Origin of the sequence: Kitasatospora sp. NPDC057223 (genome assembly GCF_042669755.1) — a bacterium.
Classification (GTDB): domain Bacteria; phylum Actinomycetota; class Actinomycetes; order Streptomycetales; family Streptomycetaceae; genus Kitasatospora.
In genome coordinates this window covers 1-57,671 of sequence record NZ_JBHUWW010000005.1, presented here as the reverse complement: position 1 = coordinate 57,671, position 57,671 = coordinate 1, and the positions used below count along the sequence as shown (strand labels likewise).

At 72.2% G+C, this 57,671-nt stretch carries 38 protein-coding genes and 1 pseudogene (1 of these 39 running past the window's edge); 16 read left to right on the top strand and 23 right to left on the bottom strand.

Annotation, left to right across the window (positions count from 1 at the left end):
• Positions 1 to 4,353, bottom strand: the 5' portion of a protein-coding gene (locus ACFUK0_RS03535; protein ID WP_380246355.1) for a CHAT domain-containing protein. 27 nt of this gene lie to the left of the window's left edge; the window shows 4,353 of its 4,380 coding nt (coding positions 1-4,353); it begins with the start codon at positions 4,351 to 4,353; the stop codon falls past the left edge of the window.
• 803 nt (positions 4,354 to 5,156) lie between these two features.
• On the opposite strand from ACFUK0_RS03535, the gene ACFUK0_RS03530 reads away from it, so the two are divergent.
• From ACFUK0_RS03530 to ACFUK0_RS03520, 3 genes are all read left to right on the top strand, one after another.
• Entirely contained in the window at positions 5,157 to 6,212 is a 1,056-nt protein-coding gene (locus tag ACFUK0_RS03530) for a sodium:calcium antiporter (protein ID WP_380246354.1), read from the top strand.
• A 347-nt stretch (positions 6,213 to 6,559) separates the two neighbouring features.
• Complete coding sequence (locus ACFUK0_RS03525; RefSeq protein ID WP_380246353.1) at positions 6,560 to 6,859, top strand: hypothetical protein; 300 nt, start codon at positions 6,560 to 6,562, stop codon at positions 6,857 to 6,859.
• A gap of 224 nt (positions 6,860 to 7,083) precedes the next feature.
• Positions 7,084 to 8,814: a hypothetical protein gene (locus ACFUK0_RS03520; RefSeq protein WP_380246352.1), complete on the top strand. Its 1,731-nt coding sequence runs from the start codon at positions 7,084 to 7,086 to the stop codon at positions 8,812 to 8,814.
• 419 nt (positions 8,815 to 9,233) lie between these two features.
• Here ACFUK0_RS03520 and ACFUK0_RS03515 read toward each other — a convergent pair whose 3' ends face one another.
• On the bottom strand, positions 9,234 to 9,773 hold the full coding sequence (locus ACFUK0_RS03515; RefSeq protein ID WP_380246351.1) for a hypothetical protein: 540 nt from the start codon (positions 9,771 to 9,773) through the stop codon (positions 9,234 to 9,236).
• Entirely contained in the window at positions 9,770 to 10,984 is a 1,215-nt protein-coding gene (mycP, locus tag ACFUK0_RS03510) for a type VII secretion-associated serine protease mycosin (RefSeq protein ID WP_380246350.1), read from the bottom strand. Before mycP ends, ACFUK0_RS03515 begins: the two co-directional genes overlap by 4 nt.
• A gap of 362 nt (positions 10,985 to 11,346) precedes the next feature.
• Here mycP and ACFUK0_RS03505 point away from each other — a divergent pair, with 362 nt between their 5' ends.
• Both ACFUK0_RS03505 and ACFUK0_RS03500 read left to right on the top strand, forming a co-directional pair.
• A complete protein-coding gene (locus ACFUK0_RS03505) occupies positions 11,347 to 23,553 on the top strand; it encodes a LamG-like jellyroll fold domain-containing protein (RefSeq protein WP_380246349.1) in 12,207 nt (4,068 codons plus the stop codon).
• 9 nt (positions 23,554 to 23,562) lie between these two features.
• Positions 23,563 to 24,123, top strand: a complete 561-nt coding sequence (locus ACFUK0_RS03500; RefSeq protein ID WP_380246348.1) for an SMI1/KNR4 family protein — start codon at positions 23,563 to 23,565, stop codon at positions 24,121 to 24,123.
• Positions 24,124 to 24,538: 415 nt separating this feature from the next.
• Here ACFUK0_RS03500 and ACFUK0_RS03495 read toward each other — a convergent pair whose 3' ends face one another.
• Both ACFUK0_RS03495 and ACFUK0_RS03490 read right to left on the bottom strand, forming a co-directional pair.
• A complete protein-coding gene (locus ACFUK0_RS03495) occupies positions 24,539 to 24,922 on the bottom strand; it encodes a DUF2255 family protein (protein WP_380246347.1) in 384 nt (127 codons plus the stop codon).
• Complete coding sequence (locus ACFUK0_RS03490) at positions 24,919 to 25,803, bottom strand: helix-turn-helix domain-containing protein (protein WP_380246346.1); 885 nt, start codon at positions 25,801 to 25,803, stop codon at positions 24,919 to 24,921. The genes ACFUK0_RS03495 and ACFUK0_RS03490 overlap by 4 nt, the downstream gene beginning before the upstream one ends.
• Positions 25,804 to 26,160: 357 nt before the next feature.
• Here ACFUK0_RS03490 and ACFUK0_RS03485 point away from each other — a divergent pair, with 357 nt between their 5' ends.
• Positions 26,161 to 27,087 carry an alpha/beta hydrolase gene (locus tag ACFUK0_RS03485; protein ID WP_380246345.1) on the top strand — a complete coding sequence of 309 codons (927 nt, stop codon included), beginning with the start codon at positions 26,161 to 26,163 and terminating at the stop codon, positions 27,085 to 27,087.
• 73 nt (positions 27,088 to 27,160) lie between these two features.
• On the opposite strand, the gene ACFUK0_RS03480 is transcribed toward ACFUK0_RS03485, so the two are convergent.
• On the bottom strand, positions 27,161 to 27,994 hold the full coding sequence (locus ACFUK0_RS03480; RefSeq protein WP_380246344.1) for an SDR family oxidoreductase: 834 nt from the start codon (positions 27,992 to 27,994) through the stop codon (positions 27,161 to 27,163).
• 192 nt (positions 27,995 to 28,186) lie between these two features.
• On the opposite strand from ACFUK0_RS03480, the gene ACFUK0_RS03475 reads away from it, so the two are divergent.
• The 3 genes from ACFUK0_RS03475 to ACFUK0_RS03465 are packed head-to-tail and all read left to right on the top strand — an operon-like array spanning position 28,187 to position 30,280.
• Positions 28,187 to 29,170 (top strand): sigma-70 family RNA polymerase sigma factor, encoded by a 984-nt coding sequence (locus ACFUK0_RS03475; RefSeq protein WP_380246343.1) that lies wholly within the window; start codon positions 28,187 to 28,189, stop codon positions 29,168 to 29,170.
• 15 nt (positions 29,171 to 29,185) lie between these two features.
• On the top strand, positions 29,186 to 29,821 hold the full coding sequence (locus ACFUK0_RS03470; protein WP_380246342.1) for a class I SAM-dependent methyltransferase: 636 nt from the start codon (positions 29,186 to 29,188) through the stop codon (positions 29,819 to 29,821).
• Between the two features lie 54 nt (positions 29,822 to 29,875).
• Positions 29,876 to 30,280 carry a hypothetical protein gene (locus tag ACFUK0_RS03465; RefSeq protein WP_380246341.1) on the top strand — a complete coding sequence of 135 codons (405 nt, stop codon included), beginning with the start codon at positions 29,876 to 29,878 and terminating at the stop codon, positions 30,278 to 30,280.
• On the opposite strand, the gene ACFUK0_RS03460 is transcribed toward ACFUK0_RS03465, so the two are convergent.
• The 5 genes from ACFUK0_RS03460 to ACFUK0_RS03440 form a co-directional block, all read right to left on the bottom strand.
• Positions 30,208 to 30,552: a hypothetical protein gene (locus tag ACFUK0_RS03460; RefSeq protein WP_380246340.1), complete on the bottom strand. Its 345-nt coding sequence runs from the start codon at positions 30,550 to 30,552 to the stop codon at positions 30,208 to 30,210. The genes ACFUK0_RS03465 and ACFUK0_RS03460 overlap by 73 nt on opposite strands.
• A gap of 233 nt (positions 30,553 to 30,785) precedes the next feature.
• Positions 30,786 to 31,259: a hypothetical protein gene (locus ACFUK0_RS03455; RefSeq protein ID WP_380246339.1), complete on the bottom strand. Its 474-nt coding sequence runs from the start codon at positions 31,257 to 31,259 to the stop codon at positions 30,786 to 30,788.
• Positions 31,260 to 31,428: 169 nt separating this feature from the next.
• Complete coding sequence (locus ACFUK0_RS03450) at positions 31,429 to 32,001, bottom strand: VOC family protein (protein WP_380246338.1); 573 nt, start codon at positions 31,999 to 32,001, stop codon at positions 31,429 to 31,431.
• An 86-nt stretch (positions 32,002 to 32,087) separates the two neighbouring features.
• Positions 32,088 to 32,936, bottom strand: a complete 849-nt coding sequence (locus ACFUK0_RS03445) for a fumarylacetoacetate hydrolase family protein (protein ID WP_380246337.1) — start codon at positions 32,934 to 32,936, stop codon at positions 32,088 to 32,090.
• 386 nt (positions 32,937 to 33,322) lie between these two features.
• Positions 33,323 to 33,799, bottom strand: a complete 477-nt coding sequence (locus tag ACFUK0_RS03440; protein WP_380246441.1) for an Lrp/AsnC family transcriptional regulator — start codon at positions 33,797 to 33,799, stop codon at positions 33,323 to 33,325.
• Positions 33,800 to 34,113: 314 nt separating this feature from the next.
• Here ACFUK0_RS03440 and ACFUK0_RS03435 point away from each other — a divergent pair, with 314 nt between their 5' ends.
• Positions 34,114 to 36,441, top strand: coding sequence for a pyruvate dehydrogenase (locus ACFUK0_RS03435; protein ID WP_380246336.1), 2,328 nt, complete (start codon positions 34,114 to 34,116; stop codon positions 36,439 to 36,441).
• 49 nt (positions 36,442 to 36,490) lie between these two features.
• On the opposite strand, the gene ACFUK0_RS03430 is transcribed toward ACFUK0_RS03435, so the two are convergent.
• The 7 genes from ACFUK0_RS03430 to ACFUK0_RS03400 form a co-directional block, all read right to left on the bottom strand.
• Positions 36,491 to 37,705, bottom strand: a complete 1,215-nt coding sequence (locus tag ACFUK0_RS03430) for an amidohydrolase family protein (RefSeq protein WP_380246335.1) — start codon at positions 37,703 to 37,705, stop codon at positions 36,491 to 36,493.
• Positions 37,706 to 37,899: 194 nt separating this feature from the next.
• Entirely contained in the window at positions 37,900 to 38,574 is a 675-nt protein-coding gene (locus ACFUK0_RS03425) for a GntR family transcriptional regulator (RefSeq protein ID WP_380246334.1), read from the bottom strand.
• Positions 38,575 to 38,676: 102 nt separating this feature from the next.
• Positions 38,677 to 39,774: an amidohydrolase family protein gene (locus ACFUK0_RS03420; RefSeq protein ID WP_380246333.1), complete on the bottom strand. Its 1,098-nt coding sequence runs from the start codon at positions 39,772 to 39,774 to the stop codon at positions 38,677 to 38,679.
• Positions 39,771 to 41,453 (bottom strand): FAD-dependent monooxygenase, encoded by a 1,683-nt coding sequence (locus ACFUK0_RS03415; protein ID WP_380246332.1) that lies wholly within the window; start codon positions 41,451 to 41,453, stop codon positions 39,771 to 39,773. Before ACFUK0_RS03415 ends, ACFUK0_RS03420 begins: the two co-directional genes overlap by 4 nt.
• Entirely contained in the window at positions 41,453 to 42,361 is a 909-nt protein-coding gene (locus ACFUK0_RS03410; RefSeq protein WP_380246331.1) for an alpha/beta fold hydrolase, read from the bottom strand. The genes ACFUK0_RS03415 and ACFUK0_RS03410 overlap by 1 nt, the downstream gene beginning before the upstream one ends.
• 247 nt (positions 42,362 to 42,608) lie before the next feature.
• Positions 42,609 to 44,069, bottom strand: coding sequence for an aldehyde dehydrogenase family protein (locus tag ACFUK0_RS03405; protein WP_380246330.1), 1,461 nt, complete (start codon positions 44,067 to 44,069; stop codon positions 42,609 to 42,611).
• Positions 44,070 to 44,156: 87 nt separating this feature from the next.
• Entirely contained in the window at positions 44,157 to 45,116 is a 960-nt protein-coding gene (locus ACFUK0_RS03400; protein WP_380246329.1) for an amidohydrolase family protein, read from the bottom strand.
• 105 nt (positions 45,117 to 45,221) lie between these two features.
• On the opposite strand from ACFUK0_RS03400, the gene ACFUK0_RS03395 reads away from it, so the two are divergent.
• The 5 genes and pseudogenes from ACFUK0_RS03395 (at position 45,222) to ACFUK0_RS03375 (ending at position 51,215) form a co-directional block, all read left to right on the top strand.
• Positions 45,222 to 46,859, top strand: a complete 1,638-nt coding sequence (locus ACFUK0_RS03395; protein WP_380246328.1) for a bifunctional 3-(3-hydroxy-phenyl)propionate/3-hydroxycinnamic acid hydroxylase — start codon at positions 45,222 to 45,224, stop codon at positions 46,857 to 46,859.
• A gap of 82 nt (positions 46,860 to 46,941) precedes the next feature.
• Positions 46,942 to 47,763, top strand: coding sequence for an IclR family transcriptional regulator (locus ACFUK0_RS03390; RefSeq protein WP_380246327.1), 822 nt, complete (start codon positions 46,942 to 46,944; stop codon positions 47,761 to 47,763).
• 299 nt (positions 47,764 to 48,062) lie between these two features.
• Positions 48,063 to 48,362, top strand: a pseudogene (locus ACFUK0_RS03385) (IS5/IS1182 family transposase); the annotation flags it as partial.
• An 868-nt stretch (positions 48,363 to 49,230) separates the two neighbouring features.
• Positions 49,231 to 49,728: a hypothetical protein gene (locus ACFUK0_RS03380; RefSeq protein WP_380246326.1), complete on the top strand. Its 498-nt coding sequence runs from the start codon at positions 49,231 to 49,233 to the stop codon at positions 49,726 to 49,728.
• 332 nt (positions 49,729 to 50,060) lie between these two features.
• Positions 50,061 to 51,215 (top strand): hypothetical protein, encoded by a 1,155-nt coding sequence (locus tag ACFUK0_RS03375; protein WP_380246325.1) that lies wholly within the window; start codon positions 50,061 to 50,063, stop codon positions 51,213 to 51,215.
• Between the two features lie 602 nt (positions 51,216 to 51,817).
• On the opposite strand, the gene ACFUK0_RS03370 is transcribed toward ACFUK0_RS03375, so the two are convergent.
• Entirely contained in the window at positions 51,818 to 52,486 is a 669-nt protein-coding gene (locus ACFUK0_RS03370) for a hypothetical protein (RefSeq protein WP_380246324.1), read from the bottom strand.
• 438 nt (positions 52,487 to 52,924) lie between these two features.
• Between ACFUK0_RS03370 and ACFUK0_RS03365 the strand changes: the two genes are divergently transcribed.
• Entirely contained in the window at positions 52,925 to 53,578 is a 654-nt protein-coding gene (locus ACFUK0_RS03365) for a hypothetical protein (protein ID WP_380246323.1), read from the top strand.
• Positions 53,579 to 54,339: 761 nt separating this feature from the next.
• On the opposite strand, the gene ACFUK0_RS03360 is transcribed toward ACFUK0_RS03365, so the two are convergent.
• From ACFUK0_RS03360 to ACFUK0_RS03345, 4 genes are all read right to left on the bottom strand, one after another.
• Entirely contained in the window at positions 54,340 to 55,083 is a 744-nt protein-coding gene (locus ACFUK0_RS03360; RefSeq protein WP_380246322.1) for an MBL fold metallo-hydrolase, read from the bottom strand.
• Between the two features lie 63 nt (positions 55,084 to 55,146).
• Positions 55,147 to 55,620: a Dps family protein gene (locus ACFUK0_RS03355; RefSeq protein WP_380246321.1), complete on the bottom strand. Its 474-nt coding sequence runs from the start codon at positions 55,618 to 55,620 to the stop codon at positions 55,147 to 55,149.
• 78 nt (positions 55,621 to 55,698) lie between these two features.
• Positions 55,699 to 56,532, bottom strand: coding sequence for an alpha/beta fold hydrolase (locus ACFUK0_RS03350; RefSeq protein ID WP_380246320.1), 834 nt, complete (start codon positions 56,530 to 56,532; stop codon positions 55,699 to 55,701).
• A 59-nt stretch (positions 56,533 to 56,591) separates the two neighbouring features.
• A complete protein-coding gene (locus tag ACFUK0_RS03345; RefSeq protein ID WP_380246319.1) occupies positions 56,592 to 57,449 on the bottom strand; it encodes an alpha/beta hydrolase in 858 nt (285 codons plus the stop codon).
• Positions 57,450 to 57,671: the final 222 nt, after the last annotated feature.

The following is a 57,671-nucleotide window of genomic DNA, read 5'->3' as shown; positions in this document are numbered from 1 at the left end:
CCACGCCCAGAGCCTGGCCTGCGGCGCGGAAGTGTGGGAGCGGCGGGCCAGCACGGCGCGGTGCAGCAGCCGGGCAGCCTCCTCGGGGCGGAAGGGTTCGTCGGCGCGCGGCTCATCGGGGTGCGGTTCGTCGGCGCGCGGTTCGCCGGGGTGCCGCTGCCGGTCGCCGGGCCGCCGACCGGTCCGGTAGACCTCCGTGGTGATCGCGGTGGTCTCGTCCGCGTCCACCGGCCACAGGGTGGCGACGGCCTGCCGCCAGCCCGCGAACGCCATGGCCGCGGCGGTGCTGATCACCTCGTCGGCGGTCCGGGGGTCGACGGTGGCCGTCCGGCAGGCGGTCAGTGAGACGAACGCGGCGTCGGTGCGGCCCCTGGCGAGCAGGGGCAGCGGGAGGATTCCGTCCGTGAGGACCAGCCCGCTGAGCTCGGGACGGTCCCGGTCGAAGTGGCCGTGGCACATCACGTGGAGCAGCTGGTGGCCGGGCAGCTCGGACAGCACGCGCGCGGAGTCCGCCGAGCCGTCGTCGAGCACCGTCGCGTCGGGGAAGCAGGCGGCCACCACGGACCGTTGGGCGTCGGCGCCGGGAAGCACCGCGGTGTTCGCCACCCGGTCCGCGAGTACGGCCAGCATCCGTAGCCCCCGTGCGCCGTCGGCCGCCCGTGCGGTCGCCGCCCCGGCCGCGGCGGCCGAGGCGAGGACGGCCACGGTCGGGGTGTAGGACGGGACCACCCGGTCCAGGACGCTCTCGCCGGCGCGCGCGTGCCGCCCGGCGGCGTGCAGCGGGAGGAGGGCGAGGCCACCGGTCGGGCACCACCACAGCCGCGGGAGTTCGGAGCCCTCGGCCGCGGGGCCGATGGCCAGGTGGTCGAGGACCGGGGCGGCGACGGAGTCCCAGAGCCAGGCCGTGAGACCCCCCAACGCCCGGTTGAACGGCCCGGTGACGGCGATGCCGTACGGGCTCGGGCTCGTCGCGCACTGCTCGTCGAACTCCCGCTCGGCCGCCAGGTGCTGCGCGACCCGGCCCTTGACGTCGGTGAGCGTCACGGACAGCTCCAGCCCGTGGACACCCCCGGGGCCGACCAGCAGGGCGTCGCAGCGGTGCCGGCTGATGTTGACGACCACCACGGTGCCCGGCAGACGGGCACACAGCTCGTGCACGTGGACGCGGTCGAGGAACCCCGGGCAGAGGATCCGCGCCTCGGCCACTGCCGTGGCCCAGTCGGTTTCGGCCGCCCTGAGCCGGTCCGCATCTGCGTCGAGCAGCCGCAACCCGGAGGACTGCGCGGCCGACGACGGGACGGGCGGGAGCGCCACGAGCGAACCGGATCGCAGGACGGCGGCGACGGCCCGCAGGCGGAGGGCGAGCTCCGGGTCGGCCTCCGCGACCGGGGCGAGATCGGTGCTCAGGTCCAGCACGCGCTGCCACAGCACCGCCCGGCACTCCTCCAGCAGGGCCAGCGCGTCGACGGGATCACCGGCGGCGATCGCCGCCGCGGCGGCGTCCGGCCCCAGGAACTGCCAGTCCGCGAGCAGCCGGCGGACGTCGCCCGCGTCCAGCCCGACCGCGGTCCACCGGCGCAGCAGGTCGACGGCCAGCCGGTAGTCGCGGTGCGCGCGAGCGGGGTCCCCGAGCTCCATGGCCAGCCGTGCGCCGCGTTCGGCCGCGACCAGCCGGTCGGCCAGCGGGGCGCCGGGGGAGCCGGCGACCTCGGCCAAGTCGCGCAGGGCGACTGCGACGGGCCCGGAGGCAGGGAGACCCGGGAGTTCGCCGGGTTCACCGGGCGCGGAGCTGGAGCTGGAGCTGTTCCGATTGGGGCGGTGCGTCAGGAGGGCCGTCTCGGCGCGCAGCAACTGGAGTTCGTGCCGGCGGAGGGGACCGGCCGGGGACCCCTCGGCCAAGGCGGCGTCGAGCAGTCCGGCCGCCTCGCGGAGGCCGACGTCCGCGAGTCCCTGGTCGCCTGCCGGGGCTGGGGCTGGGGCTGGGGCCGTGGTCTGCGGACGGTGCCGCGCGTGCGCCAGCAGGCACCGGACGAGTTCGGCCCGGGCCCAGGAGGCGGCGGCGCCGTCCGCGCCGAGTTCGGCAAGGGCGAGGGCCGTCCGGGCGGCGTCGGCGGCGTCCCCGAGGCTCGTGAGGGAGAGGACCGTCATGGCCGCGCTCTCCGGCCCCTGGGCGGCGGACCTGTCGGAGGGAGCGGGCGGGGTGTCCTCCTCGGCCGTCAGGGCAAGGGTCGCCTCCGCCCGGCAGCGCAGGGCGTGTGCGTACCCCGTCAGCAGTACGGCGCGGAGCCGGTCGTCCGGGCCAACGAGGGCCAGCGCCCGGCGGGCGATCGGAACGGCCTCGGCCAGCAGGACGGGGTCGTCCAGGAACCCGGCGGCCTGGCAGAGCGCCGTCTGGAGTCCGTGCAGGCGGCCGGGCAGCCACGGCGACCCGTCCGGCGTCGCCGACACCAGCTCGCGGTGCAGCGCGACCAGGTCCAGCAGATCGCTCTCGGAGCGTACGGTCCGACCCCGCAGATCGAGCAGGACGGCCAGGTCGTGCTCGTACAGCGGCCGGTCGGCCGTACCCGCGAGCGCCAGCGCGGTCCGGGCCAGCGCTATCGCCCGGTCGACCTCGGCGTCGGCGTCGGGGGTCAGCCGGAGCCGGCCCTGTGCGTACAGCGCGGCGGCCCAGCGGGAGTGGCACTCCGCCGCTGCCGGGTGGTCGGCGGGGACGTGTTCCGCCGCCGTGGCGGCGGCCAGTACGGCGGCCTGGAGGAACGGGAGGTCCCCGGTGGACCGGTGGACGGCGAGGTAGACCGTGGACAGGACGCACAGGACGCCGAAGTCATTCGGCGAGGACGGCCGGCCGGCGAGCGCGGCCTCGGCACAGGCACGGGCCTCGCCCAGGTCGTCGACCGCTCCCAGCAGCCTGTTCGTGGAGGGCGTACCGGCCGCCGCGCCCGGGGTCGCGCCCGGGGCCGAAGCCGGGGCGGGGGCCGATCGCTCGTGGCGCAGGACGAGGAGGTCGGTGAGGTTCATCAGGTCGTCCGGGTCCAGGTCGTCCGGGTCCAGGTTGTCCAGGCCGGCCGGGCCGTCTGGGGTGTTCAGGCCCTCCGGGTCGCCGGGGTGCTGCCGCCTGCGGTCCGCAGCGCCCGCCGTGCACGCCTCCCGCAGGTGCGCGACGGCGTCGTCCAGGTCCTCCCGTCCGCCACGGCGCTGGAACAGGTTGGACTCGGCCAGCCCCAACGCAGACAGCGCCACCGCCCGCAGACCGGGAAGGCGGTCGTCGGCGAGCTCCACGGCCAGCCGGGCGTGGAACCGCGCCCGGTCCAGGTCCTCCTCCTGACCGGGCAGGTGCGCCCGCAGGGCGAACAGGTGGCTGAGGTCGAGGTGGAGAACCGCGACCCGGACGTCGCCCAGCGCCCCGGCCAGCGTGAGCGCGGCGGTCCTCTGCCCGATGGCCTTCGTGAGGTCTTCCGGACGGCGCCGGGGCGTTCCGTTGAGGTACCGGTGGACCAGCAGGTCCGCGATCAGTACCCGGCCGCGCACCAGGTCCCCGTCGTCGGGCAGATAGACGACCGCCTCCCACAGCACCTGCAGCCCGCGCTCCAACCGTGCGTCGGCGAGGGGGTCCGTCGGCCGGTAGCCCAGGGGGTCGCGCGGATCGAGCCCGACGAGGTGGGCCAGCACGGTCCCCAGGAGGAGGGCCCCTGCCGTCCGTGACCCGGCACCGGCCGGCTGCCGGGCGATGACCGCCTCCAGCAGGCCGGCAGCCTCGGGCCATCCGCTCCCCACCGCGGGGCCGGGCCCGCCGGCGGAGGAGCCGGAGCGGCCCTCGGCCTCCACGAGGCGGTCGATCAGCAGCTCCGCCAGTGCCAGTGCGACCGGCGGGTCACCCGGCCCGTTGCGCCCCGCGAGCCCCTCGCGGAAGCGCCCGCAGGCGGTGACGGCGTCCGTCAGGTCGTCCGGACCGCCGTCCGTCAGCAGGGTTCCACCGATCACGGCCCAGATCCGGTGGTCCGACGGCAGCGGGCCCCGCCCGGCGAGCGCGGCCGACGTCCCGGGCGGAACCAGGCCGGGGCCCGCCGCCCGCAGGTGCTTGAGCACCGGCTCCACGGCGGCGCGCGAACTCTCCCGGAGATCGGCCCCGTTCGCTCCGGCGGGCAGGGCAGGGGCCGTGCAGCGGCACAGGTGCAACCAGAGCGCCAGCCACCGCTCCTCCGGCCCCCCGGTCGCACCCGGCGCGACGGACCTGCTCAGCAGCATCCGGGCAACGTCGCCATCGGCATCGGGCCCCAGGGCGCCGGTGTCGCCCCGGAGCAGGTATCGGACGGTCCGGCGGGCCACAGCCGCCTTCGCACTGCCGGTGTACACCGAACGGCTCCTCCGTCGCTGGAACGGGTAGGCCCGGGCGGGCCACCCCGTCGTGCTCGTCGCAGGGGGTGACGTACGATCCCAAAATACTTTTTCACAGCCGAATATGACGGCCAGTTACGTACTTGATACCTGGAGTTCGAAGGACGAAGGCAGGGGGTGTCCAGCCGCTCGCAGCCGCCGGGGGTCGCCGGCTACGGTTCCCGCCGGGCGAGTGGACGGGCCGCTGCCGTAACCAGAGGACGAGCTCTGGCCGCGGAACGAGCCGGCGTACCCGCCCTACCAGCCGATGACGACGCTTGCGGACGTTCACGCACTGCGGGCCCTGCTCACCCGGGCGTGGTCGCGACCTCGCGGCCCGGGAGAACGTGCTGACCGCGCAGGAGCAGGAGGTGGTGGACCGGATCCATGCCGGGCATGCACCGAAGCTGCTGCCGTCGGGGCCGCTGCCGCGTTTACCGCACTCCCGAGGGCCTCGCCGGGGCTCCGAGCGTCGAACAGCCGGCACGCGCGCTGACCGGCTGGACCCGCCTCTGACCGGTCCGGCCGGATGGTGTTCGGCGGAGGAGCCCGGAGACGGTGAAGGGGGCTACGAGGGTGAGTGCCCCGCGGACCGGTCGCCGACACGCTGGAGCCCGTTGCCGGGTTCCCGGTGGCCGGGCCGGCCGTCGGTGATCGTGTTGGGTGGGCTGGACCTCCGGCCCGTCGTCGACGACTGTGCGCGTCGGCGGGGCCGAAGCCGTGCCGCCCCCGTGCGCCCGCCCTTCCGGTGACCGCCGCCGCGGGAAGGCCTGGCGAGTGCCGTGATTCATTTCGTTCTGCTCATCGTGTGCGCGGTGGCGATCTACCTCTCGTGCGAGTGGTTCGTCAACGCGGTGGAGTGGCTGGGCGAGCGCCTCGACGTCGGCAGGATGGCGGTCGGCACGATCCTGGCCGCGTTCGGGACCGCGCTGCCGGAGTCGGTGGTGACGCTGGTCGCGGTGACCACCGGGGGCACCGAGGAGGCCAAGAGCATCGGCGTCGGCGCCGCGATGGGCGGCCCCCTCGCGCTGGCGACCGTCGCCTACGGCGTCACCGGCGCGGTGCTGCTGGTCAAGCGCCGCCGCGAGCGCGCCTCGACGCTGGACACCGGTATGGCCGTACCGGCCGAAGCGCAGGCACTGGGCACGGAGAAGGACATGCGGCGTCTGGCGAAGGACCAGATGTGGTTCCTGCCGGTCTTCTTCGTGAAGGTCTCGCTCGGTCTGGTCGCCTTCGCCTTCAAGCCGGCCCTGGGCGTGCTGTTCTTCGCCGTCTACGCCGTGTACTTCTGGCGCGAGATCCGTGCCAGCCGCGCCGAGGAGGCCGCCGGCACCGACGAGGACGAGGTGGAACTGGAGGCGCTGAAGTTCCAGCCGGGCAAGGAATCCCCCGACACGTGGGCGGTCGCCGCCCAGACCCTGGCCACCCTCGTGGTGATCTTCTTCGCCGCGCACTACTTCGTCACCCAGCTGGACGTCATCGGCCCGATGCTCGGTCTGTCCGCCACCGTCACCGCGCTGCTGCTCTCCCCGATCGCGACCGAACTGCCCGAGATCATGAACGCGATCATCTGGGTCCGCCAGGGCAAGGTGAAGCTCGCGCTGGCGAACATCTCCGGCGCGATGATGATCCAGGCCACCGTCCCCAGCGGCATCGGCCTGCTGTTCACCATATGGCACTTCGACGGGCCGCTGCTGTGGTCCGGCATCGTCACCATGGCCGCGATCGTCTACCTCCTGCTGACCATGCGCGCCCACAGGCTCACCCCCGCCCGCCTGACCGTCGCGGCCGGCTTCTACGCCGTCTTCGCCATCGGGCTGGTCCCTGTGCTCACCTGACCTGTCGCGGTCCACTGCCCCGATCGCCCGATCCTCGGGGGCCCGCAGGTGCGGCAATGAGGCCGATCTGGGGAGTGGGTGGGCGTGCGGGGGTTGGGGTTGGTCGGTTCCGGGCGGGGCGCAGCGCTGCCTACTCCGCCGGCGTCCGGTTACGGCAGGCAGCGTGGTGGTTCGGGCGGCGCCGTCACTGACTGGGAAGGCCGCCGGCACAGGCGCTGCCTGCGCCTCATGGCCGACATCTGACCGCCGCCTGCGGGGGCAGCTGGCAGTCGGCCACTCGATCGGATGACCGCACATGAGTACCCGTACTCATGTGCGGTTCCCTGATCGGGCGACATCCTGTCCGCATGACTGCCACTGGACCCCGCCGGCCGAGTCGCGCGTCCGACTGCGCGATTGCGTTCCTCCTGGTGTGCACCGAGATCCCCCTCGCCCTGATCGGCTGGTACGCAGCCAGCTTCAACAGCATGGGACAGCAGCAAGGCCACACCCAGAGCGAGGTCGTCATCCTGGTCGCCACCCTTCTGTCCCTGTTCCTGGCAGCAACGGCCGTGACCGCCACCGCGCTCCGCCGACCCGTCACCGCCACGGTCCAAGGACTACTGCTGGCAGCGCTCCTCCTCGGCTGCCTCGCTGCGCTCACCTGACCTGGCCTTGTCCACCATCGGGGACGGCGGCCAGGCGCTTGCTGGGCAGGGCTGGACTGGCCTGCCGGCCCCGTGGCGGGTTGACGGCCTGGCGGTGCCGGAAGTAGCCGACCCACCACTGCCCCGGACGCGAACTTCTGCAGGGCGTACGGCCTGAGCGGACGCGGCCCGTCCCGGTCACCCCGGATTCGTACCCGGCCGGGCCTGCTGACAGCATCAAACGCATGTTCCAGCCTGCACCCCCGCTGCCTGCGCCCCCGCTGCTCACCGCCGAGGGCGCGGACTGCTGGCATGCCGCCCGCACGGCCCATCGGTGGGACAGTCGCTGGCTGGTTCTGCTGCCGCTCGCGCTGTTCGTGCTGGTCGCGGTTCGCGATGACGGCCTCGATGTGGCCGATGCGCCGCGCTGGTACGAGTCGGCGGACGTGCTGCTCGCAGCCCTGGTGGCTCAGGCGTTGGCGCTGCTGGCCCGCCCCAGGGCGTTGCCGCTCGCGGCGCTCGCCCTGCTTCCGCTGGTCTGGTACTTGCCGGGCGTCCCCGACGAGTTGACCCGTTGGACGCTGGTGCTCTCACAGGCGGCCCTGGCGGCCCTGCTGATCTCGGCCGCCCTCGGCCGTCAGCGGGCCCGGCAGCAGCTCACCGATCTGATGGGCCTTGAGGTGCCCTACCCCTGGACTGCCGCGGGCCAGCTCTCCCCGTTCGCCGAGCACCCCGTCCGGCCGGTCGGCCGGCGGGTGGCCGGCCTGCTGCTGCTCGGCCCGGCGGTGGCGGCTCCGCTGTTCGACCCGAGCCTGCTCGTGACGGCCACCGGGGTCGGCGGGGCCGGCGTGATCCTGCTGGCATCCGCCGCCAAGGCGGTCCGGGTCCGGCACTCCCTGGCCGAACGCCCCGGCGCGCCGGCTCTGCGCGTCCTGTTCCAGTGCGAGGGCGGCCCGAAGGCCGGGCCGCTCCTCGGCGGCGCGCAGTGGGAACTGACGGTGCGAGAGCAGCACACCTGGGCGGACGGCGGCTGGGCGGGGGAGGGCGAAGCCGACGACGGCAACGAGACCGCCAACGGGGACGCGCACGGGCCGGGCATCGACACACCTCAGCCCGCGCTGCTCTACCAGGGGCCCGACGGCCCGTACGCCCAGTTGCTGGTCCTGCCCCTGACGGACGGCCCGGGTTCGACCGGTGCGTGGACAGCGGTCGTGTGCGCCCCAGAAGTCCGGCCGGCCAGCTCCGCCGCCCCCAACACCCCCGCCGACCCGGAGCCCGCTCCCGAACTCCCGACCATGCCGACGGCTGCCGGGCAGTGGGAGATGCCGCGTCCGCTGCGCCTGCTGTCCGGACCGGCCGCCGGGGGGCTGCTGGCCGTACTGGAGGTGCTGCGCGCCGAGTCCGGCTGGTGGGGCGGGCTGCTGCAGCCACTGGTCATCGGCGGCATCGCTCTGGTCGCTGCCGCCTCCCGGCTCGGCTGGCAGGCCACCATCGACCGTCACGGCGTGACAGTGAGCGCCGGCCTCACCCGACGCCGGGCGAGCTGGGAGGAGATCACCGACGCCACGGCCAAGGGCCCCTTGCTGTCCGTCATCGTCGGCAACACCGCCACCCTGCAGTTCGGCGGCCGCGTCGCCTCCTGGTGCGGCCTCCAGGGGTTCGACGCCGCCGCCCTCGCCGCCGGTGTCGCCCATGCGGCCCGCCACCCGGAGCTCCGCCCCCGGGAATCGCGCCCCAGCCCGCTCGGACACCCGGACCTGCTCGTCAACCGGATCTCCCTGACGGCCTATCTGGTCTTCACCGTGCTGCACTTCCTGGCCGTCCGGGGCGGAATCCAGCGCCCGCCCGTACTCCCGGTACCAGATCGACGACCCGCTGGACCTCGACGTCGGTCCGCACACCGGACACACCCCCATCCGACCCACTCCGCTGACCGGGACGCTGGTGTCAGAGACGCTGCTGGGCGGGTCGGTTGAGGTCGGATTTGACGTCCCGGGCGAGCAGATGCCGCTTGGGGTGTAGCCGGCAGGGGTACGTGGCAACACGTCTGACGCCGCCACGAACGCAAGGCCGACCGCGTCGTGGCCTTCGCCACCATCGCCGCCACTCTCATCTGCCACCGCGGACTTACCAAGTGAGACGACTTCTCTGCCGGTGAGGGTTCACCGCCCTGGGCGTCATGAACCGGGTCAGCGGTTCCACCGAGGAGGGGGCTCCGGTGGCGAAATCGAGCGCGAGGTCCGCAACCCGGCCGTCCGGGGCGGCAAGGTCCTCCCCGTGCGGGACACCCTGGCCGTGCGCGGGTGCACGAGCTGTGCGAGCCCGTCGTCGGGTGGATTGAGTCCGCCCGAGAGCGCCCGGGCCCGCCACCTGCCGGGGCGGGCCCGGGCCGCGGTCAGCGCGTGGGTGCGCTCGCAGTGATCGCGGTGACCTGGGAGGTCAGCGCCCGCGTCATGTCCTGCTGGTCCACGATGACGACCGTCGGCCCCGGCACGCTCGTCGGCGAGCCGAGGACCGCGAAGCGCAGCGTCGGGTCCGCCGTGCTGAGCGCGGGCACACCGGTGGCCGATGCCGGGCCGACGGTGATGATCAGGTTGCAGCGCTGGGCCGCGAGTCCGGCCAGGTACGAGGCCGCCTCCTCCGGAGCGCCGGCGGGCACCGTCAGCTCCTGCAGGTTCGCGGTCCGGTCGGCCGTCGCGGCACGGACGATGCTCCGGGCCGTCTCCGCCGTGGACCTGCTGCTTGCGTCGTCGTCGAAGGCCAGGCAGAGCCGAGTGCGCCCCGAGTAGTCCAGCGCCGGGACGAGGGGAGACCGGTTCGAGTCGCCGTGGTGCCACCAGAGGGCGGCGACGGCGACCGCACCGCCCGCGGCCACGGCCACGGCCACGGCGAACGTGGTTCGGCGGTGGCCGGTGAGAACTGCGGTGGCTTTCATCGGCGGGATCGTCCCTTCGTCGGCTTCCCGGGGCGTCGTGCGGCGCCCCCGGGGTTCGTCCGGGTCCGTGGCTGCGGTGGCGCTGCGGCGGGTGGGGCCCCGGCCCGGCGCCTCCTCCGCAGCACGAATGCGGCCGCGGACAGGGCGGCCGCCGCGCAGACGGTGATTGTCCACGGGAGGAGCGAGGACCAGCGGGAGGCGGAGCCTCCGGCTGCCGGTACGGCGAGGAGCGGATTGTCGCGGTCGGCGGCGGCCGGGGCCGGATCGGTCAGAGCCCGGAGGGGGTCGACCGTTCCGTAGCCCGAGCGGGCGTCGGGCGTCGCGTGGTGGTGGGCGGCGGTGTCCGTCAGGCGCCGGATCACCTGACCGGCGGTCAGGGCGGGGAAACGGGAACGGACGAGCGCGGCAGCGGCCGACACGTAGGCGGCGGAGTAACTCGTCCCGTCGGCGTTGACGTAGGCATCCTGGTCGTTGGTGGAGTAGACATCCGCTGCGGGTGCGGCCAGGACGATTCCCCGGCCCGACTGGCCCTTGGCCCAGGACGTGCCGTCACGATTCGTACCGGCCACGGAGACGACGCCGGGATAGGCCGCCGGGTACTGCGGGAGGTTGTCGGTGTTCCCGCTGTTCCCGGCGGAGGCGACGACGACCACGTCCTTCCGGATCGCGTACAGGACTGCCTGGTGCAGCAGGGCGTCCGGCTGGGGCGTCCCCATCGACACGTTGATCACCTGGGCGCCGTGGTCGACCGCCCAGGTGATGCCGCGGGCCAGCAGGGACGGCGTCACCGCCTCACCCGTGCTGACCCGGACGGGGAGGATGCGCGCAGCCGGCGCGAGCCCGGTCATGCCTGTGTGGTCCGGGCCGCCGGATGCCGCGATGATGCCGGCGACGGCGGTGCCGTGGGACTCCGGGGAGGTGTCGGCGCGGCCGTCGCCGTCGTCGCCGAGAAGGCTGCTGCCGGGACCGACCTGGCCCGCGAGATCGGGATGGGATGCGGCGACCCCGCTGTCCACCACGGCGACCGTCACGCCCTCGCCCTTGGTGACGACCCAGATCTTCTCCGCGTCGAAGTGATCCGCGTCGAGCGGCCACTCCGCGGATCGCACGGTCTCGGTGGCCTGTGCCGCGGTGGGCGCGAATCCGACGAGGACGGCGGCCAGCGCGACGGCTACGGGCCAGGGCCGGGGGGCCTTCGGTGGAGCACTCATGTCGCCCTGTCCTCCTACGAACTGGATCGGCCGGTCCGGAGCGCACACCGGTGGCCGAATCGGCCCGCCGAGCGTACAGGCCACCGGGCGGTGCTCCTCCTGCGCCCCGGGACCGATCCCTCCAAGGGCCCGGGATGGGAAAGAACGGGCAAAATTTGCGAGCAGCCGTGTCCGGACATCTAGTTTTTGATCACCAGATTTCAGCCGTGGGGGATGCGGGAGGGGGCTGTACACCGGCGTTTCTCAGGAGATATTCATTCGCTGTCGATCGCCGCAGGGGTGGTGCGACTGCTTCGGGTGGGGGACGGCAAGTGCGTCGCGTCTGGTTCCGTGTTTCGTCATGCCTGGTCACGGCTGTTCGAATGTCCCGGTCCCGGCGGTGGCCGTCGCTGCGCAGGCCGTCGGTCGCGGCCGCCGTCCTCGCCGCGCTGATGCTGGTGGTCTCGCTCGGTACGCAGGACGCCATGGCCTTCGCTGTGACCAAGGCACCCCGGCACCTCGCCGATCCCGAGGTACCGCAGCAGCGCGCCGGGTCCCCCGACGGCCGGGGCGGAGCCGTCGGTGCCGACGCGACCCGGGCCAAGGGAGCCGGAAAGCAGGGCGACGCACACCGCCCCGGCTCCGGCGAACTGCCTCTCGCGCAGGAGGTGCGCGGACCGGGCGCCGGAGTGGCCTCGACGGGCGCAACTCCCCGCCAGGGCCAGGCCGCCCAGCCGCCCGCGTCCTCACTGCCGGCACCTCGCGCCGGTGAAGCCGGGGGTGCGCCGGACGCCTCCTCCGCCACCGGCATACCCGGTCCCGTGACCGAGGGGGTCGAGCTGCCCGCCGAGCGCACGGAGGTCAGTTCTGTCTTCGTCAACCCTGACGGGACCAAGACACAGCGCGTCTACTCCCGGCCTGTGCACTTCAAGGAGTCCGACGGCTCCTGGGCCGACATCGACACCGACCTCGCCGTCGGTGCCGACGGGCGGCTGCGCGAGACCGCCAACAGCATCGGCGCGTCGTTCGCGCCCCGCGCGGACGCCGGCGACCTGATCGCCCTGGAGATCGACGCGACCCACCGGGTCGCCTACTCCCTGGCGGGTGCGGCGCCGGCCGTGGCGCAGGCGAAGGGGGACACGGTCACCTACCCGCTTGCCGGACCGGCCACCGATGTCGTCTACAACGCCCTGGCGCAGGGCATCAAGGAGTCGTTGGTCCTGCGCGACGCGTCCGCGCCGACCAGCTGGGTTTTCCCGCTCAGCCTGACCGGCCTCGACGCGTCCCTCGGCACGAGCGGCGAGGTCCGGTTCACCGACAGTGCGGGTGCCATCAGGCTGACGATCCCCCAGGGCTTCATGGAGGACGCCGCCAAGGACCCGGCGTCCGGTGAGGGCGCGAAGTCCGGCGGTGTCCACTACTCCCTCGTCGAGGCCGGCGGCCGCCCCGCGCTGCAGATGGACCTCGATGCCGCCTGGCTGCACGACGCCTCCCGCACCTACCCGGTCCGGGTGGACCCGACGACCTCGACGAACGTGAACGTCGGCCAGTCGACCTACGTGATGACCGGCGTCAACGCGAACTTCTCCAGCGACTCGGTGCTCAAGGTCGGGACCTACAACGGCGGCGGCCAGATCGCCAACAGCTACCTGTACTTCCCAGCGGTGGCGGGCCGGGTCGGCCTCAACTACGTGATCTCCGCGTCCGTGCACATGGCCGTCACGCACTCGTACGAGTGCAAGGGGCACTCGGTCTACATCAAGCAGATCAACAGTGCCTGGAACCCGGGCAGTATCTCGACCTACCCGGGCGTGACCATCGGTCAGCAGCTCGGCGAGGCGTCCTTCTACGGCGGCGACACCTGCTCGAACGGCGTCCAGTGGGAGACGATCCCGATCGGCGGCGACCCGACCTCGCCCGGATCCCAGCTGGTCACCAGCTGGGCCAACGGCGGTGCGAACTACGGCCTCGCCGTCACCGCCTCCACCACCGACTCCAACGCGTGGAAGAAGTTCGACAGCGTCAACACCGGCTACCCGCCCTACCTGGCGGTCACCTACAGCGACTGGGCGGCCGACTACACCACCAACGGCTCCTACACGCCGCCGACCTCCACGGCCTCCGGCTCGCAGCAGGTGACGCTGAAGAACCTGGGCGCCAACTGGTGGAACTCCACCAGCATGCAGGTCAAGGCCCGCATCTACGACGGCAACTGGGTCGAGCAGTCGGTCGGCGCCGCACCGTTGACGGGCGTCTCCGGCCTGGTCAAGACCGGTGAGAGCGTGACCGTCAACGGCGTGATCCCGGCGCTGCCCAACGGCCGCTCCTACATCCTCTGCTGGGACGGCTACGTGAATGGCGCGGCCTCGCTCCACGACTCCTACCAGGTGCCGTACCACAACTGCACCTGGGTCAGCGCACAGAACGTGCCCCCGCAGATCGACACCGTCGAGCCCCTCGGGAACACCGTCGTGGGCACGCTCTCCCCGCAGCTCTACGCCGCCGGGCACGACGGTGACAACTACCCGGGCAGCGGCCTCCAGTACCAGTTCCAGGTCTACGACGGCGCCACCCTGCTCAGCGACTCCGGATGGGTCGCCAACCAGTCCTACGCCGTCCCCGCCGGCCATCTGGCCTGGAACGAGTCCTACACGTGGACGGTGCGGGTCTTCGACGGGCAGGCGTCCAGCGCCTGGTCCAACCCGGTCCCGCTCCAGACGGCCGTCCAACAGCCCCTGATCACCTCCCGCCTGGGCGGCTCCGCCGGCGACGGCGCAAGCCGGTCGTTCGACGCACAGGTCGGCAACTACACGACCGCGGCCACCGACGCGTCGGTGAAGGCGGTCGGCCCCGCGCTCAACGTCACCCGCTCGTACAACTCGCTCGACCCGCGGACCTCGACCCTGTTCGGGTCGGGCTGGTCCTCCCTGTACGACATGGGCATCGTGCCGGACGGCGACTCCAGCGGGTCGGTCGTGGTGACGACGGCCAGCGGCCGCACCGAGCGGTTCGGCCGCAACGACTTCCAGCTCGGCCAGCTCGCCGGGGTGGGCGACCAGACCGGGGACGGCATCGGCGACGCCGTGGCCGTGGACACCAGTACCAGCAAGCTGTGGCTGTTCCCCGGACCGGGCTACTCCCAGGCCGAACGCAGGCTGCTGGGCGAGGGCTGGAACGGTGTCTCGCAGATCACCGGCGCGGACGTCAACGGCGACGGCGTCGGAGACCTCTACGCCGTGGTCAACAGCGACGGCAGCCTGCGCATGTACCCGGGCAAGGCCGGCGGCGGGTTCGGCGAGCCGGTCACGGTCGGCGCGTTCGGCTGGAACGGCATGACCGGACTGGCGGTGACGTCGCCGCTGGCCGCAGACGGGCGCAAGGACCTGCTGGCGGTCGAGAAGTCCAGCGGCTACCTGTACGCCTACCCGATCGCCGCGGACGGCACCACCGGGCCGTCGACGAGTCTCGGCTTCGGCTGGAACGGCGTCACGGAGCTGGTCGGAGGCGACTTCAACCACGACGGCAAGGGTGACGTCGTCGGGATCCAGGCCGGTACCGGCCAACTGCTGGAGTACCCGGGCACCGGGAACGCGACTCTCGGGACGTCGAGCCTGGCGGCGCCGGTGCAGATCGGCACCGGCTGGACCACCATGCGCGACCTCGCCACGGTCAACGGGCTGGCGGGCGACGCCGGCACCGACATCCTCGCCGTCGACAGGGCGACCGGGGTGCCGTACCTCTACCACAGCGGCAGTGCCTGGAGCGGGCCGTCCCGGACGACGACCGGCATGGCGCTCTACACCTCGCCGGCCGGTGAGTACGAGACCCTGGCCACCGACGCGGCCGGGGGCTGGGTCCTGGCCGACAAGACGGGCACGGTGTACCGGTTCAACCAGCAGGCGGGCAGCGGCTACCTGCTGTCCCGGATCACGGACCGTCAGCAGCACAGCCAGGTACTGCACTACACGGGCGCAAAGCTCGACACCGTCACGGACGAGGCCTCGGGCCGGGCACTGCACCTGACCTGGACGGCCGACGGGCGCCACGCCGCGAGCGTGTACACCGACCCCGCCGTCGGCACGGACTGGAACACCGCGCAGACGTGGACGTACACCTACGACACGGCCAACCTCGACCAGCTCGCCTCGGTCTGCACGCCCCCGGCCGGCGGCAACACCGTCCGCCCGTGCACCGCGTACACCTACACGGCCGGTTCGCACCTGCGCTCCACCGTTCTGGACGCCGGCCCCTCCTCGTACTGGCGGCTGGGTGAGGCCTCCGGCACCACGGCCGCGAGCGAGGTGATCGAGAACCAGGCCGTGGACAAGGGCACCTACGTCGGCGTCGGCCTGGGCTCGGCGAACGGGCCGCTCGCGGGCTCGGCCACGAAGGCCGCGTCGTTCGACGGCAGCACGTCCTCGGTGACGCTGCCCAACGGCTCCTTCAAGAACAGCTATGTGGCGGTCGGCCTGTGGTTCAGGACCACCGCGCCCGGCGTCCTGGTGGGCTACCAGAACACCGCGCTCGCGGGAACGCCGTCGCACGCCTCCTCCCCGCTGTACATCGGGACCGACGGCAAGCTGCGCGGCGAGTTCTACGGCCAGTCGATCGGCTTCAACCCGATCACCACGACGGGCACCGTCACCGACGGCGCCTGGCACTTCGCGCTGCTGTCCGGGGCCGGCGACACGCAGACCCTCTACCTGGACAACCAGAAGGTCGGCACGCTCGCCGGGTCGATCGACTACCTCGACACCGACTTCACCTACGTGGGCGCCGGCTACACCCGGGGCATCCCGTGGCCCGTGCCGCCCACCGCGGCGGCGGACGGCAACAACCACTTCTCCGGGCAGATCGCCGAGGTCGCGCTCTACCAGCACCCGCTCGGAGCCCCGGCCGTGGCTGCCCAGTGGACGGCGGCCCGCAACCCCTCGGCGGAGCTGACCAAGCTCGCCCTGCCCTCGGGCAAGACGAAGCTGGCCGTCGTCTACGACACCGTCAACGACCGGGCCTCCCAGGTGACGGACGCCAACGGCGGTGTGTGGACGCTCAACACGCCGTCCGTGTCGGGCTCCGAACAGGCGTACCGCAGTGCCGTGCTCGGTTCCCGGCCCGCCGGCTACTGGCGGCTCGCCGAGGGCGCCGCCAGCCAGGCCACCAACATGATCACGGTGCCGCGAACGCAGCCCAACAACGGCACGTACTCCAACGTCGCCCTGGGCGCGACCGGGCCCATGGCCGGCTCGGCCGGCGCCGCGACGTTCGACGGTGCCACCTCGTGGGCCGAGCTACCCGCCGCCTACGCCCCGACGTCCGGCCCCGGCGCACTCGGCGTGTGGTTCAGGACGACGTCACCCGGCGTGCTGATCAGCTACCAGTCCTTCCCCATCGGCGCCGCCCCGACCTCGGCAGACGACTGGAACCCGGCCCTGTACGTCGGCACCGACAACAAGCTGCACGGCCAGTTCTGGACCGGCTCCGCCGCCGCCACCCTCGCCTCGACGAAGAACGTCACGGACGGCGCCTGGCACCTCGCGATCCTCGCCGCCGACACCCCCACCTCCCAGACCCTCTACCTGGACGGCGCCACCGCCGCCGGTCCGCTCAACGCCGCGATCACACCGAACGGCCAGGCCCACGTGTACGTCGGTGCCGGCACGGTCAGCTCCGGCTGGCCCGCCGCGCCGGCCACCGCGGACGGCCACTTCAAGGGCCAGATCGCCGACGTCATGGCGTTCGACCACGGCTTCGCGTACACCACCACCGTCAGCGACCTCTACACCCAGGCCACCACCGTCGGCGCAGCCGCCCACGACGCGGCCGTCATCGACGCCCACCCCACCGGTTACTGGCCCTTCGGCGACGCCACCGGAAACCAGGCCACCGAGCGGCTCTCCTCAGCGGCCCTCGCCCAGAACCAGGGCACCTACCGCAACGTCACCCTCGGCACCCCCGGCCCCTACGCCACCGGCGGGACCACCGCCGCCACGTTCAACGGCACCACCTCGGCCGTCCAGCTCCCCGACACCGCCGCACCGCGGATCGGCAACACCGCCGCCGTCGAGGTCTGGTTCAAGACCGCCACCGCAGGCGTCCTCTACAGCCACCAGTCCTTCGCGCTCGGCACCACACCCACCGCCGCCGACAAGTCGAACCCCGTCCTGTACGTCGGCACCGACGGCAAACTGCACGGCCAGGTATGGACCGGCACAGCGGCGAACACCGCCGTCTCCGACAGGACCGTCAACGACAACACCTGGCACATGGCCACCCTCGTGGCCGGCTACACCGGCAGCACCATCACCCAGCAGCTCTACGTCGACGGCGCCCCGAGCGGCCAGCCCATCACCGGCACCCCCGGCTACGCCGGCGACACCTACAACTACCTCGGCGCCGGTACGGTCACCGCGGCCTCACCCGCCGCTCCCACCGACACCAGCGGCCACTTCAACGGCTCCATCGCCGACTTCGCGTACTTCCCGACCTCGCTGTCCGCGTCCGTCGTCGCCGCCCACTGGACCGCGGCCACCGGCACGCCCGCCCAGGCCGTCTCGCAGTCCGCGAACCTCCGCGCCCAGATCATCCTGGCCAACCCCTCCGGGTACTGGCGACTCGACGAGCCTGCCGGCGCGACCGTCGCGCAGGACCAGCTCGGCGCCGCCCTGCCCAACCAGGAGCACGGCACCTACACCAACGTCACCCTCAACACCGCCGGGCCGGCCGGCGCCTGGGACGGCACCGCCGCCACCTTCAACGGCACCACCTCCTCGCTCCAGCTCCCCGGTACCGCAGCGCCGGTGAAGGGCCCCAACAGCATCGAGCTGTGGTTCAGGACCACCAAGGCCGGCGTCCTCTACGGCTACCAGACCTTCCCCCTCGGCGCCGCCCACACCGGCGGCAAGGACCGCTGGAACCCGGCCCTGTACGTCGGCAGCGACGGCAGGCTCTACGGCGCCCTGTGGACCGGTGACGCCGCCAACGCCCTCGTCTCGGCCAAGAGCGTCACCGACAACGCCTGGCACCACGCCGTCATCGCGGGCGACGACAACGGACAGGCCCTGTACCTCGACGGCGCGCAGAGTGCCGTCAGCACCACTGCTCGGCAGATCTACTACAACGGCGCCCCCTACGTGTACGTCGGTGCGGGTACGGCCGACGCCGGCTGGCCCAACCCGCCGACCAGCCCCGACGGCCGCTTCACCGGCTCCATCGCCGGCGTCGCCTTCTACCCCGACCGCCTCGACGCCGACACCGTCAACGCCCACTACAAGGCCATGGGCACCAGCGCCACCCCCACCAAGAGCACCTACTCCTCCGCCACCGGCCCCGGCGGCTACGTCATGAACTGGCGCCGCGACACCGTCACCGGCCGCCTCACCAGCACCGCCGACCTGATGGGCGCCACCACCCGCTACAGCTACGACACCCACGGCTACCTGCACAGCGTCACCGACCCCGACGGGCACACCACCACCACCGGCTACGACGAGCGCGGCAACGTCGTCTCCAGCACCACCTGCACCACCGCGGCCGACTGCCACACCGGCTACGCCGAGTACTACTTCGACCCGATCAACCCGTTCAACCCGGCGAACGACCACCGCACCAGCGCCGGCGACGCCCGTTCGGGCGACGCCGGCGACGGCACCTACACCTCCCGGTACACCTACAACGCGGTCGGCGACCCGCTGACCACCACACTGCCCGCGACCGCCGACTTCCCCAACGGGCGCACCGCCACCAGCACCTACACCACCGGCACCGAGGCAGCCGTGGGCTCCACCGGCACCCAGCCCACCGCCCTCACCGCCACCAGCACCGCCTTCGGCGGGCAGACCACCCGGTACGCCTACGACAGGCTCGGGAACCTGGCCAGTGTCACCGGCCCCACCGGTCTCGTCACGACCTACGCGTACGACAACCTTGGACGCGTCACCTCCCAGACCGACACCTGCGCCGACTGTGCCAAGGCGGCCGTCACCACCACCTCCACGTGGGACGGCCAGGGGAACCTCCGGACGCGCACCGACCCGGCCACCACCGACGCCGTGACCGGCACCGTCCACACCCGCCGGACCACCCTCGACTACGACACGGACGGCAACCCGGTCAGCCAAGCCGTCGCCGACACCACTGGCGGCGACGCCACCCGCACCACCACCACCACCTACAACACCACCAACAGCCTGGTCTCCAAGACCGTCGATCCGGCCGGCCGCGCCACCTCCTACACCTACGACAGCTACGGCCGCCTCAGCGTCAGGACCGACCCGGCCGGCACCAGGTGGACCTACACCTGGGACCCGACCGGGCACCTGCTGCGCACCGCGATCGGCAACTACACCGGCAGCCCGACCGGTCCGGTCCCGTCGCGCTCCCAGCTCCTCGAATCCCGGGCCTACGACCCGGCCGGGCGCCTGGCCACCGTCACCGACGCGATGGGCCGGACCACCCACACCTACTACAACGACGACAACACCGTCGCCGAGGTCGACCTCGACGGGTTCCACAACCCCGACGGGACCCAGCGCAACGTCGTCCTGCAGCTCAACACCTACGACGCCGCCGGGAACCTCACCCAGCAGACCACCAACAGCGGCAGGACCACCGCGGTGACCGCCTACGACGCGGCCGGACGCCGGACCAGCACCACGCTCGACCCGGGCGGCCTCAACCGGAAGCGGACCTACAGCTACGACGCATCAGGCAACACCCTCAGCAGCGTCCTGACGGCCGGAGCGGAGAGCCGGGAGACGGACTACACGTACAACTCCGCGGGCCAGGTCCTCACCGAGACCCTCAGGAACCAGCCCGCCGACAGCATCACCAAGAACACCTACGACCAGCGCGGCCTGCCGCTCACCAGCGTGAGCCCGCTCGGCAACGTCGCCGGCGCCGACCCGGCCGCACACACCACGACGTTCACCCACGACGAGCTCGGCCGCCTGACCGTCACGACCGCCCCGCCCGCTGACACCACGGTCTTCAACACCTCGACCGGACAGCCCGTCACGCTCCCGAACGCCCGCGCGATCAGCCGCACCGGCTACAACGTCCACGACGAGCCGACCTCCACCCAGGACCCGACCGGCAACATCACCACCCTCACCCACACCTTCGACGCCGGCGGCGAGCACCACTCCACCGCCCGGAGCGCCTACACCGCACCCGGCCAGAGCACGTCCGTCACCCCGGTCACCCAGGTCGACTACGACGCCCTCGGCCGCGTCAAGACCGTCCACGACGCCAAGAACCAGCTCACCACCAACGTCTACGACCAGCTCGGCAACCTCGTCGAGGTCGACGCACCCGCTGTCGACGGCACCACCCCGAAGTCCTTCTTCGGCTACGACCTCGACCGCGAGCAGTTGACGGCCACCGATCCCACCGGTGCCCAGACCCAACAGACCTACGACGACCTCGGCCGACCCGTCACCAGCACGGAACTGGTACGCACCGCCGGCCAGGCCACCGCGGCGTACACGACGTCCTTCGGCTACGACGACGCCGGGAACCTCACCAGCACCATCGTGCCCGGCGGCGGTGTCTCCACCGCGACGTTCAACGCTGCCGGAGAGACCACGAGCAGCAGCGACCCGCTGCACAACACCACCACGACCACCTACAACCTCGCCGGCCAGCCCAGCCGGGTCACCCGGCCGGGCAGCCAGCAGGGCAGCACCGGCCCCAGCACATCGTTCACCTACGACCGGGCGGGCAGGACCACCGCGTTCACCCAGCTCTCGCCCACGGGCAGCACGCTGGCGACCTCCAGCGTCGCCTACGACCCGGCAGATCACCCGGTGTCCAGCACCGACGCGGACGGCAACACCACGACTGCGGTCTACGACGCCCTCGACCGCCTCGTCCGGCACGTCGAACCGGTGGGCACGGGCAAGACCATCACGACCTCGTACGGCTACGACGCCGCCGGACGCCGGACCGCCCAGACCGACGGCAACGCGAACACCACCTACACCACCTACAACAGCCTCGGCCTGCCCGAGTCGACCGTCGAGCCCGCCACCTCCGCCTACCCCAACCTCGCGGACCGCACCTACACCACCGGGTACGACCAGCTCGCCCGGGCGGTCTCCCTCACCGAGCCGGGCGGCGTGTCCGTCCTCAACGCCTACAACCCTGCCGGCAACCTCGTCACCCAGTCCGGCTCGGGCGGCGAGGCCCCCACACCGACCCGGACGTTCGGCTACGACCTCGACGGCCGTCTCACCTCGCTCTCGGCGCCCGGCGGAACCCAGACGTACGCCTACGACGACCGGGGCCTCACCGCCTCCGCCAACGGCCCCATGGGCAACAGCACCTACGGCTACAACGCCGACGGGCAGCTCACCGCCCGCACCGACTCCTCCGGAACCACCGGCTTCACCTACGACGCCGCAGGGCACCTCAAGACCCTGGCAGACCCCCTGACCGGCCAGACCACCACCTACACCTACACACCCCGCGGACAGGTCGGCACCGCCCAGTACGGCGCCGGCAGCACCCGGACCTACGCCTACGACGACCAGGACAACCTGACCTCAGACGTGATCAAGACGTCGACCGGCACCACCGTCTCCTCCCTCGGCTACACCTACCTCCCGTCCGGCCGGCTCAAGACCAAGACCACCAACGGCACCACCCACACCTACGACTACGACCAGGCCGGCCGCCTCAGCAACTGGAACAACGGAACCGGGGCCACCGCCTACGGCTACGACGGCAACGGCAACCTCACGGCCGACGGCACCGCAACCGCGACGTACAACCAGCGCAACCAGCTCGTCGGCACCACCACCGGCGCCAACTACACCTACACGGCCCGGGGCACCCGCGCCACCTCCACCTCGGGCGGCACCACCACGCAGGCGACCTACGACGCCTTCGACCAACTCGCCGGCCGGTCGGGCCAGTCCTACACGTACGACGCCCTCGGCCGCCTCAGCAGCACGACCGGGCACACCCTCACCTACGACACCACCTCCGCCACCCCGGTCTCCGACGGCACCGAGAAGTACACCCGTACCCCCGGCGGTACCCTGAGCGCCATCGGCACCCAGGCCGGCTCCGCGCTCGCCCTCACGGACCGCCACGGCGACCTCATCGGAACGTTCACCGCGGGCAGCACCACCCTGAGCGGTTCCAGCAGCTACGACCCGTGGGGCAGGCCCACCGCCACCACCGGCGCCGGCCACAACCTCGGCTACCAGGGCGGCTGGACCGACAGCACCAGCGGCCAGGTCAGTACCGCCAGCCGCTGGTACGACCCCGCCACCGCCGGATTCACCAGCCGTGACACTCTCGACACCACCGCCGACAGCGCCGTGTCCGCCAACCGCTACGCCTACGGCAGCGACGACCCACTCGACTACGCCGACCCCAGCGGCCACAGCATCTGCGTGCCCCCGATCGCACCCCTCAAGGGAGGCAAGCCCCCCAAGGGCCCGAGCGGCCCCGGCATCGCGAACCCCGCACCGACGCCGTACTTCGCCCCCTCCAAGCACCGTGCCGATCCCGACGACTACACTCGGGCCGCCTACACCCAGCCGGACTGGCTGTACCAGTACCAGATGTACAACCTCACCCACTACAACTACGGCTACTCAGGCTCGGGTGGCTACGGGGTGGACTACCGGTACTTCGTCGCCGGCGGATTGGGTGGAGCATCCCTCTACGGCCTGGGCAGCTGGGCGAGCACCCTGGGCTGGGGCTTCGCGGCTCTCGCGAACCCCTTCAGCTCCCACAGCTGCGACACCCAGAAGCCGGTCGAGAAGCCCAAGCACGACCCGACGAAGGACAAGCCCGGCACCGGCAACCCGCACAGCGACGGCGGCAGTGCGGCAGCCGGCACGATGAGCGGCCAGCAGAACGGCTCGACCCTCCTGGGGACGGCGGTGAACCTCCTCTCCGGCCTGGCGTTCAACGGTGCGGACACCGGGTACATCCCGGTCGGCGTTCTCTCGCCCGAGCTTGCCCTGGGCAGGGTGCCGGGCCCTCTCAACGCGAACGGAAACCCGGTCAGCTGCCGCGCCGCCAGGCCTCCGGGCTCGGTGACCGACGGGAGTACCGGCTGGATCCTCTACGGTCAGCTCGAAGCGCCCTCACAGCATGCGACCGCGGCTGAGGCCTGCCTCACCGGAGACCCGAGCGGAACGCGTGGGAGCACGGCCGAGGTCGATCCACCGGGCTACAACGACGCCCTGGCATACGCGGGCAAATTCGACTTCCCCCGGAACCCGATCGCCAGGTGCCATCTGATCGCACGGGAGCACGGCGGTGCCGGCGACGGGCCGGACGCCGCCCGCAACCTCGTGCCGTGCTTCCAGCGGACGATGAACGCGGGTCCCACGGACAGCATGCGGGAATTCGAATTCGTGGTGGGTGATGCGATGAAGGCCGGGCAGGCCGTGCACGAGGTGGTCGACCCGGTCTACGCGAAGCAGAGCGACACCATACCCATGGGCGTGTGGATGACGGCCGTCGGAACCTATGACAACGGGGCCTTGGGGATGAACGAGCACACGTTTGTGTGGAACCATGCGCTGGACGAGCAGAAGACGCGTGTGGATCTGTGGGACGGAAACCCGTGAGGAGTGGTCATGAGCGCATCGATGCAGAGGCTTGAGGAGGTCCTCGGTGAACCCGACCGGGTGGTCGTACCTCCCCCCTGGGACCGTTCTGCCGCAGAGACCGGAATCGTCCTGCCGCAGGACTACCGCGCCTTCGTCGACCGTTACGGGTCCGTCCGGATCTGCAACGACCTTCTGGTGTGGAGCCCGTCGATCCAGTTCGACCCGCACGGTTTCGAGAAGTTCGTGCGGGCGAGCAGGTTCGCGGAGGAAGACATCCTGCTTGCCTACGAGGACAAGGAGGAGGACATTCCTTTCGAGGTCCACCCTGCTCCCGGCGGCCTCCTCGCCTGGGCGAACAACAGCAAAGGCGACTACTGCTTCTGGCACATGGTGGGCGAGGACCCGGAGGCATGGCCAGTGGTGGTGTGGATCCAGGACGATTTCAAGTGGGACGTCGTCGACGCCACGACGACGGAGTTCCTCGCCGACGTCATCACGGGTTCCTACGGCCTGGCGAACGACATCCTGACCCGAATCCAAGGCGCCCCCCTGTGGAAGCACGAAGGCGACTGGACCGGGAGGTTCTGAACCGTCGGGGGCCGGGAACCGCTCCCGTCCCGCAGGTGCGCAGCCGACCGCAGGCCCTCGGCGGTAGGCTGCGCACCGAATTCAGGGAACCGTCGTCGGCGACGACGCGGTGGCGGAAGCGGCGCATGCCGGGTCCGTGAGCGAACTCGTAGGTGGCGCTCTCCGCTCCGGAGCGGACCGCGCAGCGGCCTTCCACTCGGGTGTCCGCTGTCCGGCACGGATGTGGACCTGAAGGTCGCGGAGTTCTCGCGGGGAGGTCGACGTTTCGGGCGCGGAGGGTTGCCGCTGCAGGCGGGGTCGAGGAACCGCGCGGCTGCCCGGCCGACCCGCCCCCGCCCGGTCCGACCGTCGCTGAGGCCGAGTCGGCCCGGTCGTGGCCGCCCTTCGCGGAACAGGGCGGTCGGCCATGCGCCGTTCAGTCCTCGGCGAGCCGCATCGGCCCCGGATGGGCGGGCCTGATCCGCAGCGTCGCCGCCTGTGACCGAGGGGCGGCCAGCAGCGCGGCACTGGCGCCGTACTTGGCCCGGTAGGCGGCATCGACCGCCCCGGCCGGCCGGTCGCCGCCCGTTTCCACCAGGACGTCCCAGTCGCGGTCTCCCACCCGGACGCGTCCGTGGCCGTGCTCCTGTGCCGCCCGGTACCAGCGCGAGGTCGTTCCCCGTGCGGCACGGACGTGGAGGTCGCCGCGTACGACGACCATGCCGACCTCGACGCCGGGGTGAGTGCCGTCCCCCACGCTCAGCACGAGCGAGTGGGCACCGTCGAGCAGCAGCAGTTCACCCTCCGTCCAGGCCGTCACCGGCTGTCTCCGTCCGTGGCAGCCGCCCTGGACCCGGGGTGGTCCGCCGTCCATGAGGCGAGGATGCGCAGGGCGTCGTGCGAGGGGCCGCCGGGGTCCGCGGTGAGGACCATGAGGCGCTGGCCCGAGCCGTCGGGGCTGTCCCAGGTGTCGCAGTCGAGCGTGAGGTCCCCCACGAGCGGGTGCCGGTAGCGCTTGGTTCCGCTGCCGGCGCCGAGCACCCGCTGCTCCGCCCACCAGACTCGGAAGTCGGGGTCCTGCACGGACAGTTCACCGACCAGGCGGGCGAGCTCGGGGTCGGCCGGGTCGGTCGCCGCCGCCATCCGCAGGGCGGCCACGGTGTCGCGGGCGTCGTGCGTCCAGTCCAGGTGCATGGCCCGGAACGCCGGGTCGGTGAACATCAGGCGGACGTAGTTGCGTCGGGCGGCGGGAAGCCCCGCGAAGTCGGTGATGAGGGCGGCGGCCGCCGGGTTCCACGCCAGGACGTCCAGCCGCTTGCCCAGGACCAGGGCAGGAGTCTGGCCGAGCTGTTCGAGCAGGCGTTCCACAGCGGGGCGCACCTGCTGCCCGGACTTGCGGCGGCGGGGCCGGGCGTCGGCCTTGCCCGCGAGTTCGTAGAGGTACTTCTGCTGGTCCTCGTCGAGGCGCAGCGCGCGTGCGAGGGGCACCAGGACGGATGCCGAGGCCTGGACCCGGCCCTGTTCAAGCCGGGTGTAGTAGTCGACGCTGATCGAGGCGAGCAGGGCGACCTCCTCCCTGCGCAGCCCGGGCACCCTGCGGGGGGAGCCCGAGGCCGGCAGCCCGCACTCCTGCGCGGTCAGCTGACCCCGGCGGGCGCGGAGGAAGGAACTGAGTTCGCTCGTGTCGGACCGTGGGTTCATGCCTTCCAGTATGTCCGGGGAATGCACACGTGTGAGGGGGCAGGTTCCTTCCCGGTCAGGGCGCAGTCCTTCGGCGGACGAGCGAAGGAGATGTCGCGCGGCCGGCGACCCGGGCGCCGACTGAGGTGCCGGCCTGTCGTCATTTGACGGATGTGGTGCCTCCTTCCGGCGGGCACAGTGGGGTTGACCGCCCGAGGGGCGGTCAACCTGCCGGGCCCTGTGCGTCCGGCGGGGGAGAGGGGGAGGGATCCTTCCCCGGCAAGAACCTGGCTCTCCCGCCCGTCTTCCGCCGCAGGTAGAAATTTCTCAGGACGAACCGGAACACCGGATCCCGAACCTTTCACCAGGAGAACATCCATGAACCGCAGCAGCGTGACCTTCCAGAGCGCAGGCATTTCGATCGCCGCCCATCTCTACCTCCCGGACACGGCGGCGCGGGGCCCGTGGCCGGCGCTGGTGGTGGGCCACCCGGGTACCGCCGTGAAGGAGCAGACCTCGGGGCTGTACGCGCAGCGGATGGCGGAGCGTGGCTTCGTCACCCTGGCCTTCGACGCCGCCTTCCAGGGCGAGTCCGGTGGTGCGCCGCGCGGTCTGGAGGACCCGGCCCAGCGTGTGGAGGACTTCAAGGCGGCCGTCTCCTACCTGACCACGCGTGCCGAGGTGGACCCCGACCGCATCGGCCTGCTGGGCATCTGCGCCTCGGGTGGCTATTCCCTGGCCGCCACGGCCGGGGACCACCGGGTGAAGGCGGTGGCCACCGTCAGCGGTGTCGACGTGGCGCGCCAGTTCCGTCTCGGCCCCGACGGGACCCAGGACCCGGCGGTCTTCCAGGGCCTGCTCGCCGCTGCGGGCGCGGCCCGCAGTGCCGAGGCGCGCGGCGAGGGCGTCCAGGTCTTCCAGCTGTTCCCCGACACGGTCGAGCAGGCCGGGGCCGCCGGCGGCGAGCACGGCATCGAGGGCTTCGAGTACTACTGCACGGCCCGCGGCGAGCACGAGCGCTCGACGAAGTCGCTGCCCTGGGCCAGTGTCGACAAGCTCGCCTTCTTCGACGCCTTCCACGCCGTCCCCCTGATCGGGCCGCGCCCTGTGCTGCAGATCGTCGGCAGTCGCGCCGTGACCTCCTGGATGGCCGTGGAGGTGCACCAGCGCGCCACCGGCCCGAAGGAGCTGCACTGGATCGAGGGCGCCAGCCACGTCGACCTCTACGACAGGAAGGAGTACGTCGACCGCGCCGTCGCCAAGCTCACCGACTACTTCGACGGCACCCTCGACAACGCTTCCTGATCAGGACACGTCCGTGTACACCGAAGCGTGCTCAGCCGCGGACGGCGGCTGGACATGCGGCGGGTGAGGGGGCTCAACGGAAGGCGGCGGCGTTCTCCGACGCCCACTGCCGGAAGGGCCTGGCTGCTGAGCCGGTGACCTGTGCAACCGTGTCGCGCACCCGCAGCAGTGCCTCGTTGACGTCTCCGCCCGTCACGTCGAGCACCGCGTCTGCGGCCTCGGCGCCGAAGACGGCGGCCATCCGGGCCCGGGTCTCCTCCCGGCCGGTCTCTGCGAAATCCACCTTCCGCCCCAGCACCTCCGCGATGGACTCGACCTGCTGACGGGCTGACACCCGCTCCGGACCGGTCAACGCGTACGTCCGGCCGCGGTGGCCGGGCTCGGTCAGAGCGACGCGTGCCACCGACGCGATGTCCGCAGGGTGGATCGTGGGCAGTCCGATGTCCGCGTACGGCATGCGGACCGTCTGCCGCTCGCGGATCCGGCCCGCCCACATCAGGGCGTTGGAGGCGAACTGCGTCGGCCGCAGGATCGTCCAGGCCATGCCGCTGTCCTTGAGCAGCCGCTCCACAGCCAGGTTCTCGTCCGCGGGACCAAGGTGCGGGTGCGTCTGGACGGTGATGGACGAGACGAGCGTGACGTGCTCCACGCCCGCCTGCCGGGCGGCGTCGATGATGTCGGCGTCCGGGCCCAGGCGTGACACCAGGAACAGTGAGCGGACGCCCTCCAGCGCCGGCCTCAGCGACGCCGCCTCGGCGAAGTCACCCTCGACGGCCTCCACCCCCTCGGGGAACTCCGCCCGGGCGGCATCGCGGGTGAGACCCCTCAGCGGACCGGCGCCGTACGCCTGCAGTTCCTTCAGCAGAGCACCTCCGACGTTCCCGGTGGCACCTGTCACGAGAATCACGAGCGTTTTCCCCTTCATCGATCGATCAACCAGGAGGGACTCTAGAAGTTGAAGCGGAGTTGAAGTCAACGCATCCCTTGACGGCTCGCCCGAGCGGGCACTGTGTCGTCACCGCGTGTGATGTCTGGGCCCCGTGACGGCCGACTTCGGGAGAAGGTCGAACTTCCGGGGTCGCCGTCGCATCGTGTAGGTATGACCTCGATTTCTGTGGCGCCGGCGGCGTCCCGGCCCGGCGGCGCCGAGCTGGTGCTGGCAGCCGGGCGGGGTGACACGGCGGCTCTCGGGCTGCTGCTCGAGGGCTACCGTGCCCGGCTGAACCGCCAGGCGCTGGCGCTGCTGGGTGATCCGCAGGACGCCGCCGATGCTGTGCAGGACACGTTCCTGATCGCCCTGCGCCGGCTGTCCGAACTGCGCGATCCGGCGTCCTTCGGCGGCTGGCTGGCTCGGATCCAGCGCAACGTGTGCCTGATGCGGCTGCGCGCGGCTCGCGAGAGGCCGGCCGAGGACGTCACCGCCCGGCTCGACCGGGCGCGGCCGGTGCCCTCGGCCGAGGAGTGCGTGGAGCGCCTGGCCCTGTGCGACTGGGTGTGGCAGGCGCTCGGGGAGCTCCCCGAGCCCCTGCGGGTGACCGCGATGCTGCGCTACTTCGGCCGGCAGCACTCCTACCAGGAGATCGCCGCGATCACCGGCGTGCCGCTGGGCACCGTGCGTAGCCGGCTGCACCAGCTGCGGGCGGTCCTGGCGAAGCGGCTGCTCGGTGAGGCCGCGCAAACGACCAGTGCCGCGCGGGAGGCCGCCGGTCAGTGGGCCCGGCGGTTCGACGAGGCGTTCGAGGCGTTCAACCGGCGCGGCGATCCCGGGCCGCTCGCCACCGTCTTCTCGCCCGACGTGACGGCGCTGGTGGCCGACGGGCCCGAGCTGCGCGGTCGCGGCGAGGTGCGGTCGCTGCTGCTGGAGGGCGATCTGGCGGACGGCGTCGGCTACCAGCTGGTCAACGTGGTCGCCAGTGGTGACCTCGCCGTCGTCGAAGCGCGGTTCGTCAATCCTCCCGCCGACCCCTTCCACTGCCCGCCCGCGTTCACCCAGGTCCTCCACCACCACGGGTTCCAGGCGCACCGGGTGATCACCTACTACGCCGCCAGGCCCGACGGCGACCCGTTCCGCGACAACGGATGACACCAGGAGCCGGCCATGTTCCGGGAACTGTCCCGACGCTGCTTCGCAGCCGCCTACGACACCATCAACGGACCCGCCGAACGCGCGGGGCTGCGCGAGCGCCGGCGCACTCTGCTCGCACGGGCGGCCGGTGCCACGATCGAGATCGGTGCGGGTACCGGACTCAACCTGCCGCACTACCCGGCCGCGGTCGGCCGGCTGGTGCTGGTCGAACCCGATCCGCACATGAGGCGCCGCCTTCGCGCACACGCCCGCGGGCCGGGCCGGGTTACCGAGATCCTGGACGCCTCGGCTGAGCAACTGCCCTTCCCGGATTCCTCCTTCGACACCGCCGTGGTCACCTTCGCCTTGTGCAGCGTCCCCGAGGAGCAGCGCGCACTGGCGGAGATCGCCCGTGTCCTGCGGCCGGGCGGGAGGCTGCTGTTCCTCGAACACGTCCGCTCCGCGGACCCGAAGGTCGCCGCCCGGCAGGACAAGCGGCCCTTCCCCTACCCGCTGATCGGCTGCCACCCCAACCGCGCGACGCTGGAGGCGATCGAGGCCTCCCCGCTCACCGTCGAGTCGGTCCTGCGGGGCGAGGTGCCGAAGGTCCCCAGGGTCGAGAGCCCGATGATCGTCGGCAGCGCCCGCCGGCCGGCCCCCGGCGTGTGAACGAATCCCGGCGAAGAGACAAGGCGGATGGGGGAGAGACGAGGAGGCACGGCCATGAACGAGAGCACCGCACATGAGCTGGCCGACAAGCTCATCACGTTCCTGGAGACCGGCGACCCGCCGGAGGGGCTGTTCCGGCCGGACGTGTTCTGCGACTTCACCCTGCCGCTGTGGCGCCTGCAGGTCGCTGGCGTGGAGGAGGTCGTCCAGGCACGTCGTCGGTCCCATCCGGCCAAGGGGACGGTACCGCGCTGGCGCTGCGACCCCACAGCGGTCGGGTTCGTCCTGGAGGTCGAGGAACGCTGGACCGACGCCGACGACCACTGGTACTGCCGCGAGCTGTTCCGCGCCGACGTGACCGCCGGTGCCATCAGCGACCTTTCCGTCTACTGCACCGGCGACTGGGACTCCGCGCAGCAGGAGCGCCACGGCCGCGAGGTCGCCCTCGTTCGGCCGTAGTCCGCGTCCCCGACTCGTTCGGGGTCGGTGAACTCCACGGTGACGAAGTACTTCGAGGCCTCCGAGGTGTTGTTGCGGATCTCCAGGTGCGCGACGGGGAACGTCGCGGCGTTGATCTCGCAGCCCGCGACAGTGACGTCACCGGCCGGCGGGTGGCCGGTGTTGTTGGAGCCGGTGAGCGGCGTGCCGGGGGAGGCGGGCGAGTTCGGCCTGTCGGCGGCACCGCCGATCGAGACGACGATGGCGATGACGGCGCCGACGACCGGGGGCACACCGGGGCAGCCTCAGCCCTTACCCGCGTCCGAACCGGCTCTTGGACTGTGCGGGGGGGGGGCGGGTGGGGCTCCCCTGTGTGCTGGGAGCGCTGCCCCGGTCCGGCTGTCCGTTGGGTGCAGGCCGCCACCGTCGCACCGGTGCGCGCTCGCTTGGGCTCGGCGCCCTCTTCGGTGCTGCCTGCGCCGGGCCGGTGGACCGGGCGGTCACCGGGCCGGCGCAAGCGGAGCGGTCAGGACGCGCGCGGGAGCGGGAGCGCGGCGGCGTCGGCGAGGCGTTCGTAGGCGCGGCGGACCGCCGGCACCAGCCGGGCGGCGGACTCCGGGTCGGCCTGTTCGGCGCCGAGGCGCAGGATGTTCCCGCTGCGCCGGTCCGCGGGGACGTCCTCGCCACGAGGGGTGACGAGGACGTGGAAGTGCGGGTGGTTCTCGCCGAAGACCATGAGGTAGGTCGCGGGCGCGCCGGTCACCTCGGTCACCGCCGCGACCAGGTCGCGCGCGCGACGGCCGAAGGAGGCCAGCTCGGCCTCGTCGAGTCCGGTGATGCGCTCGGCGTGCCGCCGGACGCGCAGGACGAACCAGCCGGGGACGTCGTAGCCGGGCACCCGCTCTCCCGACCAGAGGGAGTCACGGAAGACGACGGAACGGTCTTCGTTCTGTTCCAGGCCGCACATGAAGCAGTCGGCGTGGTGGCTGGACGGGTTCAAGGGTCTCCCTCGATGGCGGTTGTGCGTGTGGTCCGGTCGGGCGGCGACGCACCGACGGGGCGCCGGGTCGGGGCGCCGGGACGGCACCCGGTACCCCGTCGGTGCGCCGGTGGTCCGGCGCTTGCCCGGCTCCGAGGTCGGACGGCCCCGGAGCCGGACAACGCCGGTGTCAGACGGCCCCGGTGAGGATCAGCATCGGGTCGGGCATGGGGGTGCGCAGCGCCCAGGACCGGCCGATCAGGTCCTCGACGTCGGCTCCGGCGCGGCGGGCGGCCAGCATCGCCTCAGGGTCGAAGGCGGGGCCGACCGCGTCTGCGCTGTACTCGGGCCCCCGCATGTAGCCGGTGGCTTCGTCCGGGTCGGCGAAGTTGTCGATCTGCATCTCGACGAAGCCGCCGTCCGGGTCCTGGTAGTACAGGGAGGTGGTGACGCCGTGGGCGATGCACACGGCCGGGGCGACGCCCTTGTCGCGCAGCAGTTCGTAGCGGGCGAGCAGGTCGTCGAGGTGGTCGAAGGTGTACGCGACGTGGTGGGCCGCGGCCGTCGTCGGCTTCCTGCGTTCCAGGGGTACCGGCGGCGTGAGCAGGGCGACGCGGTGGTGCTCCTCGTCGTAGGTGATGAAGCACAGGCTGTCGTTCTGGAACACGACGTGTCCGTCGAGAACGGCGCAGTACCAGTCCCGCATGGCGGTGGGGTTGCCGGTCTGGAAGACGACGTGGGCGAACTTCGGTGTGGCGGTCATCCGATCCTCCTTGATCGAATCTGCGGGCGTCCGCGCGGAGCGGTCTCCACCGGCCGGTCGTCGCGCCCGCCGGCCTGGTGGAAGTGTCAGGCCTGGGCGACGAAGCGCTGGCGCAGCTCGCCGATGCCCTCGATGGTGCTGACGAGTTCGTCGCCGGGGGCGAGCCAGCGCTGCGGGTCGCGGCCGAGGCCGACGCCGGCGGGGGTGCCGGTGAAGATGATGTCGCCGGGCAGCAGGGGGATCACCGCGGACAGCCGGGCGATCAGCTCGGGCACGGAGAAGATGAGCTCGGCGGTGCGGCTCTTCTGGACCTCCTCGCCGTTGACGGTGCAGCGCAGTCCCAGGTCGTCGGGGTTCTCGAACTCGTCCGGAGTGACCAGCCACGGCCCGATGGGGGCGAAGCCGGGGAAGGACTTGCCTAGGCTGAACTGCGGAGAGGGGCCCTCCAGTTGGGTGATGCGCTCGGAGATGTCCTGGCCCACCGTCAGTCCGGCGACGTGCTCCCAGGCGGTCTCGGCGGGGACGTGGTGGGCGCGGGTGCCGATGACGGCGACGAGTTCGATCTCCCAGTCGGTGTGGCCGCCGGGCGGCAGGGTGACCTCGGTGACCGGTCCGGTGATGCTGGTGGCGAACTTGGTGAAGACCGGCGGCATCGTGTCGGGCAGGGCGAACCCCGCCTCGGCAGCGTGGTCACGGTAGTTCAGGCCGGCGGCGACGACCTGCCGCGGGGCGGGTGCGGGGGCGCCGAGCCGGGCGGGGTCGAACACGTCGCCCTCGGGCAGCCGCGCCTGCGCCGCCCATCGGCGGAACTCCTCCCACCGCTCGTAGACGGCCTGCGGGTCGGAGGCGAAGCTGCCGCCGCTGGCCTGCTCGACGTCGATGACCTTGCCGTCGACGACGAGACCCAGGCGGCCGGAGAGGTTGGCGATGCGCACGGTACTGCTCCTGTGTTCCAGTGGTAGGGCCATGACCCGCGGGGTCCGCCGGGGCGGGTGGTTCGTCCGCGGGGATCTCCCCGCAGCCAGGTGGCGACTGCCGGCCGGCCCGGTGACGTGCCGGACCCCGATGACCGGGGTTGTTGCGCGGCCCCGGCCCTGGCACCCGTCGGCACGGTGTCGGCGAGGTTCCGCAGGTCGGTCGTCCCGTGGACAGCGTTCTCCGACCGGGCGGCGTCGGGTGGTCCGGCGGTCGCGTAGCGGCTGCGGCGTTGGTGACACCGTAAGCCGCTATATGTGATAACAGCAAGGGTTCGATTCCCGAATTCTTCCCTCCGGGCGCGGGGACGCGGCCCGTGCCCCCGTACTCCCGTTCGGCTGCGCGCTCACGCGCCGGCCCGGCGCAGCAGCGGAGCGAGCCGGTACGGGAGGAGCCGGCGCATGACGAGCGCCGTGCTCGTGCGCTCCACCCCGGGGATCTCCAGGATGTGCCCGGCCACCCGGTACAGGTCCTCGGCGTCGACCGCCACCACGTGGACCAGGAGGTCGGTGTCACCGGACAGCCCGTCCGCCTGCACGACCTCGGGGATCGCCGCCAGCGCCCGTGCCACTTCGTCCAGCCTGCGCTGGGCCACCCTGGTGGTGACGACCGCGGCGAGCGGGTACCCGAGGGCCGCGGGGTCGATGCGCCGCTCGAAGGAGGCGACGGCGCCGGTGCGCTCCAGCGCCGACAGCCGTGCCTGCACGGTGTTGCGGCTCAGTCCGCTCGCCTCGGCGAGCGCCACCGTGGTGGCGCGGGGAGTGTGGGAGAGCGCGATGAGCAGGCGGGCGTCGGTGGGGTCGATCCGCTCGGGACCCGACAGGGTGCGGGCCTTGCGCGGACGAGGGGGTGGTGGACTGGGCACGGTGCACGCCTTCCGGGGGCGGTGGAACGGGTGATTGGGCATTCTGCGTCATTTCGCGGCGTCTTCTTGTGCAGCGCCCCGGCCGGGTGGTCTGCTCGTCCGGAGCGAACCCGCCCCTGGCAACGCGTCGCCGACCGTGACGCGGTCGTGAGCCGATCCGACGTGCGGCGGGGCGCATCCGGCGCGCTCTTCGCGCCGCCGTGGAACGTCCCAGTCACCGCCGGCCGCACCTGCGCGCGCCGGAGGTGCCGAGCGCGAGGAGACCGTCCGTCATGACCACCGCACCAGCCGCCTCCCGGCGGACCACGGCCGCAGCCCCCGACGTGCTGCAGGAGATCGAGAACCGCGTGCTGTGGCTGTCCAGCGCGATCGTGCACCACGCCAACCGGGTGCGTCCCAATCCCTCCGGGCTCAAGGTCGGCGGCCACCAGGCCTCGTGCGCCTCGATGGTGTCGATCATGACGACGCTGTGGTTCCGGCACCTGCGCCCGGAGGACCGGGTCTCGGTCAAGCCGCACGCCTCGCCGGTCCTGCACGCGATCAACCACCTGCTCGGCGAACTGGACGCCTCCCACCTGTCCACCCTGCGCGCCTTCGGCGGTCTGCAGAGCTACCCGAGCCGGTCCAAGGACCCCGATCCGGTCGACTACTCCACCGGATCGGTGGGCATCGGGGCCACCGCGACGATCTGGGGGGCCCTGGCCCGCCGGTACGCGGCCGGGGAGACCGGCGGCGGCCACGCCGGCCGGCAGTACGCGCTGGTGGGCGACGCGGAACTGGACGAGGGGGCGGTGTGGGAGGCCGTTCTGGACCCGCAGGTCGCCGACCTCGGCGAACTCGTCTGGATCGTCGACCTCAACCGGCAGTCCCTGGACCGCGTCGTGCCCAACAACGGCGCCGACCGCCTGCGCGGCATGTTCACCGCCGCCGGATGGCAGGTCCTCACCCTCAAGTACGGCGCCCTCCTGGAGGAGCTGTTCGCCCGCCCCGGCGGCGACGCCCTGCGGACCCGCCTCGACGCCATGTCCAACCCCGAGTACCAGCGGCTGCTGCGCTGCCCCGTCGGGGAAATGCGGGAGCGGTTGCCCGGGACGGGCCCCGAAGGCCCGGCGATCACCGGGCTGCTCGCGGAGACGGACGACGCGACCCTGCTGGAGGCGATCCAGAACCTGGGCGGCCACGACCTGCCCGCCCTGGACGCCGCGCTGCACCAGGTGGACGACCACCGGCCCACGGTGATCCTCGCCTACACGATCAAGGGCCGCGGCCTGCCCACCCAGGGTCACCCGCAGAACCACTCCTCCCTGCTGACGGACGACCAGATGCGCCGGCTCGCCGACCGGGTCGGCGCCGACCTCGCCCACCCCTGGCAGGGCTTCGCCGCGGACTCGGCGGCCGCCCGTCTGTGCGAGCGGACCGCGGCGCGCCTGCGCCGGGAGCCCGTTCCCGGGGCGCGCCCTCCCGCCGTCCCGTCCGACGGCGGACGCACGCCGACGGGCGTGGCGACCACCCAGGCCGCGCTCGGGCGGGCGCTGCTCGACCTGACCCGCAGCGCGCCCGAGGCCGCCAGGCGGATCGTGACGGTCAGCCCCGACGTCAGCTCGTCGACCAATCTGGGCGGGTGGGTCAACAAGGTCGGCGTCTGGTCGCCCACGGAGCGCGTGGACTGGTTCGCCGACGACGCCGAGACCGTCCTGCACTGGCGGGAACGACCGACCGGCCAGCACATCGAACTGGGCATCGCGGAGACCAACCTGGTCGGCCTGCTCGGAGAACTGGGTGCGACCTGGAGCCGCTGGGGCGAACCGCTGCTGCCGATCGGGGTGCTGTACGACCCCTTCGTCCAACGCGCCCTGGAGCCCTGGTCCTTCGGCATCTACGCGGGCGGTCAGTCGATCCTGGTCGGCACCCCGTCCGGTGTCACGTTGGCCCCCGAGGGCGGCGCTCACCAGTCCGTCACCACGCCGTCGCTCGGCATCGAGCAGCCCGGCTGCACGACCTGGGAGCCGGCGTTCGCCCTGGACACCGAGTGGACGCTGCTGGCCGCGCTGTCCCGTCTCGGCCGGCCGGACGGCGGCTCCGCCTACCTGCGGCTGTCCACCCGCCCCGTCGACCAGGCCCTCGCGCAGGTCCCCGCCGATCCGGCGGCCCGGGAACGCCGCCGCCGCCAGGTCGTCGCCGGTGCCTACCCGCTGCGCAGGCAGCCCGGAGCCCGGGTCACCATCGCCGCCATGGGCGCCATGGTGACCGAGGCACTGGTTGCGGCGGACCGCCTCCAGGCCCTCGGCGTCCCGGCCGACGTGGTGTGCGTGACCAGCCCGGGGCTGCTCTACCGGGCCCTCGACGCGCGGGCCGGGCACGGCGAGGCGCCCGACTGGATCCTGGACCAGGCCTTCCCCGCCGAGCGGGCCACGCCGCTGGTCACCGTCCTGGACGGACATCCTCATACCCTCGCCTTCCTGGCCGGCATCCACCGCGTCCCGGCCCGCAGGCTGGGCGTCACCCGATTCGGTCAGTCGGGCTCCCTGGAGGAGGTCTACCGCCACCACGGGATCGACACCGACAGCATCGTCGGTGCTGCGCTGGACCTGACCCAGTGAAGGGCCGTACGGGGCCGACGACTCGACGCCGGCCCTGTACGGCCCCCGGTCAGCCGGCGGGGGAGTACTCCGCGCCGCCGACCCACACGCGCCGGATCGCGCGGGTCGCGGTGATGTCGGCGATCGGGTCGCCGTCGATCAGCAGGAGGTCGGCGCGGTATCCGGGGAGGATGCTGCCCCGGTCCTGCAGCCCGAAGGACCGGGCGGGCAGGACGGTCGCGGCCCGCAGGGCCTCGCGGCTGCTGAGGCCCGCCCGTACCAGCAGCTCCAGCTCGTGGTGCAGGCTCGTACCGAACGGCGGCTGCACCGGGATCCCGGGAGTGTGGTTCGCGTCCGTGCCCGCCAGGACGCGGGCGCCGGCGCGGTGCAGGGCGGCGACGCTGCCCTCGGCGGCCGCGTAGTCGAGGCCGGGGATCCCGAGCCCGGCGAAACCCTCCATCATCGTCAGGGTGGGGGTGGTGACCGTCCCGGTGACGGCGCACCGCGCCGCTACGGCGGGGGTCAGCGGGGTGTCGAGAGGGACGTGCTGGATGATGTCGACGCCCGCGTCCAGGGCCCGCTCCGCCGTGGCCCCGGTCGTGGCGTGGGCCATGACGAGCCGGCCCGAGGAGTGCGCCGCCACCGTCACGGCCTTGAGGGTCGCGGGGCTCAGACCCGGTTCGTCGATGATGACCTTGATGTAGTCGGATCCTTCGGCGATCCGCGCGCGGACGAATCCGGCCGCCTGGTCCGGCCCGGTCAGGACCGCATTCGCGGGGAAGCCCGGCAGCCCGCTCTGGGGGCTCCCGGGTGCGACTCCCGGGGTGCCCGCGCTACGGATGTCGGTCAGGCCCGGCCGGTTGCGCAGCGAGGCGACGAGCGAGGGCGGGAAGCAGGCCATGTCCAGAGCGGTCGTGACGCCCGAACCAGCCAGCTGGTGGAGGGTGTCGAGGCTCTGGAGGTGGAGGTGCGCGTCGATCAGACCGGGCAGCAGGACGGCGCCGCCGCCGTCGATCCGGCGGGCGCCGAGGGCGCTGACGCCGATCCGCCCGTTGTCGATGACCACGGTGCGCGGGGCGGTCAGCTGGTTGCCGTCGAAGACCCGGACGTTGACCAGCGCGATCCTGTCGCCGGAACCACCGGAGTCACCGGAATCGGCGGAGTCGGCGGCGCGGGCCTGCGCACGGGCGGGGGCGGCTGCCAGCGCCTGGACGCCCGCGACGGCGATCCCGCTCGCGGCGGCCGTCCTGAGGAAGCCGCGCCGATCGGTGTGGCTGATACACATCGTGGTGCCTTTCTGCCGGGTGGATGCGGAAAGTGCGGTGTTCGTGCCGCGAACGGGGCTGCTATATGTGATAACAGCAACCCTCGAAGAAAGCTTCGGAATCCGACTCGGGATGCCGTGGAAGGACGACCCGCCCGCCCGCCCGCCCGTCCGGTCGAGGAGAGGGCAGGGCCGGGGTCAGGATCAGGAAAGGGTCAGGACAGGGCTGAGAAGGCGATCTTCTCGTTGCGGGCGAGGTGCTGCTCGACGGCGGCGGAGACCGTGTCCGGGACGCGGGTCCGGAAGGCCGCCAGGAGGTCCACGTGGGCCGCGCCCCGGCGTTCGTGTTCGGCCGGATCGGGATCCAACTTGCCGAAGCCGATCCGGATGTAGCGTTCTCCCGCGCGCCAGAGGGTGGTCAGGACGCGGATGTCCCAGGTGGTCGCGGCCGGGGCCAGCAGGGCCAGGTGGAAGGCGTGGTGGTCGTCGTAGATGTCGGCCATGCCGTGCTCCCGGGCCCCGAACTCGACGGCTCGGGACTCCAGCAGGTCCAGCTCCTTGTCCGTCAGCAGCAGGCACGAACGCCGGGCGATCTCCGGTTCCAGGGCGCGCCGGAGCCGGTAGATGCCGCGCAGGTCGTCGAGGTCGAGCGGAGCGACGATCGCGCTGCGACCCGGCCGCATGATGACCAGGCCCTCGCTCTCCAGACTGCGCAGCGCCTCGCGGATGGGGATGAAGCTGATGTCGAGCATGCCGGCCAGTTCGCGCAGTGAGTACTCCGCGCCGGGGGCGAGCGCGCCGGCGAGGATCGCCCGCCGCAGCTCCTCGGTGGCCTGCTCCACCACGGACCGTGCCGTGATGGGCTGGATGGCCCCCCGGAGTGTCGTCACGGTGTATCCCTCGCCTCGGCCGCCGGTAGTCGATGGCAACTATAGCTACGCCCGGGGAGGGGCCCGCGCGGACGGCGGGTCGGCGCGGGCCGCCGCCGGCGGTCACAGCTTCAGCAGTCGTTCGGCGTTGCCGTGGGCGATCTTCTCGCGTTGACCGCGGGTCAGGGTCGCGTGGCGCAGGAACCCGACGGCCTGCTCGCTCCGCTCGAAGGGGTAGTCGATGGCGAAGAGCACGTTGTCGATGCCCACCACCTCGATGGCGGCCCGCAGCATGGTGTCGTCCATGACCCCCGAGGTGGTGACGGCGACGTTCCTCCCGAAGTACTCGGAGGGCTTGCGCTTCAGTGGCACACGGGTGTTGATGTTCCGGACCTGCACGTCGAGGCGGGACGTGTGGAAGGGCAGGAACTCGCCCATGTGGCCGACGATCAGCCTGGCTCCCGGGAAGTCGTCGAAGACACCGCCGAGGATGACCCGCAGGGCGTGCCCGCCGGTCTCGGCGGCCCAGCTGTAGAACGGGCCCGTGAGCTCGGGACGGCCCTTCAGCAGGCCCCAGTCGCCGGCCGGCGCCGGAGTGGGGTGGAGGTAGAGCGCGGCGCCCAGCTCCTCCAGCGCGGCCCACACCGGCCGGAACTGCGGCTCGTCCAGGTACTGGCCGTTGGTGTGGCCGTTGACCAGGAACCCGGCCATCTTGAGGTCGTGCACCGCGCGCCGGGCCTCCCGCACCGCCGCCTGCGGGTCCTGCAGGGGCAGCGCGGCCAGGCCGCCGAACCTGGTCGGGCGGCCCTCGACGATGCGAGCGAGCGCGTCGTTGGCGACCTGCGCGTCCCGTACGGCGACGGCCGCGTCGGGCTGCATCTGCACCCCGGGCGGAGTGAGGGAGAGGACCTGCATGGTGACGCCGTTCGCGTCCATGTCGGCGAGCCGGTACTCGGTGATGTCCGGGAGCCGCTTGAACCACTCCGCGGTGACCTCGGGCTTGAAGGGGATCGCTCCGCCCAGCGCCGTGCCCTGGGTGACGAGGCCCGGCAGCATGACGGCCTCCTCGATCGCGATGATCTTCAGCCGGCCGTGCGGGTCGGCTTCGCCGCCGTGCGCCTGAGCGGTGCCGGGGCCCATCAGAACGGAGGTTCCGGCGAGTGCGGCCGTGCCGGCCGCGGCGTTCAGGGCCCGGCGTCTGGTCCACTGGTGGTTGCTCATGCGTGCTGCTTCCTTTCCGCAGGTGGGGTGTGCATCGGCGGGTGCGTTCCGTCCGGGCGCGCGCCGCCGCTGAGGGTGTCGAGGAGGGCGAGCGCGTCCTCGGGGGCCTCGGCCCCCAGCCAGCCGACCACCTGGTCCGGGCGGACCAGGACGAGTCGGGCGCCCGGCACATGGGCGTAACCGGCGGGTCCGGCGCCCGGCAGGCGCACCACGGTGAGCGGCACGCCCCGCAGGCGTGCGGCCTCCTGGAGGGCCGCCTCCTGGACGGCCGCCTCCGACGTACCGGGCCCGAGGACGAGCAGGGTCAGACCGTCCCCGAGCAGGTCGTACAGGGAGCGGCCGTCGTCGAGGAACGCGTGGGGCAGCCGGGCCCCCGTCCAACGGGCGTCCGCCCCGTCCGTCTGCTGCGGGGGCAGGACCGGCGAGGAGGTGATGCGGAGCCCGAGGACCAGGTCGAGCGAGTGGAACTCCGCCTTCTTGGTCTGCTGGATCCGCGCCCCCGCGGCCCGCCGGGCTTCGGCCCCGGCCTCGTCGTCCGCGTCGAGGTTGTCGGCGAGCAGTTCGGTGGAGAGCACCCGCATGTTGGCGGTGGCCTCCTGGATGACGCGTTCCTGGACGGGGCGGCGCTCCTCCTCGTAGCTGTCGAGGAGGGCCGCCCCGCCCCAGCCGGCCAGCACGGCCGCCAGTTTCCAGCCCAGGTCGACCGCGTCCCCGACGCCGGTGTTCAGCCCGTGGCCGCCGAACGGCGGATTGAGGTGCGCGGCGTCACCGGCGAGGAACACCCTGCCGCGGCGCATGCGGTCGACGATCTGCATCCGGGCCGTCCACGGATCGGTGGACCGGATCTCGGCGTGCACCGGCCGGCCCGCCACGGCGTCGATGATGCGCCTGGCCTCGCGCTCCCCGGCCGCCCGGTCCACCCCGAAGGCGATCGCCCACCAGGTGTTCGTCCGGTCCAGCGGTCCGACCAGTGCGGGGGCGTCCGGGTTGACGACCCAGTACTGCACGGCCGGTCCGTGCCGTACGTGCTCCCACAGGTCCGGGCTCTCGAAGACCATGCCGAAGTTCGGGCGCAGGGCCTCCCCGCCCAGGTAGCGGGAGCCGATCGCCTCCCGCACGGTGCTGCGGGGGCCGTCGCAGCCGATCACGTAGTCGGCGGTGACGACGCACCGGCGCCCGGAGCCGTCCTCGACGGTCACGGACACCAGGTCGTCGTCCTGGCTCACGCCGACGACCTTCGAACCCAGGGCCAGCCGTCCCGGGGTGAGTTCCTCCACCGCCTCGCGGAGCACCTCCTCCAGCAGGTACTGCGGCGCCTGCTGGCCGGTCTCCGGGAAGCGGTCGCCCTCCGGCGCGAGCCCGAGCACACCCGTGAAACGGGACAGCTCCCGGCCGGACAGCGAGGTGCAGAACACGACGTCCCGGGCCCAGGACGCGCCCAGCGGCGCGCGCGCCCGGAGCCGGTCGGCCAGGCCCCAGCGGCGCAGGTGCTCCATCGTGCGTACATTGAGCGTCTTGCAGCGGGGGCGCGCCCTGGAGACGGTGGCGCGCGGCTCGACGACCAGGAAGTCGACGCCGCGGCGGCCGAGTTCCACGGCCGCGGCCAGGCCCACCGGCCCACCGCCGGCGATGAGCACCTGCGTGTGCCGCAGCAGGGTCCGGTGGTCGATGGAGGGCATCAGGCCCCGTCCCCGGCGGGCCGGCGCGTCGCGGCCCAGTGCGCGCACTCCTCGGCGAACGCGAGCTGCCGCAGGTGCAGCGCGCGGCCGAGGGTGTGGTGGTCGATGCAGTGGCCTGTGCCGCGGGCCACGCTCGCCTCGACGAACGGAGCCGCCGTGAACATCGCGGCGAAACGGGCCACGTTCTCCGGCCCGCTGCTCCACAGGGCGTCGAACTCGGCGAGCGCGTTGTGCACGGGTACGCGGACCTTGGGCGCCACGGTGGGCAGGTGCTCCTTCGGCCACAGGGGAGCCTGCACCAACTCCCGTACCGGCACCGGAGCGTAGGAGCCGTGTGCCTGCCACAGCCCTTCGGCCCCGTAGGTGTGCGCGGGCCCGAACATCACCTTGTCCCGTTCCTCGTACGGCAGGTCCACGGTCTCGTCCGGAGGGAGGGAGCCGAGGGCCTCGGCTGCGCCGCCGCTCGGGATGAAGGCCCCCATCCCGGTCGCCGAGACGCCGATCAGGGGCAGGTCGGGTGCGGAGGCGGCGATCATCAGGGCGATCATGCCGCCGATCGAGTGGCCCACCAGGAGCACGCTGTCGGCCTCCAGTCGGACGGCCGCCTGCGCCACGGCGGCGGCGAGCAGCTCCGCCTGCCGGGTGAACGTGTTGGCGTCCGGTGCGAGGGGGCTGCTCTCGCCGTAACCGGGACGGTCGAAAGCCACGACCTGGTGGCCGTGCGCGGCGGCGACGTCGAGGAAGGATCCTCCGGGGGAGCCCGCGACGTCGAAGTACCGCGCCGTGTACGTGCCGCCGTGGAGGGCGGCGATCAGCGGTTTCCCGGTGGGGACGGCGGGGCCGGTGGTGTATGCCGTGATCCGGTGTCCGTCGACCTCGAAGGTCAGAAGATCGCGCTTTTTGGCCATCACGGGCCTCCTGCCAAGGGTGGTTTCCAATGCGCCGGGCCAGGGAGGGCCCGTGCGGCGAATGACGAGGCGTGTCCGGTGGTGAGCCGGCTGCCCGGATCGCGGTGCGCCGGAAGCCGGTTCGGGCTCTGCCCGGGCCCTGCGACCCTAAGCGCTATATGTGATAACAGCAAGGGATCGGACGGCTTGCGAGGCGGTGGAAGGGAGAGGCCGGCGGTCGGTGGGGGAGGGGCCGGCGGCCCGCCCGTCAGCCGCGGTGGGGCGCGTAGTCCTGGGTGATCTGCTTGTACTCCAGGAAGTCCTCGATGGAGGCCGGGCCCCCCAGCCGGCCGACGCCGCTGGACTTGAAGCCGCCCTCCTCGAACTCGACGGTCAGGTTCGCCCAGCTGTTGACGGAGACGAGCCCCGCGTCGAGCTGCCGCGCCACGCGCATGGGCCGGTCGGCGTCGCGGCTCCAGACGCAGGCGCTGAGGCCGTACTCGGTGTCGTTGGCGAGGGCGACGGCCTCCGCCTCCGTGTCGAAGACCTGGACCGTCTGCACCGGGCCGAAGGTCTCCTCCTGGACGATCGGGAGCGAGGAGTCGGCCACCGCGAGGAGGGTGGGGTGGTAGAAGGCGCCGCCCGCCAGTTCGGGGCGGGTGCTCGGGCCGCCGCGGACGATCGGCTCGGCGCCGGCCGCGATCGCCGCCTGCACGGCGGCGTCGACCCGGGCGACCGCCGCCTTGTCGATCAGCGGGCCGATCTGGCTGTCCGGGTCGGCGGCCGGACCGGGGCGCACGCTCTCCAAGCGCCGCGCCAGGGCGCCGGTGAACTCGTCGGCGATCTCCCGCTGGAGGAGGACCCGGCTGCCCGTCATGCAGAACTGTCCGGCGAACACGGTGCACGACTGCACGGCGGTGTCCAGAGCGGCGTCCAGGTCGGCGTCGGCGAAGACCAGGTGGGGTGTCTTGCCGCCCAGTTCCAGCCCCACCCGCTTGAAGCGGGCCGCCGCGGCCTGGGCGACGAGCCGTCCGGTGGCGGTGCTGCCGGTGAAGCTGATCACGGGCACCCGGGGGGACTCCACCAGCAGGCGCGCGACGTCCGAGCCGGACTCGATGACGACGTTCACCACGCCCCTGGGCAATTCGGGGACGGAGGCGAGGATCTCGCTCATCAGCGCCGCGGTCCGGGCCGCCTGCCCCGGCATCTTCACCACCGCCGTGCAGCCGGCCGCGAGGGCCGGGGCCAGCGCGCGGATGCAGAGGTAGGCGGGGGAGTTCCACGGCACCACGATCCCGGCGACACCGACGGGCTGACGGATCGACAGGGCTTGGCGTCCTGGACCGGTGTCGGCGACCCGGCCGTGCGGCAGGACGGCCAGGCCGGCCGCGAAACGCAGGGCGCGGAGGATGAAGTGCGCCTCGAAGCCGGCCTCGTGCCGGAGCTTGCCGTTCTCCCGGCAGAGGGTGGCGATCACCTCGTCCATCCGTCTGTCGTACGCGTCGGCGAGGTGGCTCAGGGTGGTGGCCCGCAGCATCGGGTCCAGACGCCAGGTGCCCTCCGTGAAGGCGCGGGCCGCCGCGTCGACGGCGCGCAGCCCCTCCTCGACGCCGGCCTCCGCGTACCGGCCGATCGTCTCGCCGGTGGCCGGGTCGACGCTCTCGGAGGTCCGGGCGGACCCGACCCACTCGCCGTCGATCCAGTGTCGTGCGGTGTTCTCTCGGGCCATGTCTGCGACTCCTTGCCGGTGGGGGAAGAAATAGTGGGTGGGAGTGGAGGTGGGGGAGATGGGGAGGGGACGGATCCGGGGCGGCCGCTAGAGGCCGAGCAGCCGCTCCGCGTTCAGGTGGGAGATCTTGGCCCGGTCGGCCTCGCTGATCGGAGCCGACTCCAGGAACGCGGTGGCCGTCGCCATCTCCTCGAAGGGGTGGTCGGTGCCGAAGAGGACGTGGTCGGCGCCCAGGGCGAGCATCGCGCACAGCAGCGGAGGGGGCGAGCAGACACCACTGGTCGTGATGTACAGGTTGTGCCGCAGGTACTCCGAGGGGTTCCCCCGGGCGAGCTCGATCCCGTGGTGGTTGTGGTAGTCCCAGCGCGAGTCCAGTCGCCACAGTGCGTAGGGCAGCCCCTCGCCCATGTGCCCCAGCAGCACCTTGGCTTCCGGGAAGTCGTCGAAGACGCCGCCGAACACGAGCCGCAGGAAGTGGGTGGCGGTCTCCGACCCCCAGCTCCACATGGGTCCGACGAGCTCGGGGTGGCCCTGGATGACGTGGGGGGTGCCGACGCCGTTGGCGGGGTGCAGGTAGAGCGGCACACCGAGGCCTTCGGCGTGTTCCCACACCACGCGCAGTTCCGGGTCGTCGAGGTACCGGCCCTGCGTGTGCGCGTTCACCAGGGCGCCGCGCAGGCCCAGCTCGGACACGGAGCGTTCCAGCTCCTTCGCGGCTGCCTGCGGATCCTGCAACGGCAGCGCGGCGAACCCGGCGAAGCGGTCGGGATGGTCCGCCACGACGCCGGCGAGCAGGTCGTTCGCCGCCGCCGCCCGGGCGACCGCGGTCGCGGTGTCCGTCTCGGCCTGGATGCCGGGGGAGTTGAGTGACAGCACCTGCATGTCGAGCCCTGCCGCGTCCATCTCGGCCAGGCGCTCGCCGGTGAGGTCGAGCAGTCGCCGGGACGCCTCCCGCCACTTCTCCGGCTGGATGATCGAGGCCGACGAGGCGCCGTAGCCCGCCAGCTCCGGCGTGACGAAGTGTTCCTCAAGACCGATGGTCCGCATCGCGATCCCTCGCATTTCACTTATATGCATTGACTTCATCGATGGTGAAACGTACGTTCCGTCCGTGTCAACCCTCTGGAAGGCTCGGAAAGATGGAGGTGCCCGATGACGGGTACGGATGGCGCTCGCGGTGCTTCGCCCTCGGACGCGGACGCGGACGTGGTGGACGTGGCCGTGGTGGGCTACGGCCCGGTGGGCATGGCGGCGGCGGCCCTGCTCGGACGGGCCGGCCACCGGGTCGTGGTCCTGGAGCGGTACGCGGGCCTGTACAACCTGCCGCGGGCGGCCAGCTTCGACGACGAGACGATGCGCACCCTCGCCCGGCTCGGCGTGGCGCGGGACCTGCTGCCCAAGCTGCGGGCGCAACCCACCTACGAGTGGCGCAACGGCCGCGGTGACCTGCTGCTGGAGCAGCACTTCGCCGAGGTCGGACGCAGCGGCTGGCCGGAGTGGAACATGATGTACCAGCCGGATCTCGAAGAGGCGCTGGACGCCGTGTGCCGGTCGATGCCCGGAGTCGAGGTGCGGCACTCCAGCGCCGTCGTAGCGTTGGAGCAGACCGCCGAGGACGTCACCCTCACCGTCGACGACCCCCGGGGGCCCCGGACGCTCACCGCGCGGTACGTCCTGGGCTGCGACGGGGGCAACAGCTTCGTGCGCTCGGCCCTCGGCGTGGAGCTCTTCGACTACGGCTTCTCCGAGCCGTGGATGGTGTGCGACTTCCGCTTCCGCCGGCCGACGCCGGTCCCGCCCGCACTGCAGCTCGGCGACCCGCTGGGCCCGACCTCGGTCATCTCGCTGGGCCCCGCGCACCACCGGTTCAGCTTCATGCTCGACTCGGTGGAGGACTTCGAGACCGAGCGCGATCCACGGCGCGTCTGGGAGCGGGTCTCGTCCCACCTCACCCCCGACGACGCCGACCTCATCCGGGTCGCCACGTACACCTTCCGGTCCCTCATCGCGGACGAATGGCGCCTCGGCCGCGTCCTGCTCGCCGGCGACGCGGCGCACCAGATGCCGCCGTTCCTCGGGCAGGGCATGTGCTCGGGCTTGCGCGACGTGCAGAACCTCGCCTTCAAACTGGACCTCGTCCTGCGCGGAGCCGCACCGGAGGGCATGCTCGACACCTACCGGACGGAGCGGGAACCGCACGTGCGCGCGGTGACCGAGAAGGGCATCGAACTCGGCCGCCTCCAGACCCTGCGGGACACGGCGCGCGCGGCGGAACGCGACCGGATGCTGCTGGAGCGCCGCGCGCGGTCGGCGGAGCCCGAGGCCGTGCGCCTGCCGGGCCTCGTCGAGGGCCTGTTCGCCCGGGAACGGAGCGCGGGCCGCGGGCAGTTGTCGGTCCAGGGGGTGGTGGACGACGGTACCCGCCGCGACCGGCTGGACCAGGTCGTGGGCGGTGGTTTCCACCTGCTGGCCGACGCGGGGGCGCTGGACGCCCTGGAACGCTCCGGCCTGCTCGACGACCTGGCCGGAGCGGGCGTCCTGGTGGTCGTCCCCGGCGAGCGGGCGGCTGCGCACCCGAAGGCGGCCGTCGTCCACGACGTGCACGGCACCTACCGCGACTGGTTCGCCGAACTGGGCTGCTCGGCCGTGGCGGTCCGCCCCGACCTCTACGTCTTCGGCACGGCGGCCGCCCCCGACGCGGCGGACGGCCTCGCCGGCGAACTGCTGGGCGTGGTGCGGGGCGTGGAGCCGGGCGGTGCGGACGGGCGAGGGGCGCGGGCCAACACCTGACGTCCTGGACCCGACTGGCGTCCTGGACTGTCGGACCCCTCTGCGGGGCCATGCCGTCGGGCCGTTCACTATGATCGCTGCCGTGAGTACTCAGCCTTCCAACGACAGCGAGGCCGGCGGGGCGCCGGCCCGTCAGGGCATCCAGTCCGTCGAACTGGCGATGACGGTCCTGCGCGCCCTGGAGGAGGGCCGGGGCCCGATGAGCCTGACGCAGACGGCTGCCGCCGCCGGCATGCAGCCCAGCAAGGTCCACCGCTACCTCGTCAGCCTCACCCGGGTCGGTCTCGTCGCCCAGTCCCCCAGCACCGGCCACTACGACATGGGGCCGGCCATGCGGCGACTGGGCGTCGAGTCGCTGCGCAGGATGGACGAGGTGGCGCTGGTGAGCGAGCACCTGCCGGGCCTGCGGGACCGCACCTCGCACGCCGTCAACCTGGCGGTGTGGGGCGACCACGGGCCGGTGGTCGTGCGCTGGGAGTACGGCGCCCACGCGCTGCCGATCACGGTCCGGGTCGGCGCCACCATGCCGCTGCTGAACTCGGCGATGGGCGGGGTGTTCCTCGCGCACCTACCCGAGCAGCTGACCGTGCCGGTGCTGCGCGGCCAGTCGGAGTCGGAGGCCGGGGCGCTCGACCCGTTCGTCCGGGACCGGGTCGACCGGATCAAGGAGGAGGTCCTGAACACGGGAGTGGCCACCACCGTCGGGGGCGTCATCCCCGGCGTCACCTCCCTGGCCGCCCCCGTGTTCACCGCAGGTGAGTCCTTCCCCCTCGTCGTCACCCTGGTGATGCCCGCGCGCGGCCTCACCGAGCAGGACGTGACCCGTCTTTCGGCGGAACTGCTGAGCTCGACCCGGGCCATGTCCGAAATGCTGGGGCACCCGGTGGACCCGCGCCGCCCGTAGGGCGGCCGTTCGGCACGGGGTGTCCTTGACAACTGTCCCGGCTGGCGGACCACTCCGTCCGGCAGGACGCGGACTACTTCGTTGCTTGCACACCGCCCAGGCTTCCTGTCCGGCCGATTCGACGCCTCCGGCCGCCGCCCCGGTGGTGCTTGTGCCGGGCCGCCGGCCCGGGGCAGAGGTCATGGTGTGCCCCCGGTCGGGGCCCCGCCAACTTCCGCCCGCCCGCCGGACGGCGTGGGTCAGGAGCCGACCGCAGGTGCCTGCCGCGCCCGGCCTTCTCCGGGGCCCTCGCACCTTGACCTCCTTTGAGCCGGGCCCGGCGGGAGCGTCGTCGTGCCCGGCACCGACGCCGCCTTCCCCTCAACTGCCAATACCGGCGCATCCTCCGCCGCCGCGGCACCACTCCGAGGTTCGCCCGCGGTGTCGTCCACGCCTCCGGCCTCGGCAAGAGCCGCTGGGTGGTCGAGCGGACCTTCGCCTGGCTCCGCCAGTTCGAACGCTTGCGGATCCGCTACGAGATACGCACCGACCTTGGCCTGGGCCTGCTCCAACTCGCCTGCAGCATCATCTGCCTGCGACGCCTCCGTACCTCATTTTGAAACGATCGGTAAGGACGCGGGCCGGACGGAGGAGTGGCTCTCCTGGCACCGCCGCGCCATTGCGGCCGGCGACGCCGAGGCCGTGCGCACCGAGGCGTGGATTCTGCGGGAGACACAGGGGGGCCGACGCCGCGCTCGCCTGTACTGCGGGGTGCTGTCGAGGCCGGCAGCCTCGCCGCAGTACAGGCCACGGCCAGGACGCTGGAGGACGAAGGACGGCTGCAGGAAGCAATTCCTTGTTCCAGGGCGGTGCCGAGGCTGGTGCTCCGCTGGCGCTGGATGTCGTGCAGGTTCTGGAGACACTGGGCCGGTTGGACGAGGCGTTGCCCGGTACCAGAAATCCTTCGAACAGGGTGATTCTGAAGCGCTGCAATGGGTTGCCCGGAAGCTGGACGCGATGGGCCGACGGGAGGAGGCGCTCACCTGGTACGCGCGCGCCGCTGACGCCGGAGACCGCGCGGGCTCCTGCAGCCGCCTCACGCCCCGTCCGGCCGGACCTGTGAACGCCGACCGTTCCGTTCCAGGCGCTTCCCGTGTGCCGACCTGCCCGACCCAGGTCCGGTGCTCGGCTTGCCGCCGGTCCGGTCCGGTCCGGTTCAGGTTCGCCTGGGGTCGGTGTTTTCGGCTGCCCGTCGCTGCTGCTGGTGGGGCGGGGTGCCTGCTCTGGTGCTGCTCGCTATCGCCGGGCCGCCTGAGCCTTGTGCGGACCCTTCCGTGGGGGGTGGCCGGGTTCTAGCGTTGCGTCATGGACAGGGTGCGGGTGGACCGTTCGGATCCCGGTGCGGTCGTTGTGGTGTTGCGTGAGGGGATCGATCCGCTCGGGGTTGCCGTGCGGCGGTGGCCCGGTGAGGCGGGGGGAGGGGCTCTTGTGACCGCCGTCGTCGCCTTCCCGGTCTACCTGGCGATGATGGCGTACGGCTGCGGGCCCGGCTCCATCTGGGCGGCGGTCGGGGTCGCTGCCCTGCTGGGGGGTCTCTTCTTCACGGGCAAGACCTTGCGCGCGGCCTTCCGGGACGTGACCCGGCTCCGGTTCTCGCCCGCCGCCGCCCCCGACACCCTGACCGTCGTCCGGGCCACCCGCGTGGACCCGCCGATACCGCTCGCCGACGTGCGACGCGTCTGGATCGAGGACTACCTGGTGAAGTCGACCCTCAACCCCCGCAAGCCGGTGGCCGACAGGCTCACCCTGTTCATTCTGACGAGCGACGGCCGGCAGATCCGGCGCGCTCTAGTGCCCCCGTCGCCCGCCAACGCCCAGGCCCTGCAACGCGAGTTGGGACGCATCCTCGCCCCGGCGGGCATCACAGTGGATCTGGTCGTCAAGCACTCGACGGCATCCACGTTCCCGGGAGGCGGCGGCATCTGAACGCCACCGGGCCAGGCGCCGACGCCTGGACCTGGCTCCAGTCCCGCGCACCGGCCGCCGCAACTCGCCGAGGTCGCTCTGCTCGCCGGCCGGCAAGGGCCACCGTCCGGCCGGCGTCGCCGGCGGCCAGGTCGATGAGGGCGTGGTCGAGGGCGTCGGTGAGCAGCATCCGGGCTGTCGCATGATCATGGTGCGGCTGGGGCAGCGATGTGTGCGACACCAGTCCCTCAGCGTGCGGAGAGTTCATGCCGGAAACGCCGTCGATCCCCTTGTCCGAAGCCGCAGCGGACATTCTCCGCCGGAAGGCGGTGCTCAAAACTGCCCCGCAGTCTGTGGATTTCTTCAAGCTCAACGAGGACTACAGCGAGATCGTCCACGTCGGAACCAGTGCCTTCGCGACCCGTGACTGGCCCCAGCTGTCTGGCGCGGAATATCGTTTCATCAGCTTCCAGGACCTCGTTACCGGCGAGTTCAAGGTCGTCTGGTGGTGCCCGCCGGACTTGATCAACTTGGTTGCCTACCACGACGCGTGCAAGACCATGATCGAGTTCACGGACGCCGCCGCCGTGCCACGGATCGACCAGTGCGACCTCGACGAACTCAACAGGCTCACGGGCATCACCTTCCGGGAGACGCTCCAGAGCGGAGTACGCCTCAACCGCCTTTTCCGCACAGCGGAGCTGGCTGACCTGCTGGAGTTCCAGCCCTCCGAGCTGACCGAGGACATACCCGACCGCAGGCACCGGCGCTTCTGCAACCTGATGTGGGTGCAGCAGGACGACGGGACCTTCACCCTCAAGCACGGCTACGTGGGCGACGAGTTCAACGCCCAGGGCGAGATGGTCTCCTGGGGAACCGGCGACAATACCGCCCCCCACACCTACGAAGGCGGGGCGGACAGCGTGGCGGGAATGCACATGCACCCCGACGGCGGGGGCCTGGTCCTGCCCGAACCCGATTGGGCCGCGATCTGGGCGGACCTCACCGCCGAGTGGGACGCGAGGCCGCAGGAGCCGCAGCAGCGCGTCTGGCAGACGGACATGAGCACTGACCGCTCCGAGCGCAACTACCACAAGGTCAACGCCCGCGCCCGGCTCGAACTCAAGCGCCCGGGCAAGGACAGCAGGCAGTGGACGGTCAGCATCAACATCGGTGCGGACATCTTCTACTGGGCAGGGGCCGGCTTCCTCGGCTCGTGGCAACGCGACGGCCACAACGGCAGCTTCGGCGCGGCGATCTACACCCGGGCCGACTGGAACCGGAAGTGGGCGACCACCGCCACCCCCGTCGCCACTGCCGGCGCCCGCCGCTGGTCCGACGGGAGCGGCGGAGGGGAATGCACCTTCTCCACCGGCCTCGACGTGGACTCCGGCGAGTACGTGTGCACCTGGTGGTACGTCCGCCACGCCCCCGACACCGGCACCCGGTTCCAGCAGGACCAAGTCACCGTGAACGGCGACATCGTCTTCCACACCGCAGGGGAGTAACGCGGCAGTACCCCTCAGCCTGACTCTGCGGGCGATGTGCCGTTCCTGACAGGTGGCGGTGTGCGGGGGCGTCGGGCCGCTGCGAACCGCCACCGGCCGGCCCGCCGCTGCGCCGGTCCGCCGTCGGGTCCTGCCGGGGGCGGTCGCGTCACCGTCCGACTGGAGACGGAACCTGGGGGTCGGCCTTGGGGTTCTTGGTCGGGTGTTCGGCTCAGGTGCTTGCAGAGTGTGACCTGGTAGAAGTCCGAGGCGCTTGGATCGTCGTTTTCTGGACCAGTTGCGGATGGTCCGGTTCGGGTGCGCCGGGTCGGGGACGTTTCGGGGTGCGCTTTCGGTGACTATGGGTGGCTGTCCGTCGGATTGACCGGGTTCGGCGGGCGGTCCCGGCTCCCGGGCCTCTTCCGGCGGGCGGTCGAACTGACGGGCCGTTGGGATTCCCGCCGTATTGCGTCCCTTGAATGCGGCCGGTAATTGTTCCGGGCGGGGTCGGGTTACCGGTTTCGGGATTTCTTGGGGGGTGTGCAGGAACTGACCGGGCAGGGCCTGGTCGTCGTTCGGTGGGTTGCTGTCCGGTGCGTCGGCGGGAGGGGCGGCGTGGGCGGTCAGCGGGACGCCGGGTCGGGCAGCACGAACTTTCCTGCCGACTCGCGCAGGACCGTGGCGTAGGGACCGGTGAGGAACCGATTGACCTGGGTGCTGAGGTCGTTGGAGAGAAGCTTCGACGCCTCGTCCTGGCGGGCCTTGCTGAGTGGCCACGCGGGTTCGGCTGTGCAGTCGAAGCCCAGCGAGAGCGCCCTGACGGTGACCGTGTCGGCCCGCTGCCCGGCTGCCCGGCCGGAGGCCTCCACCAAGGCGTACGAGGCGCGGGTCGGACGGCACTGCACCGACGTCGTCCGGCGGCCGGTGAAGGGTGAGCCGCCGGAGGCCGTCCCGTCGCAGGTGATCAGCGTCGCGGCCAGGGCGAGGTTGAATCCCACCACGACCCGCCCGCCACGGAACCCGGGCGCGGCGGCGTCCCCGTAACGGCTGGTCACGGTCTTCATCCGGCAGCCGAGGTGCGCCTTGAAGACCTGCTGCGAGATGCTCCGGGCCGCCACCTTCAAGTCGAACGGCCGCAGCGAGTACGGGTCGAGGGTGTAGTGCCCCAGCTGGCTCTGGGCCCGCGTGAGGACGGCGTCGGCGTACGTGTTGGCGTCCGCGACCCGGCCCGCCGTGGTGGCGAGGACGGTGACGGCGACAGCGGCAGCAACCCCTGCGGTACGAAAGCGCACGGTGAACGGCCTTCCCGGACAGGACCCGCCGAACAGCCGGTCACCGCGACGATGATCCCGGACCGGAGCGCCCCCGCGCAGCCGATCCCCCAGGACCGGCCCGGCCACGGCCACGGCTCTGGCGTCGGTCAGGCCTCCCGGGAATTTTCCATGGAAAATCGCTCCGGTCCGGGGCCGTTGTGCCTGTTCCGGCGGTCTGACGGTCCTGCTGCCCGCCGCTGCTCGCGTCTTGCTCTGCCCGCACTGTCCTGCTGCTCCTGGCCGTGCCGTGGTTGGTGTCCGATTCGGCAGGGGCGGTCGGTGGTGCTCCGTCCGGGGGAGCGGCAGCCCGGGTGGTGCGGCGGTGCGGTGGAACGGCTGCGCCGGGGTGTTCCGGTCCGGGATCATGTGCCCTGACACGGCCCGGTAGGGCAGGTGCTGTCCGGGGAAGGCCGTGCCATGCGCGTTCGCACACTGAGTACCGTCGCTGCTGTCGTCGTTGCGGTGGCCGGATCGACGGCGGCGGGCAGTACGGCCGTCGCCAACGCCAACCTCTACGCCGACACTCTCATCACGCAGGTCGACAAGCAGATGTCCTTGCCGGTCGGGCTGCGGGAGTTCAGCTTCGTCGTCAGGAGCGACAGGATCACCAACAGGGACTTCACTGGCACCCTGCGCTGCAGTGCGCGCTTCGACGTGCGGCGGGTGGGCGACGCTGCCCCGCCGGGCTTCGTCGGCGGGTATCTCAAGGTCGGCTTCTACGTCGGCTTCGCGGGGACGCGGGTGTCCTGCGAGGGCGAGGTCACCGGTGACACGATCTCGGGCAGGACCAGGAAGACCTCGGTGACCTGCCGGCCCGCACGCGAGCCGGCCACCCTGGTGGAGGCCACCGGTACCCAGTCCGGCGGCACGGGGACGGCCGCCCTCCGGCTGTCGCCCCTGTCCTTCACCTGCTCCGCCTCGCCCGCCTGGAAACTGAGCCGCACCCGCACCGACGCGGCCTTCCAGGCCGTCACGAAGAACATTCGCGGCCAGATGTCGGACGTCATCAACAAGAGCGTTGCTTCGGCCTTCGACCAGGCCGCCCGCGGGACGAACCTGCCACCCGCCTAGCTACGCCCCAGCCGAGGCGAGGGCGCTCTCGATGACCGAGCACAGTGCGGGCAGGTCCCGTGCGGTGTCGTTGCGGATGGTGCGGGGCGCGGTGGTTCGGGGTTCGCCGCCCGGCGAGGCACCGGACGCCCCGCCGAACGGGCGGGTGCCACCAGCGGCCGCAGTCCGTGGACCCGGAATGTGCGTGACGGTCATGGGTAGCTGCAGGAGCTGGGCCACTGCCTTGCCGGGGCGGTCCGTCGCGGCGAGGTCGACGGACCGTCGGAATGGCCGCACCCACGACGGCGCTCCGCCCAGTACCCGCACGGTGCAGAATCTTCGTGGTGGGAGCCTCTCGCACGGTGACTTCTGTCTTCAGCCGCGAGCGCGCGAGCCCGTGAGCTCTGGAGCTCTGGAGCAAGGCCTGGGCCCGTGCGGTGCGCTGGCGTCACGAACGGCTGGTGAGGCGGCGGACCGCCGAGTCCGGGCATGAGGTCGCCGCGTGACCCGCACAGGTTCGCCCACCAGAGCGAACGAGTGGTCCACCGTACGGGGATTCTGAGGAGCTGTCCGATCACCGACACCGAGCCCGGTCCCGCATCACCGTCACCGTCCGGGCCTGCCTCGCCGGGCCCGTCCGGGAATGCGCGGGCGCCATCGGCGCCGACACCATCGCCGTCCTGAGCACCGCAGTGCACAGCGCCCTCGCGGCCCGCCCGGCCCGCCCGGCCCCGCCGATGCTGGAGATCACCGGCACCGACCAGGTTCGTCCCTTGGTGCGGTCAGCCGAGGGTGGTGGGGGTGCCCGGGGTGAGCCAGTGCAGGCGGTCGGTGAGACCGGCGTGTTCGAAGGCGGTGTTGACGTCCTCGCGGCCCTGGGAGAAGTGGGCCCAGGATGTGTAGTGGATGGGGACGACGTTCTTCGCGCCGAGCGAGCGCACGAGTGCCACGCCCTGGGAGCCGTCGAGGGTGATCGGCAGCTCGCTGATCTCGTCGACCTGTGCGGCGCCGAAGTGGAGGACGGCGGTGCCGATGTCGAAGCGCCTGGCGATCTCGTCCAGTTCGTCGAAGTAGACGGTGTCGCCGGAGATGTAGAGCGCTTCCTGCTCGCCGTGCTGCTCGACGACGAAGCCGATCACGTCTCCCGCGTGCAGGCCGGGGGTGGCGGTGATACGCAGGCTCGCCGTGCCGCGGGTGATCTCGTGGCTCGTCCACGGATCGAGGCCTGTGGCGCCGTCGCCGAGTCGGCCGGCGCCGCTCGTGGTGGTGAGAACGGTCCGTCCGGCCAGCAGTGCGCGGCCCGCATTGTCGAGGTTGTCGGGGTGTTCGTCGTGGCTCAGCAGGACGGCGTCGATGGCGGGCAGCTGGTCGATGGCCAGGGCGGGGCCGGCGGTGCTGTTCAGTGTGACCGTGCCGAACCGGTACTGCGCCGGGGCGGGGTCGAAGACCGGGTCGGTGAGCAGCCGGAACTCGCCGATCTCCAGCAGGATGGTCGCGGTGCCGATGTGGGTGATGGTGATCTTCATGGTGCTCTCCTCGGTTTGCAGGAAGGTGTGCCGCAGAGGGTGGGTGCGGTATGGCCGCGGGGGTCAGTGCGAGTGTTCGACCTGCAGCATCCAGTGCTGTTTCTCCAGTTCGCCGGTGACGGTGATGAGGAGGTCCTGGGTGACCGGGTCGGCCGTTGCGGTTGCCTCGATGCGCCGGCGCATGCGGGTGACGAGGACGCTCATCGAGGCGGTCACGAGGTCGAGGGCGGTGGTGTCCTTGATCCATCCGGCGGGGAAGGCGGGGAGCTTGCCGGTGGCGGTGATGGTGGCCGAGCGGCCGTCCGGCGGGCTGCCGATGGTGGCGGAGCGTTCGGCCAGCAGGTCTGAGAAGTCACGCGTTGTGGTGACCAGTTCGTCCAGTTGCTGGTGCAGGGAGCGGAAGCGTGGGCCGAAGAGCGTCCAGTGGGCCTGTTTGGCGTTCAGTTGGAGTTCGAGCAGGTCGACCAGGGTGTCCTGCAGAGCCTGTGCGGTGACTGCCTGGTCGGAGTGGGCCAGGGGTCCGGTGACGATCGTCATGAGGCGGTCCGCTCGTAGGTGTCGGCTGCTTGTCGGGGACAGGCCTGGGGGCCCGTCCCCGACGGGTGGGGCAGCAGGTCAGTTGCCGGCGGCGTCGAGGATCAGGTCGGTGACGGCGCGGGGGTGGCTGATCATCGCGGCGTGGGAGCTGTCGATCTCCACGGTGCGGGCATGGGCGCGGGCGGCCATGGCCCGCTCCGCCTGTGGCGGGATGACACGGTCGTTGCGGGCGACCAGGTACCAGGACGGGACCGTGTGCCAGGCGGGGGCGGCTGCCGGCTGCAGGAGGGTGGCGAACGCGGCCGGGCGCTGTGCCGCGGCCAGCTGTGCGGCCTGCGCGGCGGGGAGGTCCTGGGCGAAGTGCTGCCGGAAGAAGGCGGGGTCGAGGTATGCGTCGGCGTCGCCCGGTGCCGCGCCGGGGAACGGCCGGGCCACCACGTGCTGGAGCAGGTCGGAGGTGCCGCCGCCGAGCGCGGTGGCCTGGGCGACGCTCTCGCCCTCCTGCGGCGCGTAGGCCGCGATGTAGACGAGGGCCTTGACGTCGGGGTTGCCGGTGGCGGCGCCGGTGATGACGGCCCCGCCGTAGGAGTGGCCGACGAGCACCACGGGCCCGGTGAGGGTGCTGAGGACCGACCTGAGGTACTCGGTGTCGCCGGTCAGGCCGCGCAGCGGATTGGCCGGGGCGATGACGGTGTAGCCCCGCTTCTGCAGGGACTGGATGACGGTGTTCCAGCCGGAGGCGTCGGCGAAGGCGCCGTGCTCCAGCACGATGGTGGGCTTGACCCGGGCCGGACTGTGCGCCCGGTTGTCCGACGCCGCGGCGGGGACCGCGGTCAGGCCGAGAAGGAGCAGGGCGCTGAGCACGGCGGCGCGGCCGGATCGGGGCGCCGTGCGCCTGGCATGGAGGTTCATGGGTCTTCCTCAAGACTTGGAGGGAGGGAGCTGGCGGTGGGCTGCTTGCTGGCGCTGGACTACTTGACGAAGCGTTCGATGAAGGTGAGGGCGGTCTCGGCGACTTCGCGCCAGCCGGAGTCGATGGTGAGCGAGTGGCCGCGTCCGGGGATCTCGGTGAACTCGGTGGGTCCGGGGTTGCGCTGCTGCCGCTTGTAGGCGGCGGCCGAGATCGCGTGCGGGACGGTGTGGTCGCGTTCGCCGGAGACGATCAGCAGCGGTCCGCGGTCCGGGTTGTCGGTGTCGGCCTTCGCCTCTGTCCAGGGGTTGAAGTTCGCCGTGGCTGCCTGGAACAGCGGCGCGCCGGGCGCGGGGACGGCATAGGTCTCGTGGAGCTGGCGGGCCTCCTCCTCGCTGACGGCGTTGGCGAAGGCGTAGCGGAACTGCTCGTAGGTGAGCGGGACGGCGCGGTGGCGGTTGGCCGGGTTGCCGAGTACCGGGAGGGAGGAGCGCAGGGCCGAGATCGGCAGGGGCAGGACGCCCCGGAAGGGGGCGGCGTCGATGGCGACGGTGGCTGCGGACAGGCCGCGCCCGGCGATGATCTGGGCGAGGAGTCCGCCGAAGGAGTGGCCGATGACGGCGGGCCTGCGCTGGAGGTGCGCGATGACGGCGCTGTAGTGGTCGGCGACCTGTCCGACGGTCTTGTTCGCGAAGACCTCGGGGTGGGCGGCGGCCTCCTCGACGGTGTCGGGGTCGTCGGGCCAGCCCGGGGAGAGCGCCGTGTAGCCGGCGGCGTCGAAGAGGGCGGCCCAGCGGTCCCAGCTCGCGGGCAGGAGCCACAGGCCGTGGATGAAGACGACGGGGGTGCGCCCGGAGGCGTTGGCGCGCTCGATGTCGGCCAGGGTCGGGGCGGGGATCAGGGGTGCGGGGTCGGACATGGCTGCTCCGTGAGGTGTGAAGAGGACCCGGAAGGCGCGGATGTGCGCGGGGGAGCGGTTGGTGAGAGGCCGCCCGACCGGGCTGCCGGACTGCCGGGCATCGGGCAGCGGGCAGCAGTCCGGGGGCGTCCGGCCGGCGGTGCGGGGTCAGTCGGCGATGAAGGCGAGCAGGTCGGCGTTGAAGGCCTTCTCGAAGTCGCCGACCAGGCCGTGGGGGGCGCC

Coding starts and splice junctions, on each gene's coding strand:
- ACFUK0_RS03525 (WP_380246353.1), top strand. CDS start 6,560: ATGACTGCCACTGGACCCCGCCGGCCGAGTCGCGCGTCCGACTGCGCG.
- ACFUK0_RS03520 (WP_380246352.1), top strand. CDS start 7,084: ATGTTCCAGCCTGCACCCCCGCTGCCTGCGCCCCCGCTGCTCACCGCC.
- ACFUK0_RS03515 (WP_380246351.1), bottom strand. CDS start 9,773: ATGAAAGCCACCGCAGTTCTCACCGGCCACCGCCGAACCACGTTCGCC.
- mycP (WP_380246350.1), bottom strand. CDS start 10,984: ATGAGTGCTCCACCGAAGGCCCCCCGGCCCTGGCCCGTAGCCGTCGCG.
- ACFUK0_RS03505 (WP_380246349.1), top strand. CDS start 11,347: ATGTCCCGGTCCCGGCGGTGGCCGTCGCTGCGCAGGCCGTCGGTCGCG.
- ACFUK0_RS03500 (WP_380246348.1), top strand. CDS start 23,563: ATGAGCGCATCGATGCAGAGGCTTGAGGAGGTCCTCGGTGAACCCGAC.
- ACFUK0_RS03490 (WP_380246346.1), bottom strand. CDS start 25,803: ATGAACCCACGGTCCGACACGAGCGAACTCAGTTCCTTCCTCCGCGCC.
- ACFUK0_RS03485 (WP_380246345.1), top strand. CDS start 26,161: ATGAACCGCAGCAGCGTGACCTTCCAGAGCGCAGGCATTTCGATCGCC.
- ACFUK0_RS03475 (WP_380246343.1), top strand. CDS start 28,187: ATGACCTCGATTTCTGTGGCGCCGGCGGCGTCCCGGCCCGGCGGCGCC.
- ACFUK0_RS03470 (WP_380246342.1), top strand. CDS start 29,186: ATGTTCCGGGAACTGTCCCGACGCTGCTTCGCAGCCGCCTACGACACC.
- ACFUK0_RS03465 (WP_380246341.1), top strand. CDS start 29,876: ATGAACGAGAGCACCGCACATGAGCTGGCCGACAAGCTCATCACGTTC.
- ACFUK0_RS03450 (WP_380246338.1), bottom strand. CDS start 32,001: ATGACCGCCACACCGAAGTTCGCCCACGTCGTCTTCCAGACCGGCAAC.
- ACFUK0_RS03435 (WP_380246336.1), top strand. CDS start 34,114: ATGACCACCGCACCAGCCGCCTCCCGGCGGACCACGGCCGCAGCCCCC.
- ACFUK0_RS03430 (WP_380246335.1), bottom strand. CDS start 37,705: ATGTGTATCAGCCACACCGATCGGCGCGGCTTCCTCAGGACGGCCGCC.
- ACFUK0_RS03420 (WP_380246333.1), bottom strand. CDS start 39,774: ATGAGCAACCACCAGTGGACCAGACGCCGGGCCCTGAACGCCGCGGCC.
- ACFUK0_RS03415 (WP_380246332.1), bottom strand. CDS start 41,453: ATGCCCTCCATCGACCACCGGACCCTGCTGCGGCACACGCAGGTGCTC.
- ACFUK0_RS03410 (WP_380246331.1), bottom strand. CDS start 42,361: ATGGCCAAAAAGCGCGATCTTCTGACCTTCGAGGTCGACGGACACCGG.
- ACFUK0_RS03405 (WP_380246330.1), bottom strand. CDS start 44,069: ATGGCCCGAGAGAACACCGCACGACACTGGATCGACGGCGAGTGGGTC.
- ACFUK0_RS03400 (WP_380246329.1), bottom strand. CDS start 45,116: ATGCGGACCATCGGTCTTGAGGAACACTTCGTCACGCCGGAGCTGGCG.
- ACFUK0_RS03395 (WP_380246328.1), top strand. CDS start 45,222: ATGACGGGTACGGATGGCGCTCGCGGTGCTTCGCCCTCGGACGCGGAC.
- ACFUK0_RS03365 (WP_380246323.1), top strand. CDS start 52,925: ATGCGCGTTCGCACACTGAGTACCGTCGCTGCTGTCGTCGTTGCGGTG.
- ACFUK0_RS03360 (WP_380246322.1), bottom strand. CDS start 55,083: ATGAAGATCACCATCACCCACATCGGCACCGCGACCATCCTGCTGGAG.
- ACFUK0_RS03355 (WP_380246321.1), bottom strand. CDS start 55,620: ATGACGATCGTCACCGGACCCCTGGCCCACTCCGACCAGGCAGTCACC.
- ACFUK0_RS03350 (WP_380246320.1), bottom strand. CDS start 56,532: ATGAACCTCCATGCCAGGCGCACGGCGCCCCGATCCGGCCGCGCCGCC.
- ACFUK0_RS03345 (WP_380246319.1), bottom strand. CDS start 57,449: ATGTCCGACCCCGCACCCCTGATCCCCGCCCCGACCCTGGCCGACATC.